General features: G+C 45.4%; 45 protein-coding genes, 1 tRNA gene and 1 pseudogene (1 of these 47 running past the window's edge). 25 read left to right on the forward strand and 22 right to left on the reverse strand.

What is annotated here, in order from left to right; translation table 11 throughout:
* Positions 1-590: 590 nt before the first annotated feature.
* From IEY13_RS30245 to asnS, 8 genes and pseudogenes are all read right to left on the reverse strand, one after another.
* Positions 591-1,871 carry a DEAD/DEAH box helicase gene (locus IEY13_RS30245; protein ID WP_229688053.1) on the reverse strand — a complete coding sequence of 427 codons (1,281 nt, stop codon included), beginning with the start codon at positions 1,869-1,871 and terminating at the stop codon, positions 591-593.
* A gap of 146 nt (positions 1,872-2,017) precedes the next feature.
* A complete protein-coding gene (locus tag IEY13_RS30475; protein ID WP_373287039.1) occupies positions 2,018-2,626 on the reverse strand; it encodes a DEAD/DEAH box helicase in 609 nt (202 codons plus the stop codon).
* A gap of 258 nt (positions 2,627-2,884) precedes the next feature.
* A pseudogene (locus tag IEY13_RS30480) lies at positions 2,885-3,538 on the reverse strand (TOTE conflict system archaeo-eukaryotic primase domain-containing protein); the annotation flags it as partial.
* A gap of 150 nt (positions 3,539-3,688) precedes the next feature.
* Positions 3,689-4,027 (reverse strand): type II toxin-antitoxin system RelE/ParE family toxin, encoded by a 339-nt coding sequence (locus tag IEY13_RS28135; protein ID WP_188958844.1) that lies wholly within the window; start codon positions 4,025-4,027, stop codon positions 3,689-3,691.
* Positions 4,017-4,238, reverse strand: coding sequence for a hypothetical protein (locus IEY13_RS28140; protein WP_188958846.1), 222 nt, complete (start codon positions 4,236-4,238; stop codon positions 4,017-4,019). The genes IEY13_RS28135 and IEY13_RS28140 overlap by 11 nt, the downstream gene beginning before the upstream one ends.
* Positions 4,239-4,456: 218 nt before the next feature.
* Positions 4,457-4,529, reverse strand: a tRNA-Phe gene (locus IEY13_RS28145).
* Positions 4,530-4,641: 112 nt separating this feature from the next.
* Positions 4,642-5,409, reverse strand: coding sequence for a DUF3050 domain-containing protein (locus tag IEY13_RS28150; RefSeq protein ID WP_188958848.1), 768 nt, complete (start codon positions 5,407-5,409; stop codon positions 4,642-4,644).
* A 14-nt stretch (positions 5,410-5,423) separates the two neighbouring features.
* Positions 5,424-6,860: an asparagine--tRNA ligase gene (gene asnS / locus IEY13_RS28155; protein WP_188958850.1), complete on the reverse strand. Its 1,437-nt coding sequence runs from the start codon at positions 6,858-6,860 to the stop codon at positions 5,424-5,426.
* Positions 6,861-7,179: 319 nt separating this feature from the next.
* On the opposite strand from asnS, the gene rho reads away from it, so the two are divergent.
* Positions 7,180-8,931, forward strand: a complete 1,752-nt coding sequence (rho, locus tag IEY13_RS28160) for a transcription termination factor Rho (protein WP_188958852.1) — start codon at positions 7,180-7,182, stop codon at positions 8,929-8,931.
* Positions 8,932-9,084: 153 nt separating this feature from the next.
* Here the strand turns inward: rho and IEY13_RS28165 are convergent, their stop codons facing one another.
* From IEY13_RS28165 to IEY13_RS28200, 8 genes are all read right to left on the reverse strand, one after another.
* Positions 9,085-11,541, reverse strand: a complete 2,457-nt coding sequence (locus tag IEY13_RS28165; protein ID WP_229688056.1) for a S9 family peptidase — start codon at positions 11,539-11,541, stop codon at positions 9,085-9,087.
* 74 nt (positions 11,542-11,615) lie between these two features.
* Positions 11,616-12,245, reverse strand: a complete 630-nt coding sequence (locus IEY13_RS28170; RefSeq protein ID WP_188958854.1) for a hypothetical protein — start codon at positions 12,243-12,245, stop codon at positions 11,616-11,618.
* A gap of 17 nt (positions 12,246-12,262) precedes the next feature.
* On the reverse strand, positions 12,263-12,493 hold the full coding sequence (locus IEY13_RS28175; protein WP_188958856.1) for a 4a-hydroxytetrahydrobiopterin dehydratase: 231 nt from the start codon (positions 12,491-12,493) through the stop codon (positions 12,263-12,265).
* A 48-nt stretch (positions 12,494-12,541) separates the two neighbouring features.
* Positions 12,542-13,678, reverse strand: a complete 1,137-nt coding sequence (locus IEY13_RS28180) for an efflux RND transporter periplasmic adaptor subunit (RefSeq protein WP_188958858.1) — start codon at positions 13,676-13,678, stop codon at positions 12,542-12,544.
* A 7-nt stretch (positions 13,679-13,685) separates the two neighbouring features.
* Positions 13,686-18,017, reverse strand: coding sequence for a CusA/CzcA family heavy metal efflux RND transporter (locus IEY13_RS28185; protein ID WP_188958860.1), 4,332 nt, complete (start codon positions 18,015-18,017; stop codon positions 13,686-13,688).
* Between the two features lie 162 nt (positions 18,018-18,179).
* The gene (locus IEY13_RS28190) at positions 18,180-18,536 is read right to left on the reverse strand and encodes a hypothetical protein (protein ID WP_188958862.1); all 357 of its coding nucleotides are present in this window, start codon (positions 18,534-18,536) and stop codon (positions 18,180-18,182) included.
* A gap of 55 nt (positions 18,537-18,591) precedes the next feature.
* On the reverse strand, positions 18,592-19,026 hold the full coding sequence (locus tag IEY13_RS28195) for an IPExxxVDY family protein (RefSeq protein ID WP_188958864.1): 435 nt from the start codon (positions 19,024-19,026) through the stop codon (positions 18,592-18,594).
* 14 nt (positions 19,027-19,040) lie between these two features.
* The gene (locus IEY13_RS28200; RefSeq protein WP_188958866.1) at positions 19,041-20,684 is read right to left on the reverse strand and encodes a M20/M25/M40 family metallo-hydrolase; all 1,644 of its coding nucleotides are present in this window, start codon (positions 20,682-20,684) and stop codon (positions 19,041-19,043) included.
* A gap of 202 nt (positions 20,685-20,886) precedes the next feature.
* Between IEY13_RS28200 and feoB the strand changes: the two genes are divergently transcribed.
* The 3 genes from feoB (at position 20,887) to IEY13_RS30485 (ending at position 23,766) form a co-directional block, all read left to right on the forward strand.
* The gene (feoB, locus tag IEY13_RS28205) at positions 20,887-23,010 is read left to right on the forward strand and encodes a ferrous iron transport protein B (protein ID WP_188958868.1); all 2,124 of its coding nucleotides are present in this window, start codon (positions 20,887-20,889) and stop codon (positions 23,008-23,010) included.
* 113 nt (positions 23,011-23,123) lie between these two features.
* Positions 23,124-23,624, forward strand: coding sequence for a putative polyvalent protein kinase domain-containing protein (locus IEY13_RS28210; RefSeq protein WP_188958875.1), 501 nt, complete (start codon positions 23,124-23,126; stop codon positions 23,622-23,624).
* 49 nt (positions 23,625-23,673) lie between these two features.
* Positions 23,674-23,766: a putative polyvalent protein kinase domain-containing protein gene (locus IEY13_RS30485; protein WP_373287040.1), complete on the forward strand. Its 93-nt coding sequence runs from the start codon at positions 23,674-23,676 to the stop codon at positions 23,764-23,766.
* 53 nt (positions 23,767-23,819) lie between these two features.
* Here the strand turns inward: IEY13_RS30485 and IEY13_RS28220 are convergent, their stop codons facing one another.
* Positions 23,820-24,995, reverse strand: a complete 1,176-nt coding sequence (locus IEY13_RS28220) for a GAF domain-containing sensor histidine kinase (protein ID WP_188958877.1) — start codon at positions 24,993-24,995, stop codon at positions 23,820-23,822.
* A 196-nt stretch (positions 24,996-25,191) separates the two neighbouring features.
* On the opposite strand from IEY13_RS28220, the gene IEY13_RS28225 reads away from it, so the two are divergent.
* The 10 genes from IEY13_RS28225 to nagA all read left to right on the forward strand — a co-directional run bounded on the left by IEY13_RS28225 (position 25,192) and on the right by nagA (position 40,385).
* Positions 25,192-27,609 carry a TonB-dependent receptor plug domain-containing protein gene (locus IEY13_RS28225; RefSeq protein ID WP_188958879.1) on the forward strand — a complete coding sequence of 806 codons (2,418 nt, stop codon included), beginning with the start codon at positions 25,192-25,194 and terminating at the stop codon, positions 27,607-27,609.
* Between the two features lie 186 nt (positions 27,610-27,795).
* Positions 27,796-28,860 carry an efflux RND transporter periplasmic adaptor subunit gene (locus IEY13_RS28230; RefSeq protein WP_188958881.1) on the forward strand — a complete coding sequence of 355 codons (1,065 nt, stop codon included), beginning with the start codon at positions 27,796-27,798 and terminating at the stop codon, positions 28,858-28,860.
* Between the two features lie 14 nt (positions 28,861-28,874).
* The gene (locus IEY13_RS28235; RefSeq protein WP_188958883.1) at positions 28,875-31,949 is read left to right on the forward strand and encodes an efflux RND transporter permease subunit; all 3,075 of its coding nucleotides are present in this window, start codon (positions 28,875-28,877) and stop codon (positions 31,947-31,949) included.
* Between the two features lie 60 nt (positions 31,950-32,009).
* Entirely contained in the window at positions 32,010-33,302 is a 1,293-nt protein-coding gene (locus IEY13_RS28240; protein ID WP_188958885.1) for a TolC family protein, read from the forward strand.
* Positions 33,303-33,375: 73 nt separating this feature from the next.
* Entirely contained in the window at positions 33,376-33,846 is a 471-nt protein-coding gene (locus IEY13_RS28245) for a DinB family protein (RefSeq protein WP_188958887.1), read from the forward strand.
* 80 nt (positions 33,847-33,926) lie between these two features.
* Complete coding sequence (locus IEY13_RS28250) at positions 33,927-35,042, forward strand: PQQ-dependent sugar dehydrogenase (protein ID WP_188958889.1); 1,116 nt, start codon at positions 33,927-33,929, stop codon at positions 35,040-35,042.
* 45 nt (positions 35,043-35,087) lie between these two features.
* Complete coding sequence (locus tag IEY13_RS28255; RefSeq protein WP_188958891.1) at positions 35,088-35,369, forward strand: hypothetical protein; 282 nt, start codon at positions 35,088-35,090, stop codon at positions 35,367-35,369.
* Positions 35,370-37,731: 2,362 nt separating this feature from the next.
* A complete protein-coding gene (gene kdsB, locus IEY13_RS28260; protein WP_188958893.1) occupies positions 37,732-38,463 on the forward strand; it encodes a 3-deoxy-manno-octulosonate cytidylyltransferase in 732 nt (243 codons plus the stop codon).
* 10 nt (positions 38,464-38,473) lie between these two features.
* Positions 38,474-39,289: an amidohydrolase gene (locus IEY13_RS28265; RefSeq protein ID WP_188958895.1), complete on the forward strand. Its 816-nt coding sequence runs from the start codon at positions 38,474-38,476 to the stop codon at positions 39,287-39,289.
* Positions 39,282-40,385, forward strand: coding sequence for an N-acetylglucosamine-6-phosphate deacetylase (gene nagA / locus IEY13_RS28270; RefSeq protein ID WP_188958897.1), 1,104 nt, complete (start codon positions 39,282-39,284; stop codon positions 40,383-40,385). The genes IEY13_RS28265 and nagA overlap by 8 nt, the downstream gene beginning before the upstream one ends.
* Here nagA and IEY13_RS28275 read toward each other — a convergent pair.
* The 3 genes from IEY13_RS28275 to IEY13_RS28285 are packed head-to-tail and all read right to left on the reverse strand — an operon-like array spanning position 40,382 to position 43,759.
* Complete coding sequence (locus tag IEY13_RS28275) at positions 40,382-41,908, reverse strand: S41 family peptidase (RefSeq protein ID WP_188958899.1); 1,527 nt, start codon at positions 41,906-41,908, stop codon at positions 40,382-40,384. The two genes, nagA and IEY13_RS28275, sit on opposite strands and share 4 nt — an antisense overlap.
* Positions 41,909-41,929: 21 nt before the next feature.
* Positions 41,930-42,961 carry a thiamine-phosphate kinase gene (thiL, locus tag IEY13_RS28280; RefSeq protein WP_188958901.1) on the reverse strand — a complete coding sequence of 344 codons (1,032 nt, stop codon included), beginning with the start codon at positions 42,959-42,961 and terminating at the stop codon, positions 41,930-41,932.
* Positions 42,962-42,979: 18 nt separating this feature from the next.
* Positions 42,980-43,759, reverse strand: coding sequence for an inositol monophosphatase family protein (locus IEY13_RS28285; protein ID WP_188958903.1), 780 nt, complete (start codon positions 43,757-43,759; stop codon positions 42,980-42,982).
* Positions 43,760-43,902: 143 nt separating this feature from the next.
* Between IEY13_RS28285 and IEY13_RS28290 the strand changes: the two genes are divergently transcribed.
* Genes IEY13_RS28290 through IEY13_RS28310 form a run of 5 tightly spaced genes read left to right on the forward strand, consistent with a single transcriptional unit; the run spans position 43,903 to position 48,643 of the window.
* Positions 43,903-45,420: a GH3 family acyl-acid amido synthetase gene (locus tag IEY13_RS28290; RefSeq protein WP_188958904.1), complete on the forward strand. Its 1,518-nt coding sequence runs from the start codon at positions 43,903-43,905 to the stop codon at positions 45,418-45,420.
* Positions 45,421-45,434: 14 nt separating this feature from the next.
* Positions 45,435-46,094, forward strand: a complete 660-nt coding sequence (locus IEY13_RS28295; protein WP_188958906.1) for a LysE family translocator — start codon at positions 45,435-45,437, stop codon at positions 46,092-46,094.
* Positions 46,095-46,132: 38 nt separating this feature from the next.
* Entirely contained in the window at positions 46,133-46,717 is a 585-nt protein-coding gene (locus IEY13_RS28300) for a hypothetical protein (protein ID WP_188958908.1), read from the forward strand.
* A gap of 36 nt (positions 46,718-46,753) precedes the next feature.
* Positions 46,754-47,449, forward strand: coding sequence for a monofunctional biosynthetic peptidoglycan transglycosylase (gene mtgA / locus IEY13_RS28305; RefSeq protein ID WP_188958910.1), 696 nt, complete (start codon positions 46,754-46,756; stop codon positions 47,447-47,449).
* Positions 47,450-47,491: 42 nt separating this feature from the next.
* The gene (locus IEY13_RS28310; protein WP_229688057.1) at positions 47,492-48,643 is read left to right on the forward strand and encodes a methionine aminotransferase; all 1,152 of its coding nucleotides are present in this window, start codon (positions 47,492-47,494) and stop codon (positions 48,641-48,643) included.
* Here the strand turns inward: IEY13_RS28310 and IEY13_RS28315 are convergent.
* Together IEY13_RS28315 and IEY13_RS28320 are read right to left on the reverse strand one after the other, a co-directional pair.
* Positions 48,640-50,967 (reverse strand): ATP-binding protein, encoded by a 2,328-nt coding sequence (locus tag IEY13_RS28315; protein ID WP_188958912.1) that lies wholly within the window; start codon positions 50,965-50,967, stop codon positions 48,640-48,642. The two genes, IEY13_RS28310 and IEY13_RS28315, sit on opposite strands and share 4 nt — an antisense overlap.
* A gap of 9 nt (positions 50,968-50,976) precedes the next feature.
* Complete coding sequence (locus IEY13_RS28320) at positions 50,977-51,420, reverse strand: hypothetical protein (protein WP_188958914.1); 444 nt, start codon at positions 51,418-51,420, stop codon at positions 50,977-50,979.
* A gap of 275 nt (positions 51,421-51,695) precedes the next feature.
* On the opposite strand from IEY13_RS28320, the gene IEY13_RS28325 reads away from it, so the two are divergent.
* The 6 genes from IEY13_RS28325 to IEY13_RS28350 form a co-directional block, all read left to right on the forward strand.
* Complete coding sequence (locus tag IEY13_RS28325) at positions 51,696-52,046, forward strand: PadR family transcriptional regulator (protein WP_188958916.1); 351 nt, start codon at positions 51,696-51,698, stop codon at positions 52,044-52,046.
* A 13-nt stretch (positions 52,047-52,059) separates the two neighbouring features.
* Positions 52,060-54,282 (forward strand): PspC domain-containing protein, encoded by a 2,223-nt coding sequence (locus tag IEY13_RS28330; protein ID WP_188958918.1) that lies wholly within the window; start codon positions 52,060-52,062, stop codon positions 54,280-54,282.
* Between the two features lie 49 nt (positions 54,283-54,331).
* Complete coding sequence (gcvT, locus tag IEY13_RS28335) at positions 54,332-55,423, forward strand: glycine cleavage system aminomethyltransferase GcvT (RefSeq protein ID WP_188958920.1); 1,092 nt, start codon at positions 54,332-54,334, stop codon at positions 55,421-55,423.
* Between the two features lie 234 nt (positions 55,424-55,657).
* Positions 55,658-56,011, forward strand: a complete 354-nt coding sequence (locus tag IEY13_RS28340; RefSeq protein WP_188958922.1) for an RlpA-like double-psi beta-barrel domain-containing protein — start codon at positions 55,658-55,660, stop codon at positions 56,009-56,011.
* Positions 56,012-56,056: 45 nt separating this feature from the next.
* Complete coding sequence (locus IEY13_RS28345; protein WP_188958924.1) at positions 56,057-56,785, forward strand: 2-phosphosulfolactate phosphatase; 729 nt, start codon at positions 56,057-56,059, stop codon at positions 56,783-56,785.
* Positions 56,786-56,901: 116 nt separating this feature from the next.
* Positions 56,902-57,671, forward strand: partial view of a DEAD/DEAH box helicase gene (locus IEY13_RS28350; protein WP_188958926.1) — the 5' end (the start) only. 3,019 nt of this gene lie beyond the right edge of the window; only the first 770 of its 3,789 coding nucleotides appear in the window; it begins with the start codon at positions 56,902-56,904; its stop codon lies beyond the right edge, outside the window.

A 57,671-nucleotide genomic window follows, 5' to 3' on the forward strand; every position in this document is an offset into this window, starting at 1 on the left:
TCATACAAGCACAAATGGCGATTATCTTTGAACAACGATATCTATAAATACAACCTCACTGACACAGTTTACTGAATAGACCCATCGGGGAAGCTGTCCCGTTCATCAGTACAGCTATCCCACTCAATGGGACACACGTCCCGTTCATCCATACAGCTGTCCCACTCAATGGGACGCACGTCTTGCTCATCGGTACAGCTGTACGATTCAGTGGGATACACGTCCCGATCATCCATACAACTGTCCCACTCAATGGGACNATCATCCATACAACTGTCCCACTCAATGGGACATACGTCTCGATCAGTCAGACAGCTGTACCACTCAGTGGGATACACGTCCGAACCATCCGTACAGCTATCCCACTCAATGGGACATACGTCCCGATCAATCAGACAGCTGTACAAATCAGTGAGACACATACACGCGTCCGTTCTTCAGTACTGTTTTACAGCATGTAGGTTAACAAAGTGTTCTCAGAACACTGCTGTTCGGGATATAATAAAAATATAGCGTTTGATATACCGGCAAAAGAAGGAGTTGGTGAAGAGGCACCAGTTATATTTTGCTGTATTAGAGATATTTATAGATCAAATCAGTCGCTCTTCCAATGCATATTTCCAGGTTATAAAACCTTTTTGTTCGTTATTATAATCATGCATTATCCGGCTGAAATTTTCTGGCGGTGCAGCGATAAAAGCCTGGCGACCTTGTTTCCGGATGATATCCAGCTGCTTGTCTAATTCTTTCAAGTATACTGGCAGCAGCGACAACTGCTTTTCAAAATGCCATAAGTAACTGGCTTCTTCGGTATCCAGGGTTTCTAATATCACATGGTACATAGCTTCCCCTTTAAGTAAAAACACAAAGGAGAATGGTTGAAGTACAAATCTGATTTTCAGGATGTCTCCTGCATGTTTTTCAGAAAGATAGCGGAGTTGTTGATGATGTTTGAAGTGGGACTGCTTTAGTATCTCTGCAATCAACTCTTCTCCGGTTTCATAAAGAGATTGCCCACTTTGCAGTTGGTTTATGTCCAATATATTTTGTTCAGGTAGCGGGGATTTGCTCAGCATTGTTTTTGTAACAAATCTGAATCGTACGCCTTCTATCACTTCTTTATTGATTTTCTTAAAATCAGGTGAATCAGCAGATTGTGATACCAGTTTTCCATTTTCCAGCTCCGCGTATATGGAAACAGTAACATTCGGGCTTTTCAACACTTTAATAAAATAGGGCTTTAATACATCAAATTCTGGTCTGATATCTTCATGCTCTATTTCAAATTCTACTTTCTCATCCGGCTCTTTGCAGATGTAGGAAAACCCGATGACTCCGTATCTGAATTCAAGGGATTCCACAGGAACTTTGATTTCTTTTTCTATAGTAAGAGTGTTGCTTTTAGCAACAGTACTTTCTTCTTCTACCGGATCTTCAAACAACGATATTTGACGGATTAGCTTCCTGTAATACATATTCCTCTTTAGGAAGAGCTTGTTTAGATATTCAATCCTGATATCCCGGTAGTCATAAATGACAGGTGTTATTTCTGATCTTTGTACCCGTCCGATATATTGGATCAGCTTCCCTTCAAAAGAGAAAGGATAAACCAGAAACAGACAGGTTGCATTGTCAAGATCAGTTCCTTCTCCAAAAAACTGCCCTGTGGTGATCAGGATCTGATAGTTTCCTGATTTCAGACGCTTCCATTTTGCTTCACGATCAGGGATGCTATCATCTCCACTCAAAGTAACAGTTTCGTAAGATTGTTTCAGATATTGATGTAAAGAGTCAATGTGTTCCTTACGTTCGGTTAGAACAACTGCACGCTTTCCACTACTTAGTTCTGTGGTAATATCCTTAATAATCAAATTGTTTCTGGCCGAATCATGTACCAGAATTTTAGATAAAGTTTCAAACCTATCTGTTTTATGATTAAATGGTACATCAAGAAATGTATCTCGTACAACTATCCTTGCATACGAGCGTCTGGTTATTTGCTGACTGCTTATTTCGGCTATGATATCGCCAAATAAATGGAAATGATTCTGGAGTTATTGTATTTTCGAAACGGGGTTGCAGTAAGCCCATATAAGTAATAGCTATTGAGTTGCTGAATAGTGTTGCGATAACTTTCCGCAGGAATATGATGACACTCGTCAATTAATACTGTTCCGAATGCTGTGGTAAGATCAACGTTAGATTTGCTGTCCAGCAGCTTTGCCAGACTTTGAATAGTTGCAAGTGTTACCAGTTTTCCGGGCTTATGTTTGCCCTGTCCAATTCTTCCTATTTCGTGATCAGGAATGCCGAGAAAAGTGGTAATCCGTTCTGCCCATTGATCCATCAGCTGCTTTCTGTGTACTACAATAAGTGCCGGTTGCTGTTTATCTGCAACTATTTTTAATCCAATCAAAGTTTTACCGGAGCCGGGAGGTGAAACTATAATTCCGATGTCCTTTTTTTCTGTTGCAGACGCTCCGGATTGTTGATACTCCCGTAAGGTTGCTTCAAACCTAAAGAACTGGTGAGGCTTTTTGTTGCGCTGATCTTCTAATTGGTATGGAATATTCTGCTTCCGGCAGAACCGGATTAGTCGCCCCGTAAAACCACGTGGAATAACCACATGATTTCGGGCTTCTTCAATAAGTCTGAAATAACGTTTACTTCCGTAGGTACTTTTACCCGTTTTCTGTTTGATGACAAACTCAGTATTAGCAAAGTTCAATTCTTCTCTTAAATAGTTAATGAGAAGGATAGGCAAGCCATTTCTGACTATGCTGATAACATTATTCAGCTTTATACCTAAGCCCAGATTTGTGTTTGTTGATAATACAAGATCTTCTGGCTTATCATAAAGCTTGTCTAAAATAGCTATCGGTACTCTCTGTATGGTTGTAAGAAATTGCCACTGGTTGGGGTAAGCCTCCATGTTGTCGGGATTAATGAAAACACTATTCCCTTTCTCCATAGCCGGTTTATGAAAAGGCAATGCTATGAGATTGCCCAGCCCTTTTCCAGAAAGAATGTTCTGATTGGGAAAGAGCCTGTCAAAGCTGGAGCTTTTATCGAAGGTTGAAATAACACCTGCTTGTGTTAACAATGACAGGATTATTTTTCTACTTTTTATTGCAGGGTAAGGTTGCTCAAAGAATATCCAGACGTGAGCACCGTTACCGAAACGCGAACGTTCAAGGTAAGCGGGGATATTGTTATGCTGGCAAAGAGATTGAAATTTTCTGCTGTCATCTGCCCAGTTTTCTTCATCAAAGTCAGCTGCTATGAACCACGATGTATTGTCAATCAAAAGCGGGTATATGCCGATTAGTTAGTTTCCTTGCAGATGTTTCTCTATTTGCTCTTTAGTTAAGAATTGGTAAGTCTTTTCAGAAAAATTACCGAGGGTTCCACCTCGCATTTTATGCACCTTGTACCGATATGGATCAAAATGATAAGCTGGCATGTAGCCAGACTTACCGCCTTTTTCCCAATGTAAAGCAAATAAATCTTCCCGCCCTTTGAAGAGGGGCGTAAACAATATTAAATCGTCCTGTGATAGTTGAATATTATTGTGTTTGTTTAGTACCCATAAAGTTATCCAATTATACCCAATTAGGAAGGAGGGGGATGAGACTGTATTGCTCTTTGATTCTACTTTCTGGTAAACGGTAAATGTGTTGCGCCGGGATTATTTGGTTAGCGCTTTTAATAAGTCAAGCAGCTGCTTTGGCTTTACAGTTGCCTGATCTGCTTTATCAAAAATACTTAGAAGAACTACTCGTTCGTTTATAACCTGGACAAAATATACAATCCGGGCTCCACCACTTTTTCCAGTATTTTTTGATGCTATAGCTAAGCGGACCTTGTAACAATCATGTCCTAATGGATCTATGCTTTTAATAGAAAGGGGATTTTCCTCTAATTCGTCTAATAAGGCTGAAAATTCCTGCTTAAGTGAAGGATACTTTTTTACCAGCTTTTTAAGTTGTTTATCAAAGCTGGGAATTGTTTCAACACTATAGTTCATTGAGTAGGAGGCGGGCAGAACGGGTTTTAACTTTACCTGTCTTCACTTTTTCGGCAAGACTATGGGCTTGCTTTGCTTCATGCAACTCTTCCAGAGCTTTAAGGTCTGATTTGGTAACAACCTTTGCCCCCTCAACATAAGAATATCCCTTTACACGATTGTAAAAGCTAATTCCCTGTTCAGTATCTGGTATGTCTAGAATAAGTTTCATTTGCTTACTTATACCGCATAACACGGCTTTTCCTACTACAATAATAACTTTTTTTTCGCGCAGCGGAAGCCAGTAACACCGTTAAAATTCAAGAAGCAACTGATAATGTATATTGAAAGATAACACCAGGGGTATAAGAAACTGCCACGACCGCGTATAAGGCACTTCACTTCCAGGCAAAAAAGAAGCCTGTAAGTCAGTCACTTACAGGCTTTTCGTGGTGTGAGCCGGGATCGAACCGGCGACACAAGGATTTTCAGTCCTTTGCTCTACCGACTGAGCTACCGCACCATCCTTTTCCGTTTCGGTACTTTGTTTTTCCCGTTGCGGGATGCAAAGATAAGAGAATGTTTTAATTCACAAACCTTTTTGCAGTTTTTTTATTTAAAATCCTGAAAAATAATCAGTTGATTAATTTCAGTACACCGTCCCACAGTTGTTTACGTTGTTGCAGGGCGGCCAGAGATGCTTCTGTTGCCTCTTTCCATTTGTTCCCGTCGCTTCCGCACAGTTCGCTTACCATTTCCATGGCCAGGTGGCTGTGGTGGTCGCCATCCACCTCTATATGCCTTTCCAGGTAGTACCGGAAGGTGCTTACCTGTGGGTGACTTTCAGAAAGTTCTTTTACCATGCTAATGAACATGCCTGGTATCAGGTCTTCCCGGCCGAAAGTGAAAACGGCGGCCTGCACATGTGCAGGAGCATTCTCTATAACCGAGAACGTATAATTCACGAATTGTTGTGTGCTGGCGGGTAAATTTTCTGCGGCTAAGGCCTGCTGAACGGTAGCACCGTTTTGCAGACTGTTTAAGAAGCCTTGTACGGGGACAGTATCGGCACCCATCTGGTCCATCGCTTTCAGGTACAGTTCAAAATGGCTCATGCGTACGCCATTTTCATCTATATCCGTTTCTTCACCCAGTACTATTTCGTTAATCAGGTAGCGGGTGTTGCCATTGCCCTGCGGAACCCATGGAAGGGTTACGCAGGTTAAATGACGTTGTAACGACTTCAGGAGCGACATAAAATCCCACACAGCATACACGTGCTGTTGGGTAAATGTGCGTATGTGATCTATGTTTTGCAGGCTGTTATACAGTGGGTGGTTAACCAGTTGTTCACGCACCGGCTGCAAAGCAGCCTGCAAAGTTTGTATGTGTTGAGATTCCATGGATACGTTTACAATTAAAATTCACAGTTTTTCGGCGTACGTGCAAAGGCAATTACGTCGCGGATGTTGGTCATACCGGTAACAAACAATACAATACGCTCAAAGCCTAATCCAAAGCCGGCGTGTGGCACTGTACCAAAGCGGCGGGTATCCAGGTACCAGCTCATTTCTTCTACAGGTACGTGCATTTCACGCATACGTTGTTCCAGCAGTTCCAGCCTTTCTTCCCTTTGTGAGCCGCCTACTATTTCGCCAATGCCAGGAGCCAGTATGTCCATTGCGGCAACGGTTTTACCATCGTCGTTCTGGCGCATGTAAAAGCTCTTGATGTCTTTGGGGTAGTTGGTAACAATCACTGGTTTTTTAAAATGTTTTTCTACCAGGTAACGCTCATGCTCGCTCTGCATATCAATACCCCATTTCACTTCGTACTGAAATTTCTTCTTTTTGTACGCAGGGCTGTTCAGCAGAATATCAATGGCTTCGGTATAAGTAATTCTTTCAAAACCGTTGTTCAGTACAAACTCCAGCTTTTCTATCAGTCCCAGTTCGCTGCGTTTATCCTGTGGCAGTTGCTTTTCTTCTTCCACCAGGCGTTGCGCCAGAAACTCCAGGTCTTCGCGGTTATGGTCCATTGCGTACTGAATAATGTACTTAATGAACTTTTCGGCGAGGTCCATGTTATCTTCCAGATCATAGAAGGCCATTTCCGGTTCAATCATCCAGAATTCAGCCAGGTGTCGCGTTGTGTTACTGTTTTCCGCACGGAAAGTGGGCCCGAATGTGTATATCTCGCTAAAGGCCATGGCACCAAGTTCTCCTTCCAGCTGACCGCTTACGGTAAGGTTGGTGCTTTTGCCAAAGAAGTCTTCTTTAAAGTTTACACTGCCGTCATCATTCAGTGGCGGATTGGTAGCAGGCAGTGTGGTAACGCGGAACATTTCGCCCGCACCTTCGGCATCGCTGGAGGTGATGATAGGCGTATGCAGATATACAAAACCCTGTTCGTTAAAGAATTTATGTACAGCAAAAGCCAGGCTGTGTCTTACGCGGAATATGGCACCAAAGGTGTTGGTGCGGAAGCGCAGGTGCGCTATCTCACGTAAAAACTCAGGGCTGTGTCTTTTGGGTTGCAGCGGGTATTTTTCTGCATCACTGTCGCCCAGTATATCCAGCTGTTTTGCTTTTACTTCTACTGTTTGTCCTTTACCCACGCTGGCTACCACTTCACCTGTAACACGCAGCGAAGCCCCGGTGGTAATGCGTTTCAGCGTAGCATCATCCAGCTGACCCAGTTCAACCACAATCTGAAGATTATTATTGGTACTGCCATCGTTTAACGCTATAAACTGATTGTTGCGGAAAGTACGCACCCAACCCATTACCGTAACTTCCTGGCCTATCGTGTCGCCGGCCAGCAATGCTTTAATTTTTACTCTGTTGTTAAACATTGTACCAATACTTTAGAAATGTGATTTTTTAATAAACGGCTTATGACAACCGAAAAGTCAGCAAAGATAGTTTACTGTGCGGTGCAGAAAATTCCGTTTTTGGCTTCTATTTACCTAAAAATTTGCTAACAACTGATAATTTTTTGCGGTTTTAAAACATTTTACGTTAACATTGCAATTGGAAACAAGCTGATTTGTTCAATGCCACTGCCTCACAGCTCGCCTGTTTTCTTTAAATCAATCGGATTTTTCTTTCAACTTTATTATTGTTAAAACGTAATTAAACGATTTACACACTCACTTCTTTTTTACATTTACTATGTATGACATTTTGCAATTGAACGACATGTTAGTTCCTGAATTGCTTGATATTGCCGAGCAACTACAGATTGCCAACTCCAAAAAATTAGATAAGCAGGAACTCATTTACAAGATACTCGATAAACAAGCGGTTATGGCAAGCGAAAAAAAAGACACCTCAGCCTCTGCTGACAAAGGAAAACGCAAGCGCATTGTAAAAGCCAGCACAACTAACACTACTGAAGAAGCCGAAGTAATGACCGAAGCTCCCAAACACGATAAAGCTGCTACAGCTGAACCTTCCGGATCTGATGTTAAAAAACGTGTTCGTAAGGCTGTGAAGTCTGAGAATGCATCAGAAGAGGAAGCACACGAAGCGGAAGCAATTGCTGAAGAAGCACCTAAAGCAAAAGCCACCAAAGCTGCTCCTGCACCGGTTGCAGAAGAAGAGGATGAAGATGATGCAGAAGGTGAAGAGCCACGTAACGGCCACAGCAATACAAAGCCACAATACAAATACGAAGAAACTACTCCCGAAGATATGGCCAACATGCTGGCTCTGGCGGACTTGATTGCCCCCCAGCTGGCTGACAGCGGCCCCAAGCCGATCATCTATAAAAAAGAGAAGGAAAAAGAACCTGTATTCAACATCGAGTTTGATGGTATTATACAAGGGGAAGGTGTATTGGAAATGATGCCTGATGGGTATGGTTTCCTCCGCTCTTCTGATTACAATTACCTCTCTTCTCCGGATGATGTCTATGTTTCTCCATCACAGATAAAATTATTCGGTTTAAAAACCGGCGATACTGTATACGGTTCTGTTCGTCCTCCTAAAGAAGGTGAAAAATATTTCGCTCTGCTGAAGGTGGAAAGTATTAATGGTAAAGGTCCTGATGAAGTGCGCGACCGCGTTCCTTTCGATTACCTTACTCCGTTGTTCCCTTTCCAGAAACTGAACCTGTTTACTACACCTTCTAACTACAGCACACGTATCATTGATCTGTTTGCCCCTATAGGTAAAGGTCAGCGTGGTTTAATTGTAGCGCAGCCTAAGGTGGGTAAAACCGTACTGCTGAAAGAAGTAGCCAACGCCATTGCACAAAACCACCCGGAGTGCTATCTGATGGTAGTGCTGATTGATGAACGTCCGGAGGAAGTTACCGATATGGAGCGCAGCGTAAAAGCTGAAGTAATTGCTTCTACGTTTGATGAGCCTGCTGAAAAGCACGTAAAGGTTTCTACCATTGCTTTACAGAAAGCAAAAAGACTGGTAGAGTGCGGTCATGATGTAGTTATTCTGCTGGATTCTATCACCCGTCTGGCACGTGCACACAACACTGTGGCACCTGCTTCCGGTAAAGTATTATCCGGTGGTGTGGAAGCAAACGCAATGCAGAAACCCAAGCAGTTCTTTGGTGCAGCCCGTAAAATTGAGCATGGTGGTTCATTAACCATTCTGGCTACTGCACTTATTGAAACCGGTTCTAAAATGGACGAGGTTATCTTTGAAGAATTTAAAGGTACCGGTAACATGGAATTACAGCTGGATCGCCGCCTGGCTAACAGACGTATCTATCCTGCTATCGACCTGGTTTCTTCTTCTACCCGCCGCGACGATCTGTTGCTGGAGAAAGAAGTATTACAGCGTATGAACCTGCTGCGTGTGTTCTTAAACGACATGAATACCGAAGAAGCAATGAACGAATTGCTGAAGCGTATGCGTGGTACCAAAAGCAACGAAGAGTTTCTGGCCAGCATGAACGGTTAAAAAGTACTTACTAAATCTTACAATAGAAAACGACCGGCATTAAGCCGGTCGTTTTGTTTTATGATATTGTCTTGTAATCCAGTTGAAGTAAGCCTTTGTTGCTGTATACGTACTGCTACAGCAGATCTCAGACCATAGCATTTCGCTGATTTATTAAGGCAACAGCGTAGTATCAAAAAGCTTCAATATCCGCTTGTATTCATCTGTCCAGCTGCTGGGCTCTACAAATCCATGATCTTCCATAGGGTAGGCAGCCAGTTCCCAGTTGTCTTTTCCCAGTTCAATCAGCCGCTGACTTAAACGCACCGCATCCTGAAAATGTACGTTTACATCTACCATACCATGGCATATCAGCAAATGGTTTTTTAAACCTGCTGCAAAATTGATAGGGGAGGAGCGGGCATAAGCAATGGAATCTGTAAATGGTTCATTCAATATGTTAGAGGTGTAACCGTGGTTATAATGGGCCCAGTCGGTAACAGGGCGTAAAGCTGCGCCTGCTTTGAATACATCCGGCTGTGTAAACAGCCCCATCAGCGTCATAAACCCGCCATAGCTACCACCGTAAATACCTATTTTTTTTGCATCAATACCCTGTTGCTTTACCAGATACTGAGCGGCATCTACTTCATCATCCAGGTCTTTTCCACCCATGTAACGGTAAATGCCGGTACGCCAGTCGCGGCCGTAACCACTGCTGGCGCGGTAGTCAATATCCAGTACGGTATATCCTTTATCTGCCAGCAGGTTATTAAACATATATTCTCTGAAATACTGGCTCCACCAGTAATGCACGTTTTGCAGATAACCCGCGCCATGTACAAAAATTACGGCTGCGCCGTTCTTTTTACCACTGGCCGGTTCATAAATACGTGCGTAAATATTCTTGCCATCACGGGCAGGTATGGTAAATATTTTAGTCTCGCGCCAGGGGTAAGTTTTAAAACTATCACTGGCAGCAAGTGTGGTTACCTGTACAGGCTTTTTGCCAGGTGCGTTTTCCTGTATATATAATTCCCAGGGTTTGTTAATGTACGAGTATCGGTAGGCAATATACTTTTCATCGGGCGACACACTGATGTCGTAACCACCTTCCATAGTGGTAATCTGCTGCTTATCGCTGCCATCGGCTTTTATGCGGTACCAGTGCTGCTTGCCGGGATGTGTTTCGTTGGTAAGCAGATAGAAATGTGTTTTTGCAGTGTTCAGCTTAACATCCTGCACTTCATAGTTGCCCTGTGTAAGTGCTTTTTTCTCGCTGGTATTGATGTTGTAGGTATACAAATGAGCGTAGCCCGTAGCCTCACTCTGGAAATAGAAGGTAGTGCTGTTAAGCCAGTTCAGCGGACCGCCATAACCTATACCGGGGCCACCTACCCAGGCTTCATCACGTTGGCGGTCGGCCAGTGTTAATTTACCTGTAGTAGCGTCCAACAGCATTAACCAACGGTCTTTGTTATCCTGCGATCGTATTTCCAATACAGCAGTGGTGCCTGCATCATTCCACACCAGGTTGTTTACCGCTACCGGACGGGGTGTTGGCTTATCACGTGCAGCAGTTGAATAGTCTTTGGTGTAATCCGGCACATCCGTAATGCCGGGTATAGAATCTGTACTTACTGCTATAACAGTGTCTCTTTGCGTGTCAAACACAAAAAACTCATGCTTAGCCTGCACAGCGCCTACTTTGGTGCGTGCAGGAATATCTGCTGTAAAGCTATTTTCTGTTACATAATTAGGTACAATAGTGGTTTTGGCACCGGTAGCTGCCTGTGTTAACCGGTAGGTAATAAACCGCCCATCCGGGCTTATCTGTACACTGCTCAGGGCTTTCTCACCTATTTTAATGGTTACAAGGGTATCCGTTTCTTTAATGGTTTTCAGAAAGGTTTCGCGAGCTTCTTTTTTCTCTTTCCGCTCTCTCACAATTTCCATCAGCCGCAGTTCATCCTGTTGCAGCCATTGCTCCTGGCGGTTGCCGGAAGCTTTGGGTGTACCGGCACCGGTACTGCTGCTGGTAGCGGTGGCGCTTCCACCACCAAAGCCACCACGCCCGCGGCCGCCACTACCTGCGCCACCCGCAGCTGGTGCGGCAGCAGGTGTTTCGCCTGTCCGACTGAAATTAGTAAGCTGTTCTGTTACTCCTGTTTTAATATGCCAGGCATACAGGTTCTGGTTACGGAGGTAACTGATATATTCATCATTTTTAAAAAAGGCAGCGCTGTTTTCGCTTTCCTCTGTATGGGTAATACGGGTGGTGTTGCCTGTTTTTACTTCCAGCAAAAAAAGATCGCCTGCCCAGGTGTACACGATGTGGCTGCGGCTTTTGTTGTACTCACCACGCCCTATGGCGGCTGCCAGTTGCGATTGCCGGTAGCTGGCTTTTTCTGGTTTACTACCGCTTACGCCCGTGGTATACACCGAGTCGGAAATGGCTTTGTCCGGATTCCAGTCGAAAAAAAGACTTTTGCTGTTGTAATTCCAGAGGATGTTAGACGGGGAGGTGCCAATCCATTTAGGATCGCGCATAATTTTTTCCACCGTAAGGCTTTGCGCCATGCTTTGCTGTGCACCGCACAGCAGCAGGCAACCTGCCAGTAGTTTTCTCATAATGTATGTTTTACTTACTAAAACTACAGTATGAGCCGTAATAAATATGCTTTGTTAGGCGAAAGGCAATTAGTTTAATGCCACTTGTATTTGCGGTAGAAGTTTTCTTTTACATCTATCATCCACAAAATAGTATCCTGTTTAGCACCATTGCTGGCGGTATCCAGTGTGGTAATCATAGCAACCTGCGAGGTGTCTGCCCAGGTGGCGTTAACTACATGCAGTGAGGGGCCGGCAAATAATACACGTGCTTTTTGGTTCTCTTTAGGATAAATCACAGATACTTCTGTATCGGGTTCTCCTTTGGCTATAATTGATTTTCCGGTGGTATCTTTTACTATCACACCACCATATGAGCCAATATCCAATACATAAGCGCTATCGGGCGACCATTTCAGCACACTGGCATAACGCGTAAAAAAGTCTGGTGTTAAATTGGCCGATCTTTTAGCTGTGCTATCCTCTACCCAAAATGATATCAGTTTAAAACCGCTCCAGGTAAAGCCTCTGGTTTTAAAGTTTTCGGTAATCCAGGGGTCGTTCATATTGTCAAATACCATAACACTGTCTTCCTCTACAATGCTTTGGGCAGTTTGGGTACTATCCAGCTCAATGGCTTTTTCCTCTGCCTTTTCATTATTGCATTTGCAGCTGGCCACGGTTAACATGAGCGCAGCAACAGTGTAAATGGTAAAATTGCGCATACGGTTTTGATTTTTAGCTATAGCAATTTATCAATTTTCTCCGCCAGTTCCCTATCTTTTTCCGTTACAACGTCTCCGGCATCATGGGTACTCAACCATATTTCCACCTTATTATAACTGTTGGTCCACAGCGGGTGGTGGTTCATGCCTTCTGCCAGTTCTGCCACGCTGGTCATAAAAACAAAAGCCTCCTTAAAGTCTGCAAATTCAAATTTGCGGTACAATTTGTTGTTGTTTTCCGTCCACATAACTGCTGATATTGGTCATAGGTTAGCTGATTGCAAAAACCATACGCGCTAATCTTCCGCGCTATTTTTCATTTTCATCAGTACAGACCAGGCATTTTTTACCACCAGTTGGGTGCTGTCGGAAATATTTTCCCCCTCAATTTCCGTCCAGCCTTTTTCCGTAATACCTGCTTTCACCTTCACCATATCAAAAATATGATTGCCTTTACATACATACACATAGTGTGCATTCTGCCAGCGAACCACCGCCTCTTCCGGAACAGCCAGCGCGTGCTGATTTTTTACCGCAATAGCTGCATTCATAAACATACCCGGTAACAGGGTTTTGTCGTACTGCTCAAAATGGCAATGCACTTCTGCGGCGCGGTTGTTATCCAGACTACGGCTGATGAGGATAATTTCTGCTTCATGTTTTTCATCCGGTTTATCATTGGTATAAGCCATTACTTTCTGCCCCTCACTCAGCTTAGCCACGTCTTTTTCAAACACGGTCAGGTTCAGGTGAATATCCTCGGGGTTAACCAACTCAAACAATACATCGGTTGGAGAGGTATACTTGCCCATGTTTACATTTACTTTGCTTACAAAGCCGTTGATGGGGGAGTAAATATTCACGCTTTTAGAAAGATTGGAATCGTTCAGTTTATCTGTATCAATACCCAGCAGCGACAATTTTTGCTGTAGTGCTTTTACCAATATGCGTTGCGATTCCATTTCTGCTTTAGCCTGCTGAAAAATTTTGTCGCTGCTCGCTTTGCTCGCATTCAGTTCCTGCTGGCGGTTGTATTCGGCTTCTGCGTAGGTAAGTTTTGCTTTAGCGGTAAGATAATCCTGTTGCAGCTGAATAAACTGCATGTCTTCCAGCACAGCCAGTACCTGGCCCCTGTTTACGTGCATACCCGGCAGCAGCGTGGTTGATTTTAAATAGCCACCCAGCGGAAAGCTTACACTAATCATGTTTTGCGGTGGTACATCAATAGTGCCGTTTACAGTAAGTGTGGTAGCAATGCTTCTGCGCGATGGCTCGCCAATAGCAATACCACCATTCTGCATCTGTGCATCGGTAAGGGTTACCGTGTTACCTATCTCTTCTTCTTTTTGCTGCGTGTTAGCTTCCTGCTTTTTGCTGCCGCAGGCAGTAAGTAAAAATGCAGTGGCTATGGGCAATATATATCTGCTGATCATAACTGAATTAATTATTGGTGAGTTTTTGAAGGGTGATAACAGACTGGTTATATTGGTTTACCACTTCCAGATATTCGTTGCGGATGCTGATGGTTTGGTTTACCAGCAGCGTCCATTGCAGGTAATCAATTTCGCCGTTTACAAACTGCTTATCGGCAGTGGTTACAATAATCTGTGTATTGGGCAATGCCTGGGTGCTATAGTATTGCAGGCTGGTAGCATACTTATGCACTTGTTGCTGCGCATTCAACACCTCTGTTCGCGTTTGTTTTTTTACCAGCTCGGTATGTGTTTGCAGGCGTTGCCATTCTGTTTTACCAGCCGCCGCACGGGCGCTCTGCGCCCTGCTGAACAGCGGTATACCTATACCCGCGTTTACATAAGAAAGACTGTTACCATACTCAGGCTTCATGCTTTGTATATTGTAGCCTACTAAAAAATCGGGCAACAGCCTTGCTTTCTCCACCTTCCATTGCCATTCTGCTGCATTGGCCTGGTGTTGTGCCACCTGCACCGCCGGCAACTGGTTAATGGCAGCAGTATCTGCCAACACACTGCCTTCGGCCAGCAGCGCGCCAGCCTTCGGCTGGTAATACACACTATCGTTCAGCAGCAGGTTAAACTGTTGCAGGGTAATCAGTATATCACTCTCCAGCATGGTTAACTGGTTCTGTATCTGTAGCCGGTAAGTCTGTGCCGTGGTTTTTTCCAGCAGATTACTTTCGCCGGTTTTAAAACGTAATTCTGCTTTATCTGAAAACAGGTGATAAATGCTATCTGCGTATTGCAGCAGTTTTTTCTTTTCCTGTAACAGCAGGCTTTCGTAAAACAGGCGTTTAACTTCTGCATGCAGCTGTTGTTGGGTAAGCAGGGTTTGTGCAATAGTTTGCTGATAGTTTTCGTTCAGCGCTTTTTTCTGATTACTGTACACCGCAGGAAAACTGAAGGATTGCATTACGCCAAACTTAGTATCGTTATACGGGTTGTTAAACTTACCGTAGTCTGCCAGTACCTCTGTTTTAGGTAAATCCAGCCAGGCTTTGCGCAGCTGCATTCCGTGTTGCTGCCCCAGCTTTGCCTGTTGTAACTGCAGGTTGCTGTTGGCAGCAACCGCCAAACTTTGCTGTAAGGTAATGGGCTGAAAGCGCATGGGCTGCTGTGCCTGTACCTGGCTACCTGCCAGCAGTAACAGCAGTGTAATTACTACCTCTGTCTTTTTCATTTTTTTCAACTTTCTGTTTTCAGCTGCCATAAACAGCGCAGGTAATACAAACAGCGTTAACAGTGTAGCAGTAATAAGCCCGCCTATTACTACAGTAGCCAGTGGCCGTTGTACTTCTGCACCTGCACCATTGCTTAATGCCATAGGCAAAAAGCCGAGTGAGGCAACGGCCGCCGTCATCAATACCGGTCGTAAACGGTTTTTGGTGCCTTGTAATACTACCTGTAGTATATCATGTTCGCCATCTTTAATCAGCCGGTTAAACTCAGATATCAGTACTATACCATTTAGTACCGCTACACCAAACAAGGCTATAAAACCCACACCGGCAGAAATACTGAAAGGCATATCCCGCAACCACAGCGCGAATATGCCGCCTATGGCAGAAAGGGGTATGGCAGTGAAAATAAGCACCCCCTCTTTTACAGATTGGAAAGCGAAGTATAACATCAGGAATATCAGAATCAGCGCTACCGGTAAAGCAATGCTTAAACGTTGTTTGGCCTGTTGCAGGTTTTCAAAAGCACCACCGTAGGTGGTGGAGTAGCCCGGTGCCATTTTAAGCTGACTGTTCACTTTCTGCTGTAGCTCATCTACTATACTCTGTACGTCCCGGCCGCGTACGTTAAAGCCAACAATAATTCTGCGGCGGGCTTCTTCGCGTTGTATCTGTGCAGGCCCTTCCGTTTCTTCCACCAACGCCAGTTGACTTAAGGGCACCTGCGTACCGGTGGGGGTTGCAACCAGCAGGTTGTTTACATCTTCCATACTTCTGCGTCCTTCTATACCGGCGCGCACTACCAGGTCAAAACGTTTTTCGCCTTCATAAACCTGCCCTGCGGCGGCACCGGCAAAGGCAGCATTAATAGTGCGGTTTACATCCTGCACATTCAGGCCATACTTGGCTATTTCATTGCGGTTGTAATGAATAACAATCTGCGGCATACCGGTAACGGTTTCTACATACATATCAGCCGTGCCTTTTACGGTGTTGGCAATAGCAGCCAGCTTACCCGCATACATGGCCAGGCTATCTAGGTTTTCCCCGAATATTTTACAAATCACATCCTGTTTGGCGCCCGTCATCATTTCATTAAAACGCATCTGTACAGGATACTGAAAGCCGGTGGTAACACCGGGTACAGCTTCTACCTGTTCACTCATTTTATCTGCCATCTCCGCAAATGAAGAGGCAGAGGTCCATTCCTTTTTATCTTTCAATACAATAATCAAATCACCGCCTTCAATAGGCATAGGGTCCGTAGGTATTTCAGCACTACCCACACGGGTAATTACTTTCTCCACTTCCGGAAAACTGTCCAGCAGTATTTTACTTAACTGCTGCGTGGTTTTGATAGTGGTGTTAAGGTTGGTGCCGGTAAGCAGGCGGGTTTCTACGGCAAAATCTCCTTCTTCCAGCTGGGGTATAAACTCGCCGCCCATGGTAGAGAACAGGGCAATAGCACCCACCAGTAATACCAGTGCCGCCATAATAATAGAGTTACGAAAATGCAGTGCGCCAGCCAGTGCCATTTTATACACGTTTTCCAGCTTTGCCATCATCTTATCTGCAAACGTATCCTTATGCGAAATTTTTTTGCTCAATACCAGCGAGCTGATCATGGGTACATAGGTGAGCGATAATATAAACGCCCCTATAATAGCAAAGGCTACTGTCTGCGCCATAGGCTTAAACATTTTGCCTTCAATACCCTGTAGCGATAATATGGGCAGGTACACAATCAGAATAATAATCTGCCCAAATACCGCCGCATTCATCATGCGCGAAGCGCTACTGGTTACCTCAGCATTCATCTGCTCCTGTGTAATAACACCGGAAGCAGAATAGGCTTTTGATTTATGCAGATGGTGTAAAACTGCTTCTACAATAATCACTGCACCATCTACTATCAGCCCAAAGTCCAGTGCGCCTAAACTCATAAGGTTACCACTTACTCCAAACGCATTCATCATTATAATGGCAAACAGCATAGACAGCGGAATAACGGAAGCCACTATAAAACCTGCGCGCAGGTTACCTAAAAACAATACCAGTACCAGCACTACTATCAGTGCGCCTTCTACCAGATTTTTTTCTACAGTACTAATGGCGTTATTCACCATTTTAGTACGGTCGAGAAAGGGTTCTATTACAATACCCTCCGGCATGGTTTTCTGAATCTCGGCAATACGTGCTTTAACGTTCTTAATAACTGAAGAGGAATTTTCGCCTTTCAGCATCAGTACAATAGCGCCAGCTACTTCGCCCTGTGTATTGTAACAGAGTGCCCCATAGCGGGTTGCCGCACCAATCTGCACTTTGGCTATATGCTTAACCAGCACAGGGGTGTTGCTGCTGGTGGTTTTTACCACAATGTTTTCAATATCTGCAAGATTGCCTACCAACCCTTCGCTGCGGATAAACAATACAGACGGCCCTTTTTCAATATAAGCACCGCCGGTGTTTTCGTTGTTCGTATGCAGGGCGTTGAATACATCGGTAATGGTAAGGTTAAAGGCTTTCAGCTGTGCAGGGTTAACAGCTACTTCATATTGCTTTAAGGCGCCGCCAAAAGTAGACACATCGGCAACCCCTTTGGTGCCCAGCAGCTGGCGGCGTACCATCCAGTCCTGTATGGTGCGCAGGTCGGCCAGTGAATATTTGTCTTCATAGCCTGGTTTGGCACGTACTACGTACTGATATATCTCTCCCAAACCGGTACTAACGGGGGCCAGTTGTGGTGAGGCTGCAGTTTCGGGCAGCTCTACTGTTTGCATACGTTCGCTTACCTGCTGGCGCGCGCGGTAAACGTCTTCCTCATCGTTAAACACCATGGTTACAATAGAAAGCCCAAAGCGCGAAAGGCTGCGCATTTCTATTAAACCGGGAATATTGCTGTTGGCCTGTTCAATAGGAAAGGTGATAAGCCTTTCCACATCGGTAGCACCCAGCGATGGGGCAGAGGTAATTACCTGTACCTGATTGTTGGTAATATCTGGCACAGCATCAATGGGCAGACGTGTAAGTTCAAATACGCCGTATACTATCCAGCCTATCATCAATAACCCAATGATTAATTTGTTCTCTACCGAGAACCGGATAATCCTGTTCAGCATGTTTATACACTGTTATATATGGTGGCAGCCTGCCTGTGGGCATGGGTAATACCAAAGCGTACAGCAATGCGGAATACCGCGTTATCTGCTACGGATTATACACGCACACCATGGTGCTTGCCGGAAAAAACAAAAATGGATAATGGATACAAAAGGCAGCAATCAGCACTGTTGCCGTGGTGGCTGCCATATATCTGCCAGATAGCAGGAGGGGAGAGAAAACTGGTTGTATAACCGGAACCGGTTGGTTACAATGGCCACCGGGTGGTTCAGTTCTGTATAACCGGTATTGTTGTGCTGAAAAGCAATGGTCATATGCAGCTGGCATTCGCAGTTGCGGAAGGGAAGTTGCCTGTCCTCCGCATCATCATTATCATTGGCATCATGCCCCAGATAATGCATATCAATAAACCGGAAAACGGTCAGCTCGCTGTTCTGCTGCTTGTGTTGCAGAAAATGGGTGATAAAAGCGCCTGTTTTAAACAACTCGCACAGCTCTGTATTAGAATACAGGTGCATGAACAATAATAATATAACAGTAAGCTTTTTCACCGGGGTAAAGGTAACCTGGTTTTTAAAATACCAGGTGTCCCTTGTTTCTTATTTTTTCGTTAGTTAATTCTGCCACCATTTGTACCCCGCTGATGCTTTTAATGGTTTGCACCATTTGTTTACAGTTATCCTCATCTACAAAATCGCCCTTCATCAGCCATAAAAAGTCCATATGCCTGAATTCGGGCAGCAGGTATTCCCCGTCAAAATGGTTATGGTACAGGTAGTGACTTAAAAAACTGTTGCGCACTTCGTGCTGGTATACCGGAAAGAAATAGCTGCGCTCTTTACGGCGCAGATGTATTTCAATTTCCGGGTTTAGCCGGAAGCTGTAGCCCAGCATATGGTTTAACTGCCAGCAAAACTGGTAGTTTTTAACAGTAGCAGTTATACCCAGCAGCCTTGTGTCGGTAAAAAAATCGTCTGTCAGTTCGTCAATGTTCAGCTTCAGCTTCAAGGCCGTAGGGGTATTTAAAATTGAATAGTATACGTTTTTTCGGTGTTACCGCGTTTCAGGCGCAGGGTAGTGCTATCTCCTTTTTTAAAGTTACGCAATGCCTGCATGTACGATTGTACATCTACAAACTGGTAGTCACCCAGTTGCAAAAGTACATCACCTGCCTGCAATCCCGTTTTTTCTGCCAGTTTACCTTTACTCACCGCCTCTATACGCATGCCCGTGCCGGAAAATCCGTAGTCGGGCATTACGCCCAGTGTTACCGGCAGGTTAACCGTACCCATCTGCGGCTCGCTGGTTTTATTAAACGGCAGCGCTCCTCTGGGGGCAGTGGTGGTAATTACCTGTTGTATGTACTTTACAATCTCCAGCTCGCCGGGGTAGTTGATCTTATCCCAGTCGTCAGTGGCTTTGTGGTAGTCTTCATGGCTGTTGGTAAAAAAGAACAATACCGGTATATCTCTGCGGTAGAAAGAAGCATGATCGCTGGGGCCTGCACCCGTGCTATCGAATTTTATCACCAGATTGCCGGCCGGCACGCTGCTTAACACCTGGCTCCATACAGGGGAGGTGCCATAACCGCCAATAGTCAATTTTTTATCGGGGTTATAGCGGCCCACCATATCCATATTAATCATGTAATTGGGCTTACCGCTTACAGTGGGGTTATCCAGCCAGTACTTACTACCAAATAATCCAAGCTCTTCTCCTGAAAAGGCAATGAACAAATAGTTATTGCTTTTATCACCGCTGGTTTTCAGCAGTCGCGCCAGTTCCAGCAGTGCTGCAGTGCCGCTGGCATTGTCATCAGCACCATTGTGTATTTCGTGGGTAGTATCCAGCGCGTTTTTATCCTCACCATGTCCCAGGTGGTCGTAGTGCGCGCCCAGTACCACGGTTTGCGCGGCATTGTTATTAATATAACCCACTACGTTACGTGCCTTGCGTTGGGCAGGCACCATTTTCACTTTCACTTTTATGGAGAAAATAGCAGTGGCGTCAGCAAAATATTTTTTCAGTCCTCTGGGCGTAAGGTATAACACCGGCAACGCCACAGACTTGCTCACCTCATTTTTATTAAACAGAATATTATCGTTCAGCTTGCTGCTGTTGAATATCACCAGTGCTTTAGCTCCTTTTTTGCTGGCGTGCAGTGCCTGCTCGCGCAGAATATTGTCTATCGCAAAATGCGGATTGGTCTTATTCTCGTCCAGTATATCTTTCACATCCCAGAACCAGGGCTCCCCTTTTTCGCGCAGATCCAGCGAGGCAGAACCCGATGCCGCGCCTTCGGCGCTCCAGGCCAGCGGAAAATAATCCAGATTCAGCGCCATTGGCTTATCGTTCACCACAAACTGGTTTTCTGCCTCAGGCAGTTGTTTGCCTTCGTTGATGGTAAATTCCTGCACATAACCATTGGTGCCTTTTGGCTCCAGGCCGGTTTTGGTAAAGTAGTTACCTATGTACTGCATAGCCAGTACTTCGCCCTGCGAGCCGGTTCTCCGGCCTTCCAATGCATCACCGGCCAGGTATTGTACATGCGCCTGCAAGTTGGCAAGTGTTTCTTTGTCAGCTTTTTCCTGCGCTCTTTTCTGTTTGCGCGATTGTGAATACGTAAGAGTGGGGCAAAGGGTAATGATGAGTAATATCTTCTTCATGCGTACAGTGGAATGAATTGGTAAAAAGGGTCAGGTGACCTTGTTATTTTGCCGCTGCAAAGGTCGTAAAAACAAAATGCTAAAGCTGTCAGGAGCGGTTTATTTCTCCTCATCTCGTAATTCCGTACCATTGCATAGGTGTACCTTTGCAACTGCAAAGCCCCTGCCGGGATTTCCATTTATTGAAAGAAATTGATGCGCATTGTCAGGAAGGAATATTAATATAGCCCTGGTTGGCAACCCCAACTGCGGTAAATCGTCATTATTCAACGCACTAACGGGCCTGAATCAGAAAGTAGGGAATTTTCCGGGTGTTACGGTAGATAAGAAAACAGGACAGAGTTCGCTGGATGCGGCTGTTCAGGCAACTATTATTGACCTGCCGGGTACGTACAGCCTATACCCCCGCCGGGCCGATGAGTGGGTGGCCTACCGCGTAATGATGAACGTGGATGCCGACATTAAGCCGGAAATGGTGTTGCTGGTGGCCGATGCCAGTAATTTAAAACGCAACCTGCTGTTCTGTAGTCAGATCATTGACCTGAAAGTGCCTGTAGTGGTGGCGCTTACAATGATGGATCTGGCGCGTAGCAAAGGCATTGAAATAGATGTTCCCGGCCTGGAAAGGGAACTGGGAGTACCTGTTATTCCGGTTAACCCGCGCAAAAACAAGGGCATTGATCAGCTGAAAAAGGCGCTTACCCAAACCGCTCACCAGCAGGCAGCTATTTCGCGCCGCGATTTTATCAGCAACAAACAACTGGCGCCCGAAGCGGTGGCTGGTGTGCAGCAACTGGTGCCGGGCCTGAGCGATTACGCTTCTGTTCACTACCTTATTAACCACGAAAACTTTCCGCTGGCAGATGATATGCAGCATAACATTGAACAGCTGGAGATTGACAATAAATTTAACCCCACCAAAAGCCAGGCAGAAGAAATTCTGCAGCGTTACACCCGCATACGGCAGATTATGCAGCAGAACGTGGTAGAGCCCGATCCGCTACAGAAAAAGCTGTTTACCGAAAAGCTGGATAACCTGTTCCTGCATCGCGTATGGGGTTATGTAATATTACTGGCTACTTTGTTTCTGCTGTTCCAGAGCATTTTCTGGCTGGCCACTTATCCCATGGATCTTATTGAAGGGAGCTTCAGCAGCGTACAAGGCTGGCTGGCAGCCAAATTGCCGGAAGTATGGTGGAGCGACTTGTTGCTGAACGGCTTTCTGGCCGGTTTGGGTGGTATTCTGGTGTTTGTGCCACAGATTATGATTTTGTTTGGTCTAATCACTATTCTGGAAGATACCGGTTACATGGCCCGCATCAGCTTTCTGAGTGATAAACTGATGCGCAAAGTAGGCCTGAACGGAAAAAGCGTAATGCCTATGATCAGCGGTCTGGCCTGTGCCGTACCTGCCATTATGAGCGCCCGTAACATCGAAAACAAAAAAGAGCGGCTGTTAACTATACTGGTTACGCCACTGATGAGTTGTAGTGCACGCTTACCCGTATTTACTATACTGATTGCACTGGCTGTACCACAAACCTACTACTTTGGCTTTTTAAGCTTGCAGGGGTTGGTAATGATGGGTCTGTACCTGCTGGGTCTGGTAATGGCGCTGATAGTAAGCTATGTGCTGAAGATTATAGTAAAAATGAAAGAGAAGAGCTTTTTTATTCTGGAACTGCCTGTATACCGCGCACCACGCTGGAAAAACGTAGGCGTTACCATGATTGAGAAGGCGAAAATATTTGTACTGGATGCAGGCCGTATTATTCTGGTAATTAGTGTGCTGCTGTGGTTTTTAAGTAGCTACGGCCCTAAAGAGCGGATGGCTAAAGTAGAAGAGAAGTATGCGGTGCTGCAGGAAAAAGCCACTACCAATGAACAGAAAGAAGAACTGACCCGCGAACTGAGCACTGAGAAACTGGAAAATTCTTACGCCGGCATTATAGGAAAAGCCATTGAACCTGCTATTAAACCATTGGGTTACGATTGGAAAATAGGCATAGCACTGGTAACCTCTTTTGCAGCCCGCGAAGTGTTTGTAGGTACCATGGCAACGTTATACAGTGTGGAAGAAACAGACGACAACGTTACCCTCCGCGAAAAAATGCACAACGCCACCCGCGAGGATGGAACCAAGGTATACACACTGGCAACCTCTATATCATTAATGGTATTTTATGTACTGGCTATGCAGTGTATGACCACGGTAGGTGTGGTAAAACGCGAAACCAAAGGTTGGAAATGGCCATTGATTCAGGTGGGGTATATGACACTGCTGGCGTATGTAACCAGCTTTGTGTTCTACCAGATTTTCTTATAAATGAATTCACCCTCACATTAACAGGTGAGGGTGAATTCATTTATCCTTCTTCCTTTCTGCCGCGGCCTTTGAACGCATTTTTTGTACTTCTTAATTTCTTATTTTTGTAAAAAATGATTTCAAATGAAATCAGAAGAAAAATACAGGATATCGTTGGAGGAGCTTTCGGAGAAGGGAATGAAGATTATTGCTCTAAGATCAGAAGTCTCTTATGCCAAAGCTTTGGAACAAGTCCAACGGTTAAGAAAGAATTCGAAAGTCGGGCAATCGTTAAAGAACAGCAAGCCCGTTTCCTAACTTCGTACGCATCTAATCATGGATTATGGCTACCGTCATTACCAGCCGGTAGTCAATATTTAATTGAGGGAGGTGAATCTAAAGTATACCTCGCTGCCGATAGAAAGAATGTTATCAAAACTAACGATGCGGGCTACTATGCTACGTGGGGCGAATTTTTTAATAATCTGGTACTTCATAATTTATTTTTTCCTTACACAGGCTATTCCTTTCTCGGATTTACTGAAATAGACAACGAATTACGGGCTGTTCTGCATCAACCTTTTATAGAAGGAGAGCAAGCTGAATTGGAGCACATAGAAGGGGTATTAGCATAACGGATTTACGAGAGTTAAACGCCAGGATTATTACCATCATGAACTGGGTATAGCATTAGAAGATATGCACGATGAGAATGTAATTGCTCAGGGGCAGCTTTTGTTTTTTATTGACACGGTATTTTATATAATGGGCAAATAAATCGTGTAGCGTTTGTACCATTCTATTATTCTTTGTATTTGTATCTATCACCACTATAATACAATCGTAACACAGGTCCCCGCACCCTCCTCACTCTTAATCAATATCTGCCCGCCAATCTTATCCAGAAACTCTTTCATCAGCAGCAACCCCAGTCCGCTACCTTTCTCGTTCTGCGTACCTGGTGTAGAAAAGTTCTTGTTCGATTCAAAAAGTGCTTTTACCTTATCCATAGCCATACCAACACCTGTATCGCAAATCTTCAGTTTGGTTCTGTTTTCTGTTTGCTGGGCGGTAATGGTAATACTGCCATGTTCTGTAAACTTGTTGGCATTGCTTATCAGGTTGCGCAGTATAAACTGCAATGCCTGCTGTTCTGTCTGCACCACCAGTTGTTCGGGAACATCGTTCTGAATGGTATTGTGCTTCAGGTTGGCGGTAAGTGTATGGTTTACCAGTACCTGATCTACCAGCGTGCGTAACATCACCGGCAGCTTTTGCAGGCGCTGTACCTTCATTTGCAGCCTGCCCCAATCGGTTACGTTGGCCACCATTTCAATGGTGCTGTCCAGTTGCCTGGCCGACATTTCCAGCATTTCAGTGGTTTCTTCTTCCGATAAAGCGCCGGAGGTCTGCAGCTCAATAATCGCTTTCAGCGCCGCCAGCGGGTTGCGCACGTCATGCGCTATAATAGAAGTAATTCTGTTTTGTGTGTTAATCAAGTGCTGCAGTTCCAGGTTGCGGCTGCGCAGCTCAATCAGTTTAATAATCTGTTTCGCCAGCACTTTCAGGCCAAAAGTCTGGTCTTCATCCAGCATACGGGGTGTTTTATCAATCACGCACAGCGTACCCAGTTTATAACCTTTGTCCGTTACCAGCGGCACCCCGGCGTAAAAACGCACATTAGGGTCGTTGGTAACAAAGGGGTTGTCAGAAAAACGGTCATCTCTGGAAGTGTCTTTCACCTCCATAATATCGTCCTGCAATATGGCGTGGCTACAAAAAGAAAGGCTTCTTTCCGTTTCGTGAATATTAATTCCGGTTTTGGCTTTAAACCATTGGCGCCCTGCATCAATCAATGTAATCAGCGATATAGGCACTTTACAAAGGCGCGAGGCCAGTTGTACTATCTCGTCAAAGTCGGGGTCAGAAGCGGTATCCAGTAAATTAGTCTTGTATAACTCCTGCAGGCGTTCCTGCTCGTTGTGGGGTAAAGCGGCTTCAATCATTACGGTACCAGTTTATAAGGTTACGGTATTTCAAAGTTAGGGCAAGCATTCATTTAAGGGAGTTAAATTAAGTACTTTACCGATTATAAATTGCTAAAAATTGTATATGCATTTAACGGCGGCTTAAGAGTTTGGGTAAAAGGCCTACTTTTAGTGAAATTTTTTCTGCTGCCATTTCTTTTTAACTTAAAAACCTTTGACAATCAGCACTATGGTTAGTAAACGTATCTGCCGCACGGTGGCTATGGCCGTGGCAGTAACTTTTGGTGTAACGGTACAGGCCCAGAAGCTGGATGAAGCCCTGGGCAAACTGGGCGAAGAGTACCAACCGGAAAGGGCTTATCTGCATTTTGACAAAGGGGCTTACTCACCAGGTGAAACCATCTGGTTTAAAGCTTACTTGCAAGCCGGTATTTTTCCCTCCGATATCAGTAAGAACTTTTATGTAGACTGGACTGACGGTACAGGCCTGGTGCTGTTTCACACCACCACACCTTTGCTGGAAGGCACTGCCAAAGGCAGCTTCGATATCCCTTCTACCTATAAAGGCCAGGTAATTCACGTGCGGGCATATACCAGCTGGATGAAGAATTTTGATACCGTATTCTTCTATAATAAAGACCTCCGGGTGGTACAGGCAAAGGACGCCGCTACTGCCGTGAAAAAAACAGAAGTAAATCTGCAGTTTTTACCGGAAGGCGGCGATATGATTGCCGGTTTAAAATCGCGCGTGGCTTTTAAAGCTACCGATCAGTGGGGTAAGCCGGTATTTGTAAAAGGTAAAATTACCAATGCCGCCGGTGAACTGGTAGATACTTTTAAAGCCGTTCACGATGGTATGGGTACCGTAGAAATTGAAACCAAAGCGGGTGATAGCTATACAGCCACCTATACCGGTGCAGATGGCCAGCCCAAAACCGTAAAACTACCCGAACTGAAAACCGTAGGCGCTACCTTATCTGTAAACGGATATGGTGCACGCCGCAGCTTTCTGGTAGAGCGTACTGCGGATGCGCCGGACAATTTCAAAACCTTATACATTATGGCTACGCTGCAACAGCAGCTGATTTACCGCGCTAAGGTAGACCTTACCGAAAGTGCCGCCATTGGTGGCAGCATGCCGGTGGGTAATCTTCCCAGTGGTTTGGTAAATATTACCCTGTTCGATGCTAACTGGGTACCCGTAGCCGAGCGTATTACTTTTGTAAACAACCACAACTACAGCTTTAAACCAACTATAGAGGTGGTGGGCGATACCCGCAAACGCGCCAAAAGCTTTATTGATATTGATGTGCCGGATACCGTATCCGCCAACATGTCTATATCGGTAACCGACCTGAATGCAGGGGCCGATACTTCTGATAACATTGTATCGCACCTGTTACTCACCAGCGATTTAAGAGGCTACATTCATAACCCGGCTTTTTACTTCAAAAACGAATCAGACAGCTTACAGAAATATCTGGATCTGGTAATGCTTACCAGCGGCTGGCGCCGCATAAACTGGCAGGACATTGCCAACAACAAAATGCCGGATATCAAATACAGAAGAGATAGTTCTTACCTGTCTTTCTCCGGTAAAGTGTTTGGAGCCACACCTATCCAGATTCGTGAAGCGGCCAACATTAACCTGATTATGAAGTCGCGCGACTCCAGCACTTCCCTTAACTTTTTACCCCTGCGTCCGGATGGCTCTTTCTCCGATCCTTCTATGCTGTTCTTCGATACACTGAAAGTGTATTACCAGTTTAACAAAATCAGAGATATGGCTTCCCGCGTAGCGGTATCATTCAGTAACGGACTGTTACCGGTGCCCTACCGCATTGGCGATCTGCCACCGGTAGCCAACCTGGTAATATTTGATACCAGCGGCAATGCCCGCATACGCTTACTGGCCAACGAGCAGGCCCGTTTAACCAAACTGTTACAAACCACCACACTGGAAGGCGTAACCGTTAGGTCAAAAGCCAAAAGTCCCATGCAGATACTGGACGATAAATATGCCAACGGCCTGTTTAAAGGCGATGGTTACCAGTTTGACGTAATGAATGATGTGGTGGCGCAAAGTTCTTTCAGCGTATTCCAATACCTGCAAGGCAGGGTAGCGGGTTTGCAGATAAACAATACCGGAACCGGTGGTCAGCCCAGCGCTACCTGGCGGGGAAGTAATACTTCCTTTTTCCTGGATGAAATGCCGGTAGATGCACAACAACTGAGCAATATTCCTATGGCCGATGTGGCGTATATTAAAGTAATGCGTCCGCCGTTCTTCGGTAGCTTTGGCGGTGGTTCCGGTGGTGCTATTGCCGTATACACACGCAGGGGTGGCGATGTAAAAAGCGAACCGGGCAAAGGACTGGACTCCAAAGAAATTGCCGGATATACAAAGTTTAAACAGTTTTACTCGCCCAATTATGCGGTAGCAGATTCACGCCACGAACAACCGGATGTGCGTTCTACCCTGTACTGGAACCCTTATGTATTAACCGATCCTAAAACACACCGCATATCGCTGGAGTTTTACAACAGCGATATCACTAAAAAAATGCGCGTGGTAATAGAGGGTATGAACAAAGAGGGCCGCCTGGTGCATTTTGAGCAGATAGTAGATTAAGCGTAAGTAAACATATTGTTAAAGGAAAAGAACCGGGCTTCATTCGCCCGGTTTTTTTATTGGGTTCACCGTAAGGTGCGCCCTGTGGGAAAAAGCGCCCTGAAATGTGTATATCTTTATCAGGTTATCGTTTACAGATAAATTACTTAAGACGAACAGATGTCATCAAAACACATCCCTGCAATCATGGCTTGCGCTTGCCTGGTGGTTGCATGTGGTAAAAAGAAACAGCCGGAGAAGACCTCTTCTGCGGCACAGGCTACAGTTGTAGATGTAATAGTTGCCCGTTATTCCAATGTTGTAAACACCGTAGAAGCCAACGGTACGGTAATAGCCAACGAGTTTGTAGAACTAAGGCCCGAAGTAAGTGGCCGCCTTACTTACCTGAATGTACCGGAAGGAAAATATATAGAAGCAGGTACGGTAATAGCCCGTGTAAATGATGCCGATTTACAGGCACAGTTAAACAAAACCAAAGTACAGTTACAGCTGGCGGAGAAAACCGAAGAGCGCCTTCGCACGCTGCTGGATATAAACGGCGTAAACCAGGCCGATTACGATGCTGCCCTGAATGCCGTTAACGGTTTTAAAGCAGATATTGCCTACACACAGGCCATGATTGATAAAACCGTGGTACGTGCACCGTTCAGCGGTACTGTAGGTTTAAGGCAGGTAAGCCCCGGTGCTTTTGTAAACAACACCAGCATACTGGCTACTATGCAGCAGCTGAACCAGCTGAAGATAGATTTTACGTTACCTGAACAATATGGCAATCTGGTACGTACCGGTGGTACGGTAGAGGTGGAGCTGGATGGCCCGCAGGCTGCCCGCCGCAAAGCCAGCATTATTGCTATAGAGCCGCAGGCCAACACTGTAACCCGCAATTTAAAAGTGCGCGCAGTAATTGGTGCCGATGGCAAAACCAACCCCGGTGCTTTTGTAAAAGTATATGTGGGTGCAGGAGCATCCAACAAAGCCATTCTTATTCCTACCAATGCTATTATACCAGACGATAAGAACAAACAGGTGGTACTGGTAAAAAATGGTAAAGCCAGCTTTGTATCTGTTCAAACCGGATTAAGACAAAGCTCTAATGTGGCCGTTACCAAAGGCATGCAGGAAGGGGATACCCTTGTAGTAAACGGTGTGCTGTTTGCCCAGCCGAACGCAGCCGTAAAAGTGCGTCAGGTAAAATCGCTGGAACAACTGGTTGATTCCACCGCCACAGGTACCGGTGGCAGTAAAAACTAAACGGATTATCAGTAATGAACATATCTGAACTTTCTTTAAAAAGGCCCGTGTTTGCAACGGTAATGAACATATTCATTATCCTGCTGGGGGTGGTGGGCTTTACCTTTCTGGCCGTGCGGGATTATCCGGCTATTGACCCGCCTACTATTAACGTTTCTACTTCTTATACCGGCGCCAACTCCGATATTATCGAAAGCCAGATTACCGAGCCGCTGGAAAAGCAGATCAACGGTATTCCCGGTATCAGAACCATTACTTCTTCCAGCCAGCTGGGTAGCAGTAATATTACGGTAGAGTTTAACCTGGGTACCGACCTGGAAGCGGCTGCCAGTGATGTGCGCGATAAAGTGGGTCAGGCACAGCGCAGCCTGCCACAGGATATTGATGCGCCGCCCGTTGTATCCAAGGCCGATGCCAACAGCGATTTTATTCTGCTGCTGGCTGTGCAAAGCCGCTCTAAAAGTCTGCTGGACCTGAGTGACTATGCCGAAAACGTTTTACAGCAACAGTTACAAACCATAGAGGGCGTTAGCTCGGTAAACATATTCGGACAAAAGCGTTACGCCATGCGTATATGGCTGAAGCCGGATAAAATGAATGCTTACAACGTAGCCTTTACCGATATACGTACCTCGCTGAATGCCGAAAACGTAGACCTGCCACCCGGTAAAATCTACGGCAGCAATACAGAATTAACCATACGTACACTGGGCCGCTTAACTTCCGAACAGCAGTTCAGAGATCTGATTATAAAAGAAGACAGCGCGGGTATTGTACGCCTGAACGATGTGGCTACGGTAGAGCTGGGGCCTGAGCAAATGGAACAAAGCTGGAAGTACAACGGCGTTAACGCTGTTGGTTTAGCGGTAATTCCACAGCCCGGCGCTAACAACATTGCCATTGCCGATGAGTTTTACAAGCGTATAGATGAAATAGAAAAGAGTAACAAAACAGACATCTCTTTTCAGGTACTGATAGATAATACCAAAAACATCCGCAACTCACTGGAAGAAGTAGAAGAAACCCTGCTTATTTCCTTTGGGCTGGTAGTACTGGTAATCTTCTTCTTCTTCCGTAGCTGGCTAACCGCTATACGTCCGCTGATAGATATTCCTATTTCGCTGGTGGCTACTTTCTTTATCATGTACATCTGCGGCTTTACCATTAACGTGTTAACGCTGCTGGGTATAGTACTGGCAACCGGTCTGGTGGTGGATGATGGTATTGTGGTAACCGAAAACATTTTCCGTAAACTGGAAGAAGGGCTGGATATACGCAGGGCAGCATTGGAAGGCAGTAAGGAAATTTTCTTTGCCGTTATATCCACTTCCATTACGCTGGCCATTGTGTTTTTACCCGTAATATTTCTGGAGGGCTTTGTAGGCCGTTTGTTCCGCGAGTTTGGTGTGGTGCTGGCAGCAGCCGTATTAATATCGGCCTTTGTATCGCTTACCATTACACCGGTACTAAACGTATACCTTACTAAAAAGAATACAGAACACGGCTGGTTTTACCGCAAAACAGAACCCTTTTTTGAAGGTATGGAAAACGGCTACCGCCGTTTACTGGAAGGGTTTATGAAGTTGCGCTGGATTTCGTGGGTGATTATTATTGCCTGTGGTGCAGCTATCTGGTTAATACTAGGTGGTATGCGTAGCGAGATAGCGCCGCTGGAAGACCGTAGCAGCGTTCGCTTTACCGTAACAGGCCCGGAAGGAACCAGCTTTAACTACATGCGGGATGTTACCGACCGTATATCGCAATTTCTATACGACTCGGTTCCTGAACGTGACTTTGTATTTGCCCGTGTAGGTGGTGGCGGCGGAAACAGCGGTACCAACAGCTCGCAGCCACGTATTGGTTTAACGCCTCCGGCAGAGCGCAACCGCAGTCAGGCTGAAATTACCAACGACCTGCAACGCAAGCTGCGCCGCTTTAACGATGCGCGCATTTTTGCCACACAAGAGCAAACCATTGCCGTAGGCTCCAGCTCCCGCTCTGGCCAGCCCGTACAGTTTGTACTGCAAAACCAGGATCTGACAAAGCTGAAAGAGATCATCCCTAAGTTTCTGGAAGAAGCCCGTAAGGATAAAACCTTCAGCAACGTAGATGTAAACCTGAAATTCAATAAGCCTGAGATACAACTTACCATCGATCGTATGAAGGCGCGCGACCTGGGCTTATCCAGCCAGGATGTAATTGCCGCTGCACAGTCTGCCTTTAGCGGTGGCCGTATGGCTTACTTTATCATGAATGGTTTTCAGTACCAGGTAATTGCCCAGGTAGAGCGGAACGATCGTGATAAACCTAACGATATTGAAAGGCTGTTTGTACGCAGCAGCACCGGTGAGAATATTCCGCTGGACGCGGTGATTAAGCTGGAGGAAAGCAGTAACCCGGCCACCCTGTATCACTTTAACCGTTACAAATCCGCCACTATCTCTGCTTCCCTGGCAGAAGGAGAAACCATTGGTGACGGTGTAAAAGCCATGCAGGCCATAGCAGACAAATTGCTGGACCCCAGTTATCAAACGGCCTTATCCGGCGCTTCGCGCGACTATGCAGAAAGCTCTTCCAACATTATGTTTGCCTTTGGTCTGGCGTTGATATTTATCTACCTGGTATTGGCAGCACAGTTCGAAAGCTTTCTCGATCCGTTCACCATTATGCTTACCGTGCCGCTGGCGTTGGCAGGTGCTTTAATCAGTCTGGCTATATTCGGGCAAACACTCAACATCTTCTCCGAAATTGGTATGATCATGTTGATTGGGCTGGTAACCAAAAACGGGATATTGATTGTGGAGTTTGCCAACCAGAAGCGGGAGTTAGGATTACCGCGCATGCAGGCGGTAGTAGAAGCAGCGCAGCAGCGTCTGCGGCCTATTCTTATGACCAGTCTGGCTACCTCGCTGGGTGCATTGCCCATTGCGTTAAGTTTGGGTGCGGCCTCTACCAGCCGTATTCCGCTGGGTATTGTAATTGTAGGCGGTATCGTGTTCTCGTTAATATTAACGCTGTTTGTAATTCCGGCGGTGTATACGTACATCTCCGGCAAACACAAACCGCATGTTACCAGAATAAGTGAATAACCTCCGGCGGGGTAACAGCCGGATACAACAGTAATCTGTTTAGAAACCAAATACGAAAGGATGAAAAAACTGGTGATATTGGGTATGCTGGCGCCGCTGTTTACAGCGGCGCAGCAACCGCTTACGCTGCCCGATGCCATTGATATAGCATTAAAGAACAGCCTGGATATTCAGGTGGCCAAAAACAATGTACAGCGCAACGAAGTGCTGAACAGCTACGGTGTGGCCGGTGGCCTGCCTACGGTAAACGCAAATGCGAATGATGTGGAGCAGATCACTACCATTAACCAGGAGTTTGCCAACACCGCCCGTAATACCAAACGCAGCAACGTAGCTACCAACAACCTCAGCGCCAACGTAACCGGTAGTATTATACTGTTTAACGGCTACCGTGTAGTGGCTACCAAAAACCGGCTGGAAGAACTGGAAGCACAAAGCAGACAGTTACTGAACGCCCAGGTACAGAATATACTGGCAGCGGTTATGACGGCTTATTTTGATGTGGTGCGCCAGCAGGGTTATGTAAAAACCATTGACCAGTCTATACAGGTAGCACAGCAAAAGCTGGACATTATTAAAACCCAGCAAACAGTGGGCCTGGCCAATAATGCCGATCTGTTTCAGGCACAGCTGGATGTTACGGCACTTATACAAACACAGGCCCAGCAGCAGCTGGTAATAGCCCAGGCTAAAACAGAATTGTTACGCCTGCTTACCTTAAAGTCAGACTCGCTGATTACCATACAGGATACCATTACCGTAGATAAGGGTATCCTGCTGGCCAATATTGAACAGCGCCTGGCTTCTAACCCCGATATTGTTGCTGCTGCGCAGCAGGTAGCTATTAATGGGTATATTGTAAAAGAAACTGCCTCACAGCGTTATCCTTCTTTACGTGCCAACGGCGGTTACAACTTTGTATACAACAAAAGCGCAGCGGGCGATACCCGTTTAAATAACAGCTATGGCCCTACACTGGGTGTAAGCCTGGCAATACCTATTTACAACGGCCTTGCTTTTAAACGCCAGCAGCGGGCCGCAGAAATTGACGTAAAAACAGCCGAACTGCAAAGGCAAACCCTGGTGCGCGACTATTCCGCCAACATGGTAAAGAACTACCAGAGTTACACCAGCACCCTGCAACAGCTGGAGCGTGAACAAACCAACTACGGAATAGCACAGCAACTGTTAGATCTGGTGTTAAAACGCTTTCAGTTAAAACAGGCCACCATAGTGGAGGTACGCCAGGCACAACAGAGTTTTGAAGAAGCCGGCTACCGCCTGGTAAACCTGAACTTTGCCGCCAAAGCCGCTGAAATAGAACTGAAGCGACTGGGCAGCCTGCTACAATAACCACCCTTATTATTTTGCCGTTAACGGGCACTACCGGTATTTACTTTTTCCTGTTTATTAGTTATATTTAAATATGAAAGAGTTACTGGTAGCGCAATATGATATGGTAACTGATTCGAGAGATGCCTTGCTGGAGTATTGCGACCAGCTGACCGCAGGCGATTTCATCATAGCTAACTCCTCCTTTGGCAGAGGCAGCATCCGCAACCTGCTGGTGCATATCGGTACCACTTATCAGTACTGGATTGGGCAGCATGGTTTAAGCAGAACTATGAGCTTCCCTGCTTACGGGCAAATCACTTCTGTAAAACAATGCCGCCAGTTTTTTGATAGTATTGATATACTCATCAGCGAGTTTCTGGAGCAGTTCAACAATGCCTATTTCCACACGTTGTCTTTCTCCATCAACAACAATGGGGTAACCGCTACGCCATTAAAACTGTTTACCCATGTTATTACCCACGAATTTCACCATAAGGGTCAGATTCTCTCTTTAAGCCGTCACCTGGGTTATGTGCCTATCGATACAGATATTGTCAGGTAGTCGCCTGTTTTTCAGCTACTTATATATTTACTGCCTGTAACAGGCAGGGTATTTGCGTTGTGTTACAGCAAAAAGCGCATATGAAAACTCCCGCTATCGCCGCGTTCTTCCTTGCAACCGGCCTTTTGCTTTCCGCCTGCCGGAAAGATGATGACAATGATCCCGCAACACCTCCCGATGAAGACTGGCCTTCTGACTCCATCCGCGTACTACGTAGTAATCTGAACTTTCCCTGGGAAATACTCTGGGGTAAAGACGATCATATCTGGATGACGGAGCGGGCCGGTAAAGTAAGCAAGATTAACCCCGAAACCGGAGCCACTGTTTTTTCACACACTATCACCGATGTGGTATCGAATGGAGAAGGTGGCCTGCTGGGCATGGTACAACATCCCGATTTTTCCAGTAATGGTTATTTGTACGTAGTATATAACTACAACAGCCCTTCCGGCTATCGCGAAAAGGTGGTGCGGTTTACAGCACAGAACAACACCCTCACCGCTCCGTTTACGCTTATTGATTCCATTCCCGCCGCAGGTATTCACAACGGTTCGCGTCTGCTGATTGCCGGTGATAAACTGTTTATCACCACCGGCGATGCCAATGCCAGCGCACGCTCACAAAACACCAGCGTGGTAAATGGTAAAGTACTGCGGTTAAACCTGGACGGTACCGTACCTGCTGATAACCCCATAGCAGGTAACCCGTATTGGAGCCTCGGCCACCGCAATGCACAAGGCCTGGTAATGGTAAACAATAAACTATACGCCTCCGAACATGGCGCAGGTGTGGAAGACGAACTGAATATTATTGAGAAGGGCAGAAACTATGGCTGGCCGCGGGTAGAAGGCCCCTGTAACGGCTCTGAAACCAGCTTTTGCAGCGAGAACAATGTAAAAGGCCCCATATGGTCTACCGGGAATGTTACCCTGGCCACCTGCGGACTAGATTACTATAACAACGACCGTATACCTGCCTGGAAAAACTCGCTGTTATTAACCACGTTAAAAGATGCCACGCTGTACCGGTTTGCGCTTTCTGCTGATGGCAATTCCGTTAGCGCTCCACAAAAGTATTTTGATGGCACCTGGGGCAGACTACGTGATATCTGTGTTTCGCCAGCCGGCCGTGTGTACCTGTGTACCAGCAATGGCAATAACGGCGACAAACTGGTAGAAATATCCCGCCTGGACTAAGGCCGTGGCATAATCTTTTATTGTTTCTGATATAAAACCAAACCTATGAACGAGAAGCTAAATATAAACGGAAGAGATGTGTGGGTGATTGTAGAATCCCGCAAAGCGGGCGGCGAATCCTCACACAGCATACCAACAGAATATTTTATAGCGTTTTACAGCTTACACGAGCCAGGCGTTTACAACAGTGTACATGAACCAGGAAAAGCGCCCGGCATCATGTTTACAGATGAAAGCAACGAAGCTTTGCTATTCTTATCTCCCGTTGCGGCGGTGGAATACGCAGTGGAAACTTTACCTAAACTGCTTGATCGCGTACCGGCATAAGTAGTAACGTTATCAGTAAGGGGCAGCTCGATGTACATGTGTTATGTTACGGAGGGTTGCCCCCTAGTTTTTTACCTCGTTCCTACCTTATCAGATTTATATGCTTTTGCATATAAAATGCGGCTGATAGAGGAGGATTATATGCAAATGCATATCATAGCTTTCCCTGAATAAAGCAGATACTATAACGTAAGGCTGTACAAATTTGTATAAGAGTTTTTAAACATATTCTCTATGTCAGACTGATTACTTTCCGAGTTTCTGTTATGAAGCAAATAACTGCTGATAATGTCGTAAGCAATATGATTAAATGTTCGAAACCCGAATTTAATCGGAATCATGTATTTGTACATACGAAAGCGTTGGGTATCAGGTGCATCTTCAATGGTATTGTTTGAACTATCAATAGAGCGGGATGCTGCAAAACTAAAAGAGGCTCTGGGATAATCTCCTAAAAGGAGAGGAATAACTTTAGCACAGCTCATTATAATATTTCCCAGATCGCCGCGGTTTACAATTTTTGAGTATTTGTATTCGCTCTTGCGGTCTTTTTTGCAATAAAACTTTATAGCAAAAACGTCATGTTTATGATATTCTGCTCGAACTATATAGTGATACGTGGTTATCGGAGAATAGAACTTATAGATGTAAGTAGAAATGTGATCGGAACTATCTCTACACCAATCACGTTGTATAAATTTTAGAGGATAGCCTGGATAATCGAATGTCAAGGAACAAGTAAATTATTGGAATTACCAGAGCCTTGTTGCCTGTTCCTGATTTCGTGTTCTGAAACAAATCTTCCGTATACTGCGTCACGGGAAACACGTATGGTAATGCCTTCCTTCAGAGGTTTCCAATGAAGTCGCTCTCCTTTAGAAAGTTTGTCTTTATGTGTATTTGCTTTTTTCATTCGTCTTACTCAAATTTAAACAATTTTCCGGACTTGGAAAACAGGTGTAAAGAGTGGTCTTAACATTTATGGCGTCCCTTTCTCCATCGCTCGTCCTTCGCTTCTGGTTCGCTTATCCTTCGCTCTGCTTTTCCGCCATACGACATTCAGGGTGTTTCCTGTCAAAAGCCTCACGCTGAAACCCTTTGCTAATACGATTTTTATACCGCAAACCCGGCACAGGTAAGGGTTTTGGCCGGTGGTCTGTCGTTTAGCATACGATTTCTGTCGTTTGGTTTTTTTTCACACCCATAAAAAATACAAAATGGTGGTTGCAAAGGCGGCCACTCAAAGCATGATCCGCCGGTTATAAGAATAACCGGAACGGCATGGCCAGTTCTTTGACATATTGACAGATAGCCGTTTCTTCGGTGTGCCTTCGCCACGGGTTCGCTTCCCCGTCGCTTTAGTTAAAATTTGAAAATCGGCCGGGAATGACAATCTGTCCGCATTGTTCAAAATAGCTTCTGAAATCCTTGCTGCTGGCTGTGTCAGACGTAGAATGCAGTCGTTATATGGGTTTGAGGCATGTGCTATGTCGTTTGCATACACGAAACGGTCGTTTGCATACTCCAGACTGTCGTTTGCCTACATCGTAACGCAAATGGCCTGTTTGCCATCGTATCATTGTGTTGTCAGCCGCTGAAACCGGGGCCACGCTGAAAGTGCTGTTTGAAGAGAGGCGTCCTCAAACAGGCTTTACCCGGTTATAGCGATGACAGGTACAAACACCATTTTCACACCCGTAAAAGAAACAAACTGGTGGTTTGCAAAGGCAGCCATCTGAATCATGATCCGCCGGTTAAAAGAATAACCGGAACGGCATGTATAGTTCTTTGACATATTAGAATAAAGGGGGAGGCTACTAAGTATACGGTTCGGGTAAACCAGCGGCCCGGACCGTTACACTTAGTTTTCATACCAAAGCAATTGGCTTGCTCACTAATTTTTTGTCTGCTTCTATAAAACCGGCAATTTGCTTATGCTTTTTAATCACAAAGAACCCAATGCTAAGGTTCATCAACGAAGTAGCGATTGCGGTGGAATTCAGCGCCAGGCTTTTGATGGTGTGCCAAAGCACCCGAACACACTGCTTACGTCTAATATAATAGTGGGCAGCTCCCTGGCTATAATCAATCCCCCCAGAATAATAACAGCAATAGTTATTATAGTAATAGGGGGTACAGGCACATGTAGTTCTTCTTCAAACCAAGAGGTCTGTTGTAGCTTTTCAAGTAAAAATGTGGTTTTGAAAAAAAACTGATAAGCCATAATCAGGTAAAGCATTAGTAACAGAATACAACTAATTAAAGGACGACCAACGGCAGCGGTATCAAAAGCTAGTGAAATAAACTTTTATCCGGGCAGGCTTGCTTGCCGCCGTTACTTGAAATTGAATAAATTCGCCCTATGAAGAAAGTTGCTTTCATTCCTGCGCGTTATGCCGCCAGCCGTTTCCCTGCCAAACTGATGCAGATGCTGGGCGATAAACCTGTTATTCAGCATACCTACGACAATACCCTGGCAACCGGGCTGTTTGATGAGGTGGTGGTGGTAACAGACAGTACCATCATTTTTGACCAGATTACAGGTAGCGGTGGTAAAGCGGTAATGAGCAAAAAGCCACATGAAAGCGGAAGCGACCGTATAGCGGAAGCAGTGGCAGATATGGAAGTGGATATAGTGGTGAATGTACAGGGGGATGAGCCTTTTGTGAAGAAAGAACCCCTGCAAAAGATTCTGCGTGTGTTTGAAGGCGAAGAAGGGAAAAAGGTACAGGTAGCCAGCCTGATGCAGGTGCTGAAAGTGCAGGAGTTTATTGACGATCCCAATTACGTAAAAGTAGCGGTAGATAAAAACAGCAATGCCCTTTTCTTCAGCCGTAGTGTTATTCCGTATCCCCGCAGTAAAGATTTACCCATTACTTACTACGAGCATATTGGTGTATACGCCTTTCGTAAAAAAGCGCTGCTCAATTTTACCAGCTGGCCTATGACGCCGTTAGAAGCTGCGGAAAAAATAGAATGCCTGCGTTACCTAGAAAACTGTGTGCCTATTAAAATGATTACAGTAGAGTACATGGGCGTGGAAATAGATACGCCGGAAGATCTGGTACGCGCTGCCCAATACCTGAATAAGTAAACTCTGTTTTATGTCGTCGCTTACGCTTACCATTATACAAACAGCGCTTGCCTGGGAAAACAAGGCAGACAACCTGCGCATGCTGGAGCAGAAAATCAGGAACATTGCAGGCAAACCCGAAGTGGTAATACTGCCCGAAATGTTCAGCACCGGCTTTAGCATGAAGCCGGAACTGCTGGCCGAAAACATGCAGGGCGAAACCGTAAGCTGGATGAAACGCGTAGCGCAGGAAAACCGGATTATCCTTACCGGTAGTGTGATTATTGAAGATAGCGGACATTACTATAACCGTTTAATATGGATGCTGCCCAATGGAGCATTGGGTTACTACGATAAACGACACCTGTTTGCTTACGCCGGAGAAGACAACCATTACGCGGCCGGTAACAAACGCCTGATTGCGCAGGTAAAAGGCTGGCGTATCAATCTACAGGTATGTTACGATCTGCGGTTTCCCGTATGGGCCAGGCAGCAGAGCCAGGTAACAGCTGCGGCCGATGGGCAGGAAGGGCCGGAGTATGATGTGCTGATTTATGTGGCCAACTGGCCGGAAAGACGCAGCCATGCCTGGAAAACCCTGTTGCAGGCAAGGGCCATAGAAAACCAGTGTTTTGTAGCCGGGGTAAACCGGGTAGGAAACGACGGTAACGATATTTACCACAGCGGAGATAGCATGGTTATTGATCCGCTGGGAGAGGTGCTGTTTCATCAGGCACATGACGAAACAGTATTTACGATTACATTGGAAAAAGAAAAACTGGAGGAGGTTCGCAGCCGCTTTCCTTTCTGGAAAGATGGTGATGCCTTTTTAATAGCCCATGAGTAACACAATAGCTTATACAGCCAGTGCCGTGTATACCGGCAATAACATGTTGCAGAACTATGCCGTAGTAGTAAAAGATGGCATAGTAGAGAAGCTGGTACCTATGGTATCGCTGCATGCAGATGTTCCGGTACAGAACTTTGGAAAAGCCACTATTACCCCACCGTTTGTAGATCTGCAGATGTACGGTGCCGGAGGGCGGCTGTTATCTGAATTTCCCGATGCAGAAACCCTGCGGGTAATTGCAGCGCACAACCGCAACAGCGGTACCGGCTATTGTTTACCCACCGTGGCCACCGCCAGTTATGAAGCCATATTTAAATGTATTGATGCCGTACGCGCCTACTGGAAAGAAGGCGGTAAAGGCATTCTGGGTTTACATATAGAAGGCCCCTGGATTAACCCGGAAAGAAAAGGTGCACATATAGCTTCGCTGATTCATTCTCCCTCTGTGGAGGAAGCGAAGAAGCTGCTGGAGTATGGTAAAGACGTAATAAAAATGATTACGCTGGCACCGGAGGTATGCAGCCGGGAGGTAGTTGCCCTTATCCGTTCTTACAATATAATCGTAAGTGCAGGCCATAGCAACGCCACCTGCGAAGAAGCGAAAGAAAGTTTTGCTTGCGGCGTGGAAACCGTAACACATCTGTATAACGCTATGAGCCCGTTGCTGCATCGTATGCCGGGTGTGGTAGGCGCTACGTTTGACCATGATGTGGTAAAAGCTTCCATCATTCCCGATGGCTACCATGTGGATTTTTCTGCCGTGCGTATTGCCAAAAAGGTAATGGGCGAGCGGCTGTTTGTAATTACAGATGCGGTAACAGCAACCAGCACCGGCAATTATCCGCACACACTGGATGGCGATAAATATGTGGCCAATGGCATTTTAAGCGGCTCGGCCCTTACTATGAACAAGGCTGTTAAAAACCTGGTGCGCCAGGCAGATATAACTTTGGCGGAAGCCGTACGCATGTGCAGCTTATACCCCGCACGCTTACTGAATCTGGTAAAAGACCGGTTTCTGTTAAAAGAAGGTGCTGCAGCAGAAATGATTGTACTGAGTGAAGACTTTGATGTAATAAAGTATATCGGCTAGTTTCCCGTTGTTGTACGCGACTGTTCAATAATGGTTTTCACCTTCAGCATTTTGTTGTCAATACCCCTGCGTAAATCAACCGAAGAAGGAGATACCGGTATTTCAGGTTGTATGCCCCTGCCGTTTTTAGCACGGGTGCTATCCAGCACAATGCGGTACATAGGCAGGGTAATCTGCATTTTAGAATACGGCAACTGTATAGCTGGCAGGTGTACCGAGCTGTTGCCATAGTTGCCGCCACCGGTTTCCTCACCCACTACATGAATGTTACTTTGGTTTTTTACCTCCGAAATAAACATGGTAGAAGCAGAGAAGGTAAACCCTCCCTGTAGTATATAAATCTGCCCGGCGAAATGGTTTTTTTGCTGCGGTTTAAAATGGTGCCGCTCGTAGTAACCAAAATGGTACAGCCCGTCTTTTTTACGGCGGCTGGTAATACGCATACTCAACCAGTACACCCAGCTGGGGTGTATATACCTGCCATACCGGAAGCGTCTGCTTTTGGCCGCAACAGTATCTGCTACTTTAAAGGGATGGTCAGATACGTACCGGGCCAGTTTGGTGCTTACCCCAATGCTGCCGCCACCGTTTTCGCGCAGGTCGATAATAAGATTGCTTACATGGTCTTTTTTCAGTTGCCGGAACGACTGCCGGAAAAACCGGCGCAGGTGTCCGCTGGAAAAAGTGGTAAGCCGCATATAACCGGTGCTAAAAGTGGTATCTATACTCAGGCTGCGAACGGATGTTTTTTCAGCACGCTTTCTTTCTTTACGGGTAAGTGGCGGTACCTGCCCGGAAGGTGGTTTTCCCGGTGGCCTGCGGCGGGTGGTATCTCTTTTCGGCGTAAAGGTTTTAAGTGCGGTTTCCTGCTCTATACCCGCTGTATCAATATACCGTATCCGGTACACGGAATCTGTACCAAACGCAGTTCTGTAGTATGCGGGAAAGTTAAAGCTGGCCAGCTGGCTTTTAAAGTTATCGGCATACCCATCTGTACTCATCAGTTGAAACATAGAATCCAGCAGCTGCCGGTTAGTATAACCGTTAATACCGGTTATAACCGTACCTCTTTTAAAAATGCTGTCGTTACCCGGTGCTGCAGCCACTACCACCATGCTATCTGCCCAGGTTTTAATGGACAGCGGAAACTGTGGCCCCCGGTTGCGCATGTTAGCATCTGCAAACCCGGAAGGATAGCGTACTGCTGTGTGACCACAACGGATTTTACCGATAACCCAAGAGAGTGTATTGCGGTAGGCGGGCAGGGTAAGCGAATCGGTAATGCCTGCCATGGCAGTATGGAAGTAATCATCAATACTGTCTTTGGGGGTGTACCAATACAACGATGGGTGATTGGCTTCCAGTATTTTTTTCAGCAGGGCCATTTCTTCTCTCAGCTTTTCCGGCGCATACTTTTGCTGCAATACCAGCTGCGTGGGCCTGCGTGTGGCGCAGGACGTACAGATGGTAATAGCAACAAAAGCTGCGAGGATATTTCTGAGGCTTACTACAGGCGCCTGCATAGTGTTAATTGGCTGGGTGTTTTATTGCTGAAACGCATTCCATCCCTGTGCGGTAATGTCGAAGCTGTTTCCTCCTTTGGTTAGTATTTTTCTACCCTCTTCCAGGTCGGCCATATAGCCAATAACGGCTATCTCTTCCTGTAAGGTTATTTTGTCGTAGTCCTCCTGCTTCAGCGTAAAAATGAGTTCATAATCTTCACCACCACTTAAAGCGCAGGCGGTAGGGTCCAGCCCAAACTTAAAGGCAGCTGCTTTGGCTTCTTCCGATACAGGCAGCTTTTCTTCATAAATGCGGCAACCCAGATTGCTCTGGCGGCATAAATGCAGTACTTCACTGCTAACGCCATCGCTCACGTCCATCATAGAAGTAGGTACTATACCGTTCTGCTCAAAAAACTCAATGATATCTTTACGCGCTTCTGGTTTCAGCAACTTACCTACAATAAACTTCTCGTTTTCCAGGTCGGGCTGAATCTGCGGGTTTTCCAGGTAAATCTTTTTCTCCCTTTCCAGAATGGTAAGGCCCAGAAAAGCGCCGCCTACGGTACCGGATACACAAATAAGATCGCCTTTTTGCGCAGTATTGCGTTTTACAAACTTACCCGGGGTTACTTCGCCAAGAGCAGTTACCGATATAATAAAACCCTTCTGCGAGGCAGAGGTGTCCCCTCCAATCAGGTCTACATTGTATTTTTCGCAGGCAGCATACACGCCTTCATAAAATTCATCCAGGGCCTCTACACTAAACCGGTTGCTTAAACCAATACTCATGGTTATCTGCGTAGGCGTGGCGTTCATGGCGTAAATATCGCTTACGTTTACCACCACGCTTTTATAACCCAGGTGGCGTAGCGGTGTATACATCAGGTCAAAATGCACCCCTTCAATCAGCAGATCGGTGGTTACAACGGTTTGCTTGCCAAAATGGTCTATCACCGCTGCGTCGTCGCCAACACTCAGTACGGTAGATGCCTGGCGTATTTCAAAGTTCTTCGTCAGGTGTTCAATCAGGCCAAATTCACCCAGCGAGCTTATTTCTGTTCTGTTTTCCATGCGTACACAATTTAAGCATTATAACACTTCACCACCATTCACTACATGCAACAGCTGATCGTGTATTTTACCGTTGGTGGCAACAATATGGGGCTCGTAAGGGTTGTATTTTTCGCCTTTAAAGCCTGTAACCTTTCCGCCGGCCTCTTCTACAATCAGGTAACCTGCCGCGCTGTCCCATGCCTGCAGCTTGTGTTCATAAAAACCATCAAACCGTCCGCATGCCACCCAGCACAGGTCAATAGCCGCGCTGCCCAGCCTTCTTACCGGAATACCCTTGCGTATCAATTTAGGAAAAACATCCAGCGGGCCGTTGGGCGCGTCCAGGTAAGTATAGGGGAAACCGGTAGCCAGGCAACTGGTTTTTAAATCGTCTTTATCGGTTACGTTAATCAGTTTGTCGTTTAACGTAGCGCCAAAACCCTTCTGAGCAAAGAACATCTCGTTCATAAAAGGGTTGTACACTACCCCGTACAGCATTTCGCCGTCTTTTTCCAGGCCAATGCTTACGCAACACAGGGGAATACCGTTGGCGTAGTTAATAGTACCATCAATAGGGTCAATAATCCACTTAAACTCGGAATGCTGCGGCAAATCGCCCGATTCTTCGGTAAGAATATGATGAGTAGGGAATTCTTTACGGATGATATCAATAATTAAAGCCTCGCTTTTGTGGTCTACCTCGGTAACCAGGTTGTTAATGCCTTCCTTGTTGCTGATTTTGAAGGGTTGGTCGAAGTTTTCCTTTAAAACGACCGCTGCCGCCTCGGCGGCTTTCAGTAGAGTATGTTTAAGCATGCGCAAAGATAAGCGGACGGTCAGGTTAAAGAAAAAGTTAAGTTTTATGTGGGGGGCTGACAGATAAGTTAAAACGAATCAGTAGCTTTAATAATACAAATAATGTAGATTCGCGCCTTTAACAAATAAACCTTGTTGCTTGAATGGCAATATTTGATATCCAACTTCCACCCGGTATTGCAAAAGCGTTACGATTGCCGCAGAACAGCGCCAGCCGGCAACAGGACCGCGTGTTGCGGAAACTGCTGCGTAAAGCACGGTTTACCAAATTTGGTCAGAAGTATCGTTTTGACGAGATTCTGATGGCCAAAAACCCTAATGCCAGGTTTCAGGAACTGGTTCCTACCTACAATTACAACAGGATTTACGATGAGTGGTGGCATCTGACCCTGGAAGGACAGCAGGATGTATGCTGGCCTAAAAAGATTAAATATTACGCATTAAGCAGTGGTACCAGTGAAAGTGCCAGTAAATATATTCCCATTACGTCCGATTTGCTCAAGGGCAACAGAATAGTAATGATTAAACAGCTGCTGAGCCTGCGCAATTACACCGATATTCCGGTGAAATCGATAGGCAAAGGTTGGCTGATGCTGGGCGGAAGTACCGCTTTACAAAAAGAATCGGGCTATTACGCAGGTGACCTCAGTGGTATTACCGCTAAAAAAGTGCCTTTCTGGTTTCAGCGTTTTTATAAGCCGGGTAAGAAAATTGCCCGCGAGCGCGACTGGAACAAGAAACTGGAGGATATTGTTTCCAAAGCCAAAGACTGGGATATCGGATTTATTGTAGGCGTGCCTGCATGGATTCAGATGTGTATGGAAATGATTATTGAGCGCTACGGGGTAAAGAACATACACGATATATGGCCTAACCTGGCGTTTTGTGTGCACGGGGGCGTAAGTTTTGAACCTTATAAAAAAGGTTTTGAAAAGCTGCTGGGCAAGCCATTAACTTATATTGAAACGTACCTGGCCAGTGAGGGCTTTATTGCCTACCAGGACCGTCAGCACGCTAAAGGCATGCGGCTGGTAACCAACGAACATATTTTCTTTGAGTTTGTTCCTTTCGATCATGTGAATTTTGACTCGGCCGGCGATATGATAAGCAATCCGCAGGCACTGACGATAAAAGACGTGGAAGAGGGGAAAGACTATGCCATTTTGCTCAGCACCAGTGCCGGGGCATGGCGTTACCTGATTGGTGATACCATTAAGTTTGTTGATAAAAAGCGTTGTGAAATTGTAATTACCGGCCGTACCAAGCACTTTTTAAGTCTGGTGGGTGAACACCTGAGCGTGGACAATATGAACAAGGCCGTGCAGATGGTGGGTGAGGAACTGAATGTATCTATTCCTGAGTATACCGTAATAGGAGAGCCTTATGAAACCTTTTTCTGTCACCGTTGGTATGTAGCCTGTGATGACACGGTGGATAAAGACCTGCTGTGTACTAAAATTGACGAGAAGCTGAAGCAGCTGAACGATGATTATGCGGTAGAAAGGAAAAGTGCACTGAAAGAAGTATTTCTGGAAGTATTGCCGGAAGAATCTTTTATGGAGTTTATGCGGGTGAAAGGAAAAGTGGGCGGACAGCATAAGTTTCCGCGTGTGCTGAAAGGCAAGATGCTGGAAGACTGGAAGAAATTTTTAAATCAGTAATTAGATACCATACCATGGCTTTTGCGGCACTGATTAAAGGGCTTGCTCTGGGGTTGATGTTGAGCATATCCGTAGGCCCTGTTATTTTTACTATCATTAAGCAAAGCATTAATAACGGCCATAAAGGCGGTTATTTCTTTATTGCAGGTGTAAGCTTCAGCGATATTACGCTGGTAGTGGTATGTAACCTGTTTACTTCCATTTTTCAATCGGCCATTGCACACGAGCGAATAATAGGCATCTGCGGCAGCATTTTTTTAATAGCACTGGGCATTTACAACTGCTTTTTTAAGAAAGTAGTGGTAGCCGGCGAAGAAAATGTGCGTAATAAAGTATTTCGAAAGCGTGATCTGGCCGCTATCTTTTTCTCCGGCTTCTTTATGAATACACTGAACCCCGGTGCCCTGCTGTTCTGGCTGGCTGCTTCTGCCACCATTCTTTCCGATTCTAAAACAGAGGCGCATCCCATTCAGTACCGCATTATCATTTTTGTAACCTGTCTGGTGTTTGTATTTTTGAGCGATCTGGCCAAGGTATTGCTGGCAGGCAGAATAAGATCTAAGCTAACCCCGCACAATATTCATATCATTAACCGTATTTCAGGCATTATATTAATGGGCTTTGGTGTGGCATTGATATGGGGTATTCTGAATAACCATGTAGCGGGACATTAATTAACGCGGCCTTCACACAAAGGCTAGTATTTTAGGGTATGTTTAAGAACTTCATCCTAACCACTTTTGCTTTCCTGATGTTGCTGCTGGTTGTTCCCGCACCGGCAGATGCGCAATCTGCACCACCGCCTTCTGACTTTTTTCAGCTGAAGAAAAGAAACCGCACGGTAAAGAACTATTTCAAAGGATCGTATATCCGTTTCTGGTTCGATAACGGCCAGTGGGTTGAGGGTACTATTGTAAAAATAGCGAGAGACTCGTTGTGGTTAAATGAGCAGAGAATACAACTGGTGCCTCAGGGTTTTGGTACCGTAATAGATACGGTAACCTATGGTGCCTATAAGTTGCACTACAAAGATATTTATGCCATACCCCGCGAAAAAGAGGGTTTCAGCTATATAAAAGACGGTACGCTGGTACAGATTGGTAGCGCCGGTTATATTCTGCTGAATATTATTAACGGGCTGGGTAAAGATTCGCCACCGTTATTCGGTAGCGAAAACGGTCCTAAACTGGCTATTGCCACCGGGGTATTTTTACTGGGTACTTTGTGGCATTACCTGCACCGGTCAGAGCTGCGCATAGGTAAAAAATACAGTATTGAATATATTCACAGCAACTAGCAAAAACAGATAGGGCGTTCTTTTATCTTTGCCGGCATGGCAAAGTTCTTGCGCTTTTTACTGCGCGTAACCCTAATATTGTTTATTACCTCAACAGTGTATCTGGTTATTTGCCGGTGGGTATACCCGCCTATAACGCTTACCCAGCTGGGCGCCGTTTTTGGCGGTTACGGGTTGAAGCGTGATTATGTAAGCTGGGAGGAAATATCACCTAACGTTAAGCTGGCAGCTATGGCCAGTGAAGACCAGTTGTTTCCCGACCATGGTGGCTTTGACTGGAAGGCGCTGGAAAAGAGCCTGGCTAAGAACCCTAAAAAGAAAAAGAAATTACGTGGCGGCGGTGCCAGCACCATTAGCCAGCAAACAGCCAAAAACGTATTTCTGTGGCAGGGCAATGGCGTACTGCGGTATGTGCGCAAGGTGCCGGAGTTTTACTTTACCAAAATGATTGAGTGGGTATGGGGCAAGCAAAGAATACTGGATGTGTACCTGAATACCATTGAAATGGGGCCAGGCATATTTGGTATAGAAGCTGCTGCACAGGCATACTTTGGCAAATCTGCCAAAAACCTTACCCGCAACGAGGCTGCCATGATTATAGCCTGCCTGCCTAACCCCAAAATTTTTACGGTAAAACCGGTAAGCAGAAGAGTTGGATGGAGGTCGAAGATGATATTGAGGGAGATGAATAATATTGCAGACGACCCCGATGTACACGCGCTTACACGCTAAGCCTACGTTATTTATTTTTTATATTTGGCCAAAAGGATTGCTGTGAGCAGAATTGTATCAAAACTTCCGCAGGTAGGTACTACCATTTTTACTGTAATGAGTCAACTGGCAGTGGAGCATAGTGCAGTAAATCTGGGCCAGGGTTTTCCCGACTTTCCTATGGATGGCCAGCTGACCGATCTGGTGAATAAGGCTATGAAAAACGGCTTTAACCAGTATGCCCACATGCATGGCTATATGCCCCTGCGCGAAAAAATTGCTGAGAAGGCAGGTAAGCTGTACGGTGCCGTAGTAAAGCCCGATGCGGAAATTACTATTACCCCTGGTGGCACCTATGCTTTATACACTGCCTTAACCACTACACTGGTACCGGGCGATGAAGTAATTGTATTTGAACCCGCATACGATAGTTACGTACCTGCCATTGAACTGAATGGTGCAGTACCTGTTTTTATATCCCTCCGCTATCCTGATTATGCGGTACCGTGGGAGGAGGTGCGTGAGAAAATTACCCCGCGTACCAGAATGATTATGATCAATACCCCGCACAACCCTACCGGCAGCGTGTTAAGCGCAGCAGATATGGAACAGTTGCAGGCTATAACAGAAGGCACCAACATTATCATCGTAAGCGATGAGGTGTACGAGCATCTGATATTTGATAACATTCAACACCAGAGCATACTGCGTTATCCTGCGTTACGTGAAAGAAGTTTTGTATGTTTTTCCTTTGGTAAAACCTATCACTGCACCGGCTGGAAGCTGGGCTACTGCATAGCTCCGGAAGATTTTACCACGGAGTTCAGAAAGGTGCATCAGTTTAACTGCTTCTCGGCCCATACGCCCGTGCAGGTGGCGCTGGCTGAGTTTTTACAATATGAAGAAGCGTATCTGTCGCTCGGGTTGTTTCTGCAGCACAAGCGCGATTACTTTCAGCAACTGATGCTGAAAACACCCTTTAAGGCATTGCCCTCTTACGGCAGCTATTTTCAGTGCTTCAGCTATGCCCATTTGAGTGAAGAAGGGGACAGGGCATTTGCGGAAAGGCTGGTAAGAGAAGCCGGTGTGGCTACTATTCCGGTATCTGCTTTTTACAGCAAAGGAGAAGACAATAAAGTGCTGCGGCTTTGCTTTGCTAAAAAGGCTACTACGCTGGAGAGTGCGGCTAAAAGGCTCAGCGATTTTAAAGCTTAAATCAGAAACCGGTGCAGCTTGTTGTATAGTTCGGTAGGGTCAATAGGCTTGCGGATATAATCATTCAGGCTGTTGGGGCTTACATGCTCTGCTATCTCTTCCAGTGAAGAGGCCGTGAGTGCAATAATGGGCATTACCAGATTAAACTTGCGTATTTCCTCACTGCTGGCAAGTCCATCCATAACAGGCATTTGTAAATCCATCAATACCAGGTCGTACTCGTTCTTCATACAAAGTTCCAGCGCTTCCTGTCCGTTATAGGCCACATCTACCCTGGCGCCCCAATCTTCAATCAGCTGTTTGGCTACCAGAATATTGAGGTCGTTGTCTTCGGCCAGCAATATTCTTTTGTGCTCAAAAGCCAGTTCATCCTGAATAAACATTTCCGGTTCACGCTCCATGGGCTCACCGGTGGAATGCATTAACGGAATGCGTATGCGGAAAACAGAACCCTGCCCGGGTTTACTTTCCAGAAAAATAGCTCCGTTCATCAGCTGAACGGTTTTGCGCACAATAGACAGGCCCAGCCCTGCGCCACCAAAACGGCGGGTGTTGTTGCTTTCTGCCTGGGTAAAGAATTCGAATATCTGTTCCTGTTTTTCAGCAGGTATACCAATGCCCGTGTCAGTTACAGTAAAGTCGGCAGTTAACGTGCTTTCATCAGAGGCAACCAGTTTTGCCTCCATTACTATCCGGCCTTCCATAGTAAATTTAATGGCATTGTTTACCAGGTTACTTAACACAGCATGCAGGCGTATGGCATCGGCATATACCACTGCGGGTAACTGATCATCATACTCCAGTTGTAAAGCAATATTTTTTTGTTGGGCCAGCGGTGTATAACTGGTACAGATATTCGTAAGCAGCTCCTTTAAATGAAACACCTCGTTGTTCAGGCGCTGGCTGCCGTTTTCCAGCTTATTAAAATCGAGAATATCATTAATCAGATGCAACAGGTTTTCGCTGCTGCGTCTTAGTAGCGACAGGTAGCTTTTCTTTTCGTCATCAGTAGCCTTGCCGTTCAGCAACTGATAAGTAAAGCCCATAATGGCATTCAGGGGCGTTCTTACTTCATGGCTTACCGTGTTCAGAAATTCTGTTTTTATTCTGGCTGCCTGCTCTGCCTCTTCGCGGGCTCTTTTTAAATCGTTCTCCTGCTGTACCTGTTCACTAATGTCGCGCAGGAAACCATTGAAGTAACAGAAGTTGTTATGCTCAATAGCAGTAATGGCCAGCTCTGCCGGAAAAATAATGCCGCCTTTGCGCTTTGCTTGCATGCGCAACCGTTTATCCAGTATAGAACTTTGTTTGGTTCTGAGGTATTTTTCAAAGCCGTGCTGATGAAGCTCTTTGTACGCATCAGGAACAATCAGATCAGATATATATTTTCCTTTCGCTTCTTCAAAAGAATAACCCAGAATATCTTCAGCCGCACGGTTCCAGTTCATGATCTGGCCATTTTCGTTAATGGTAATCATGGCGTCCAGCGAAGAAGATACAATGCCGCTAAGCATACTTTCCTGCCGCTTAATTTCTTCCCGCGTTTGCTGCAACTGTTTCAGCTGATGTTCCAGCACTTTGTTCAACCGCTGGGTTTCTTCCATTTTTTCGCGGATTACCTTTTGCGTTTGCGCCTGGGTAAGATCGCTCAACAGCGAAGACAGTACAATGCTTTGCGGAAGAATATTGGCGAGGTAGTGAATAATACCTGCCTCTTTAAAATACCGGGATGTTTTCTGATAGGCATTTTCAAAAATGGTATCTGCCAGGTGCGGACCAAAGTTGGAATGTATGTAGTTAAACACCTTATCTATCAGCAACTGCATCTGCTGTATAGAAACTTCGTAGTCGGCAGACTGCTCAATTTCTACCAGTTGTTTCAGTACATGATCAAACAGCCCATTACCTGCATTGCCGAAAATAGAACTGGCTTCTGTAAGGCAGAACTCTGTAAACAAAATAGCCAGCTTTAGCTTTTGCAATTGCTCCTGAGAGAACAGTATTACAAAATAAGGATCCTGTATCAGATCGGGAAATCGGTGCTTTACGGCATTGCGCAGTTTTTCTTTGGTGTATTTCTGCTCCGGATCAAGATTGGTGAGGTAGTGTTCAAACGAAATATAAATACGGAGCAGTTCATCTGCCGGTTTGCCTTTTACTTTCCTTCCCACGGCAATAAGCCGTTCGGCTTGTTTAGGAACAGAAATTTCCTTGATCAGGAAGTCGAACAAAGGTTCAAACCCGCTGCCTGACAGAGCGGCGGGTTCTGACGTGTTGAAAAACTTTCTGAAACGATTAAGCGTTGTTCGAAAAATGCGTTTCACGTTTGGTTATTATTGGCCTTTTCCAGCTTTATACATAGAGTAATAGCCTACGGCACTCAGCAACCACGTAACAACCAATGCAACAAACCAACCCAGGGCGCCGCCCGTAGAACCGAAAAGATACTTAAAAAGGTTGAAGTTGTAAAAATGGTCAATCTGCATATGCAAATGTCCTACAGACATTACCAGAAAACCCCAGGCCATCAGCTTCATGCCTTTGCCAAATTTGCCGCCTTTTAGTACGTTGGCAGTCATAAAGGCAAATACTACACAAATGGCCAGAAAAGGCAGTTCCATTAACCCGAACCAGAAATTGGCTTCGTGCAGGTTCTGATGCAGGCTGTTATTGCCGGCTAAAAGGGTGGTGCAGGCTGCGTCCTGTCCGAAAGAAGGGCATGCAGCAAGCATAAGCAGTAATACAGATACACGCTTTGTAAGCAGTGATGTTTTCATGAAAATTTGGCTTTTGCTGAATTGAATAGTTTGGTTGTACAAATTAATTAAACCGGGCATTCGTTAACCCTTCCGTCCTATTTTTTTGCCGTTCATCCTGTTCAGGCCGGTGGGGTAAGAATAGTGAAAAGTAGATAATAAGCTAATAAACAGGAACTTAACACCTGATTAAAGTATTTTCCTTAGACAGTAACCTGAAAATAACTGGTACTATGTGTTGCACAGTACTAATAAATACCCCATCTTTGTATTGTCAAAACAAAAAACTCCCTGTTATGGATATACAAAATACACAAAGCCAGATGCGGAAAGGGGTACTGGAGTTTTGCATTCTTTCCATCATACGCCAGGGTGAAGTTTACCCCAGTGATATTGTTGAAAAAATGAAAGCTGCCAACCTTCATATTCTGGAAGGAACCCTATACCCCTTGTTAACCCGATTAAAGAACGCAGGTTTTTTAACCTACAGATGGGTGGAAAGTGTATCGGGGCCGCCGAGAAAATACTTTATCATGACTGAAACGGGTCTTGACTTTTATGCAGATCTGGAAAAGACCTGGAAAGAACTGGCAGATGCCGTACACGCACTAACGCAACCCTCAGAATCAACTAACGAGAACCAATAAAAACTATGTAATCATGAGAAAGATTATCAACATAAATTTCCAGGGCCGGGTAATTCCGATTGAAGAGCTGGCCTACGATATATTAAAACAGTATATAGAAAGTTTGCGCGTATTCTTTGCCAACGAAGAAGGCCGCGATGAAATTATCAATGATATAGAAGGACGTATTGCTGAACTGTTTAGCGAAACGTTGAAAAAAGGTGCTGCCTGCATTACAGATAGTGATGTAAACGTGGTGATTAACAGCATTGGCCGTCCGGAAGATTTTGATGATGAAGAAACCCGTGTTAAAGAGCAGCTGAAGGGTGAGGAAAACAAGCAGCAGCAAAGAGGGGGCAACTATTCTTCTCAGTTTACCACGGAGCCCCGTGGCCCGCGTTTGTTCAGAGACCAGGAAGATAAAATACTGGGTGGCGTATGTGCCGGCTTAGCCAGCTATTTCAGAATAGATCCTGCTATTGTTCGTATACTGTTTGCAGTAATTACCCTGGGTGGTTTTGGTGCAGGCGTGCCTTTATATATTCTGCTGTGGATAGTGTTACCGGTAAAAAAGCTGGACCGCTCTGTTATCAGCAAAAGGCTTTATCGTAACCCGGACGATAAAGTGATAGCGGGCGTAGCCAGTGGCGTAGCGGCTTACTTTAACCTGGCGGTGTGGATACCCCGTATGGTGTTTGCTTTTCCGCTGGTAATAGCCGTGTTGGGTTCTATATGGCGTAACCTTTTCTGGGATCATTTTTCCATGCCCACTTCTATTATATTCAGTTCTTTTGGCAGTACGTTTTTTCTGGTATATGCCATACTGTGGATTGTAATTCCGGAAGCCAGCTCGGCCAGTGAAAAGCTGGAGATGAGGGGTGAGAAAGTTGACCTGAATTCTATTAAAAACACCATACAGGAAGATCTGGGAAGCTTTAAGCAGAAAGCAGAAAAGTGGGGAGAGGAGTTTAAAGTAAAAGCCCAGCAGTGGAGCGATGAAGTACAGGATACTTTTCAAACCAAAGGCAAGCAGTTTGGTAAAGAAGCGGCAGTGGTAAGCGGCAATGCCGGCAACCGTTTTGCCCAGGCAATAGCCATTGCGTTTAAAGCATTCTTTTTATTCATTGCAGGTATTATTGCTTTTTCGCTGGTGCTGGCGTTGATTGCCTTACTGGTGAGTGGGGTAAACGTAGCACCTTTAAAAACCTTTTTCCTGCATGGTTTCTGGCAAAATACACTGGCATGGGTTAGTCTGATTCTGTTTATTGGTTCGCCCATTGTAGCTATGGTTATCTGGGTTATCCGTCGCATCACCCGTGTACGTTCTACCAACAATTATCTGGGCTATACCTTCGGTGGATTGTGGACTATAGGTTTAATTGCCTCTGTTTTTCTGGCTGCTTCTATTACCAAAGACTATCGTAGCAGAACAGCTATAGAAGAAGATGTACTGTTAAATCAGCCTTCGCGCGGAAAACTGCTGGTGAAGGTGGATGAAAGCAAAGCTGCTTACTACGGAGAGGATTTCTGGTTAGGCTTCAACTGGGATACAGACGATGCCCCTTTTGTAGGAGTGAGCAAAGACAGTCTGTTAATGAAAAGTGTGCAGGTGCGTATTGTGAAAAGTGCCGACAGCTCGTTCCATACACAGGTGGTAAAACTGAGCAATGGCTCCAGCACTACACAGGCAAGAGGTTATGCTTCGGCAGTAAGTTTTGTGCCACGCCAGACAGACGACTCCGTTTTAGTACTGCCCCGCGGTTTCGTAATTACCAGCGATCAGAAATTTCATAACCAGCAGGTAATGGTGGTGATTGAAGTGCCGGTTGGCAAGCGCATTCAGTTAGACGAAAGTTTGAGCGATTACCATTGGGTGAATGTAAACGTGAACTCGCACAGAAGAAGACACCGCCAGACTACAGACTGGAATGAAGACTGGAACAATGACTTTGACTGGAGCAAGAATGTGGAGTATGTAATGACACAAAACGACGGACTGAAAGCTACCCATGAGAAAAAGCATGGTAAAGAAGATGCCCGCAAGCAACTGGAAGAATTAGAAAAACAAAGAATAGAACTGGAAAAGAAACGGGAAGAGCTGGAGCGCAAACTGCCTGTGGAAGATAGCAGTGCTATAAAAAACCAGGAGCAGGTAGCTGCTCCTGCAGTAACCGAAAAGGCTACTGCAATGGAAAATGGGGAGCCGGAACTGGCTCCCCGCCCATCCGGCATGTTGCTGATGAAGTTTATTCGCTAACAGTGATTCGCTTTTCTCCTATTTTTGCGGCCAAAACGAACATCTTACAATGAAGAGTACTCCTTTTACCCAAAAGCATATTGCATTGGGCGCAAAAATGGCTGCGTTTGCAGGGTATAATATGCCTATCAGTTATAGTGGTATTAATGATGAACACGCAACTGTACGCAACAACGCAGGTGTATTTGACGTGAGCCATATGGGAGAATTTATGCTGAAGGGCCCTAAAGCCCTGGATCTGATACAGCGTGTAACCACCAATGATGCTTCCAAACTGAGCAACGGAAAAGCGCAGTACAGCTGTTTAACCAATACTACCGGCGGCATTGTAGATGATTTGATTGTATACTGTATTGAAGAAAACAACGTATACATGCTGGTGGTAAACGCTTCTAATATTGAGAAAGACTGGAACTGGATTCAGCAATTCAATACAGAAGGCGTAGAAATGCACAACATCAGCGACAAAACCTGTCTGCTGGCTATTCAGGGGCCTAACGCCAGCAAAATGCTGCAGCCACTGACCGATGTGGATATTCTGAACCTGAAATATTACACGTTTGTAAAAGGCACTTTTGCCGGGGTAGATAACGTGCTTATCAGTGCTACGGGGTATACCGGTGCAGGTGGCGTAGAAATTTACTTTGAAGATGCGAACGGCGCTGCTGACAAAATATGGGATGCCATTTTTGCTGCCGGCGGTCCTCAGGGCCTGAAACCAATTGGTTTGGGAGCCAGAGATACCCTGCGTTTGGAAATGGGATATTGCCTGTACGGAAACGATATTGACGATACCACATCGCCATTAGAAGGTGGTTTAGGCTGGATTACCAAGCTGAACAAAGAAACTTCGTTTACTGCGAAAGAAATACTGGAAAGCCAGAAGGCAGCAGGCATAAGCCGTAAGCTGGTTGGTTTTGAAATGGTAGACAGGGGCATTCCGCGCCATGATTACCAGATAAAGAACGCTGCCGGTGAAGTAATTGGAAAGGTAACCAGTGGTACGCAGGCGCCCAGTTTAAACAAGGCTGTTGGTTTAGGTTATGTAGAAACTTCCCAGGCCGCTATCGGAACTGAAATTTTTGTGGATATCCGGAATACTCCGGTAAAAGCAAAAGTTGTTAAGTTTCCTTTCGTATAACAAGTTTATCTTCACAATAGCAAGGCCTTACCAAAAGGCCTTTTTTTATGCCTGAAAGTGTACCCTTGCAAAAAAAACTTGAATATTTATTTTTCTCATTTACGTTGCTTTTCACCGAACTATTTATGACAATCTATTGTTATTATAATAATCCATTATCCATTTTGGCGAAGTATCAATTATAAAGACAATTTTTACTTTCCAAATCCACTCAAAAGCAAAAAAAGCTGTTTTATGAAACAGGTTAAAACGACCCTTCTACTCGTCTTGCCCCTTGCATTGTTTTCGTGCCGCTCTGCTCAGGTTATGTCAGGAAAAGCAATTTACTGCCCTGGCGTTCAGTTAGAGAAAGTACTTTCCACAGATTCGGCTTCGGACAAAAAATGGCATGCCGCACAGGAAGAATCTATTGTAAGCCTTACCAATCTTCAGAATGGTAAGAAAATCCGGACACAGGTATTGATGACTAAAAAAACCGAAACCGGATCGGTTGTAGTAAGCGTTAACAGAGACGCTGCAGAGGCGCTGGGCATTATGCACACGGGGTTAGCACCCGTTGAAATCCGCTACACGCGCAGAACATTGTAGCCAGATGCTGAAAAAGTTTCATAAGGGCGCTATCTTTGCGCCCTTATGAATTCCAAGCCTTTCCTGAATACAGTACTATCTCCACGGTTATTAGACCTTTACGATATCTCAAATACGGTGGTTGTTATTATTGATGTGTTTCGTGCCACATCTACCATTGCTACAGCGTTGTACAATGGCGCAGCTAAAATATTACCGGTAGACAGCGTGCCCCGCTGTATTGAACTGGGTAAAATAACCGGTGGTATTACTGCCGGTGAGCGTGATGGAAAAGTGGTGGAAGGCCTGCAACACGGCAATTCTCCGGCTGAGTATACCCGTAGCTTTATTGAGGGTAAAACCCTGGTACTCACCACTACCAATGGTACCAAGCTGCTGCATATGGCTTTGGAAAGAGGTGCTTCTGAGGTAATTACCGGCTCATTCCCTAACCTTACCGCTGTTTGTAACTATCTGGTAAAGGCCAACAAAAACGTAATTCTTGGCTGTTCTGCCTGGAAAGACAAGTTTAATCTGGAAGACACGCTGTTTGCCGGAGCGGTAATTCAGCGTATAAAAGAACATTTTACTATCCATTGCGACAGCAGTCTGATGGCAGAGAATATGTACACGTTGCACCAGCATGATATGTACAGCTTTATCCGTAATACCACACACTGGCACAGGCTGGCAGCGTATGGTCTGGAGAAAGACCTTGAATATTGCGTTACGCCGGATGTTGCTAATGTTTTACCCCTTTACGATAACGGAGCGTTAGTTGTGGCAGCGGAATAAGCCGTATTTAACAAATACATATCTTATATTTTTTCGTAAAATGGCCCAGGTCTGCTTTTTATTCCTTTACTTTTGCAAATTGCCCTTTTGTGAACCGGGGCATTTGTTGATAAAGCATGGCACTACCGCATCTGATTAAGTATGTATACAATAACGGTACTGATGAAGTCATACGCCGTGGAAAAAAGATACATGCCGGAAATAATGTAGAACTTGTTGAATACGACTATCTGCTTGGCTCGGTTACATTTCGGGTGAAAGACGATGCTTACGCAACATACTACAAAGTACACATAACCAAGTTTAAAGATCCGAAGACGCTATCGCTCCGGTGTGGTTGTCCGTACAACCTGGGAGAGATATGCCGCCACGAAGCAGCTTCGCTGTTTCAGTTGCAGGAACTGGTAGACAGGAATATGCTGGGGGAGAAGGAGATTGTGTACGATCAGCGGCATACGGTTGTGAAAATGAAGCAACTGGATCTTAAGTTGGTTAAACTACTTTCGGCGCCTGCTTCTTTTACCCAGGCAGAAGCTTACTTACAGGCATCAAAGGCCAGAATTATAGAGGCGAAGGACGAAAGAGTGCTTGCAGAAGTGGATTATGATGGCAACACCTTTAAGGTGCTGATTCAGAAAAACGAAGAAAGAAACTTTGATACCAGTTGTAATTGCGGTGAAGATCCTGCACACCCGCTGTGTGTTCACAAAACCATTTTACTGTTACAGCTACTGAGTGGCCACGGTCCTAACTATTTCGATAGCATACGCAACTGGGATAAAGAGAAAGACAAACTGTTGGCCTTGTATGGCTACTCTTTACAGGATGATATTGAAGGTAAATTTGAATTTACTTATAAAGACGGCAAGCCCTTTTTACGTGTACT

This window comes from Filimonas zeae (assembly GCF_014641615.1).
Classification (GTDB): Bacteria; Bacteroidota; Bacteroidia; order Chitinophagales; family Chitinophagaceae; genus Filimonas; species Filimonas zeae.

Excerpts from the sequence above, each read along its gene's own strand:
- IEY13_RS28190 (WP_188958862.1), bottom strand. The coding sequence starts at position 18,536 with ATGCACCTGTATTCTAATACAGAGCTGTGCGAGTTGTTTAAAACAGGC.
- IEY13_RS28170 (WP_188958854.1), bottom strand. The coding sequence starts at position 12,245 with ATGCGCAATTTTACCATTTACACTGTTGCTGCGCTCATGTTAACCGTG.
- IEY13_RS28285 (WP_188958903.1), bottom strand. The coding sequence starts at position 43,759 with ATGCTTAAACATACTCTACTGAAAGCCGCCGAGGCGGCAGCGGTCGTT.
- IEY13_RS28235 (WP_188958883.1), top strand. The coding sequence starts at position 28,875 with ATGAACATATCTGAACTTTCTTTAAAAAGGCCCGTGTTTGCAACGGTA.
- asnS (WP_188958850.1), bottom strand. The coding sequence starts at position 6,860 with ATGTTTAACAACAGAGTAAAAATTAAAGCATTGCTGGCCGGCGACACG.
- IEY13_RS28150 (WP_188958848.1), bottom strand. The coding sequence starts at position 5,409 with ATGGAATCTCAACACATACAAACTTTGCAGGCTGCTTTGCAGCCGGTG.
- IEY13_RS28185 (WP_188958860.1), bottom strand. The coding sequence starts at position 18,017 with ATGCTGAACAGGATTATCCGGTTCTCGGTAGAGAACAAATTAATCATT.
- IEY13_RS28275 (WP_188958899.1), bottom strand. The coding sequence starts at position 41,908 with ATGCAGGCGCCTGTAGTAAGCCTCAGAAATATCCTCGCAGCTTTTGTT.
- IEY13_RS28290 (WP_188958904.1), top strand. The coding sequence starts at position 43,903 with ATGGCAATATTTGATATCCAACTTCCACCCGGTATTGCAAAAGCGTTA.
- IEY13_RS28325 (WP_188958916.1), top strand. The coding sequence starts at position 51,696 with ATGGATATACAAAATACACAAAGCCAGATGCGGAAAGGGGTACTGGAG.
- kdsB (WP_188958893.1), top strand. The coding sequence starts at position 37,732 with ATGAAGAAAGTTGCTTTCATTCCTGCGCGTTATGCCGCCAGCCGTTTC.
- IEY13_RS28175 (WP_188958856.1), bottom strand. The coding sequence starts at position 12,493 with ATGTGGACGGAAAACAACAACAAATTGTACCGCAAATTTGAATTTGCA.
- IEY13_RS28255 (WP_188958891.1), top strand. The coding sequence starts at position 35,088 with ATGAACGAGAAGCTAAATATAAACGGAAGAGATGTGTGGGTGATTGTA.
- IEY13_RS28245 (WP_188958887.1), top strand. The coding sequence starts at position 33,376 with ATGAAAGAGTTACTGGTAGCGCAATATGATATGGTAACTGATTCGAGA.
- IEY13_RS28210 (WP_188958875.1), top strand. The coding sequence starts at position 23,124 with ATGATTTCAAATGAAATCAGAAGAAAAATACAGGATATCGTTGGAGGA.
- IEY13_RS28300 (WP_188958908.1), top strand. The coding sequence starts at position 46,133 with ATGTTTAAGAACTTCATCCTAACCACTTTTGCTTTCCTGATGTTGCTG.
- IEY13_RS28295 (WP_188958906.1), top strand. The coding sequence starts at position 45,435 with ATGGCTTTTGCGGCACTGATTAAAGGGCTTGCTCTGGGGTTGATGTTG.
- IEY13_RS28345 (WP_188958924.1), top strand. The coding sequence starts at position 56,057 with ATGAATTCCAAGCCTTTCCTGAATACAGTACTATCTCCACGGTTATTA.
- IEY13_RS28265 (WP_188958895.1), top strand. The coding sequence starts at position 38,474 with ATGTCGTCGCTTACGCTTACCATTATACAAACAGCGCTTGCCTGGGAA.
- IEY13_RS28140 (WP_188958846.1), bottom strand. The coding sequence starts at position 4,238 with ATGAAACTTATTCTAGACATACCAGATACTGAACAGGGAATTAGCTTT.
- IEY13_RS28180 (WP_188958858.1), bottom strand. The coding sequence starts at position 13,678 with ATGATCAGCAGATATATATTGCCCATAGCCACTGCATTTTTACTTACT.
- IEY13_RS28135 (WP_188958844.1), bottom strand. The coding sequence starts at position 4,027 with ATGAACTATAGTGTTGAAACAATTCCCAGCTTTGATAAACAACTTAAA.
- IEY13_RS28340 (WP_188958922.1), top strand. The coding sequence starts at position 55,658 with ATGAAACAGGTTAAAACGACCCTTCTACTCGTCTTGCCCCTTGCATTG.
- thiL (WP_188958901.1), bottom strand. The coding sequence starts at position 42,961 with ATGGAAAACAGAACAGAAATAAGCTCGCTGGGTGAATTTGGCCTGATT.
- IEY13_RS28240 (WP_188958885.1), top strand. The coding sequence starts at position 32,010 with ATGAAAAAACTGGTGATATTGGGTATGCTGGCGCCGCTGTTTACAGCG.
- IEY13_RS28230 (WP_188958881.1), top strand. The coding sequence starts at position 27,796 with ATGGCTTGCGCTTGCCTGGTGGTTGCATGTGGTAAAAAGAAACAGCCG.
- mtgA (WP_188958910.1), top strand. The coding sequence starts at position 46,754 with ATGGCAAAGTTCTTGCGCTTTTTACTGCGCGTAACCCTAATATTGTTT.
- IEY13_RS28200 (WP_188958866.1), bottom strand. The coding sequence starts at position 20,684 with ATGAAGAAGATATTACTCATCATTACCCTTTGCCCCACTCTTACGTAT.
- IEY13_RS28320 (WP_188958914.1), bottom strand. The coding sequence starts at position 51,420 with ATGAAAACATCACTGCTTACAAAGCGTGTATCTGTATTACTGCTTATG.
- gcvT (WP_188958920.1), top strand. The coding sequence starts at position 54,332 with ATGAAGAGTACTCCTTTTACCCAAAAGCATATTGCATTGGGCGCAAAA.
- IEY13_RS28330 (WP_188958918.1), top strand. The coding sequence starts at position 52,060 with ATGAGAAAGATTATCAACATAAATTTCCAGGGCCGGGTAATTCCGATT.
- IEY13_RS28250 (WP_188958889.1), top strand. The coding sequence starts at position 33,927 with ATGAAAACTCCCGCTATCGCCGCGTTCTTCCTTGCAACCGGCCTTTTG.
- IEY13_RS28220 (WP_188958877.1), bottom strand. The coding sequence starts at position 24,995 with ATGATTGAAGCCGCTTTACCCCACAACGAGCAGGAACGCCTGCAGGAG.
- rho (WP_188958852.1), top strand. The coding sequence starts at position 7,180 with ATGTATGACATTTTGCAATTGAACGACATGTTAGTTCCTGAATTGCTT.
- nagA (WP_188958897.1), top strand. The coding sequence starts at position 39,282 with ATGAGTAACACAATAGCTTATACAGCCAGTGCCGTGTATACCGGCAAT.
- IEY13_RS28165 (WP_229688056.1), bottom strand. The coding sequence starts at position 11,541 with ATGAGAAAACTACTGGCAGGTTGCCTGCTGCTGTGCGGTGCACAGCAA.